This window comes from Streptomyces sp. NPDC041108 (assembly GCF_055592645.1).
On sequence record NZ_JBVIYK010000003.1, the window covers coordinates 544436 to 601388 of the forward strand.

Here is a 56953-nt window from a genome sequence, read left to right on the forward strand (position 1 = left end):
AAGAGTGGGGGGTTCCCCCGGGGGGGGGGAGGTGGGTGGGGGAGCGGGGGGGGACAGGGGGGGGGGGGGATCGGGGGCGCGACCGGGCGCCCCCCCCCCCCCCCCCGCCGAGGTGCACGAGCCGTAGGTACGGGGGGAACCCCGGCTCTGTGCGACGGCCGATGACCAGTCGGCTCACTCATTACTGCGCCGGGGCGGCCCAAAGTGTTACCCGCTCCGCGAAAGAATTCGTAGCGGATATGAAAACGCAGGTCAGGAGGGGTGCGTGAGGGTCGCTCGGGTGAGGGCGGGGGCCGCTTCGAAGCCGATCGGGGTCACCGCCGCGAACTGACCGCGGTGACCGTTGCCACCGTCGCCCTTGCCGCCCTTGTTCCCCTTGCCGCCCTGGTGGCCCTTGTTCTTGCCACCCTTGCCCTTGCCCTTGCCGTTCCCGTGACCGTTGCCGTGCCGGTGGCCGCTGCCGTCGCCCTCGGCCTTCCCGCTTCCGTTCCCGTGACGGCCCTTGCCGTTCCCGTTCCCGTGACGGCCCTTGCCGTGGTGCGAGTCGTCGTCATCGTCGGAGCCGTTGCCGGTCCGCGCGTCCTTGCCGCCGCCGTCCGTCCGCCCGTCGGTGTCCGACGCGCCGGTCCCGGTGCCCCCGCCCGCTGCCGTGCCGCCCCACCGCTTCGCCTTGCCGGAGCTGCCGGGGTTGCCCGCGCCGCCGGCCAGGACGCCTTCGCAGTAGCGCTTCAGCTGCCCCTTGCCCCTGCCGCCCGCCGCGTCCTCCAGGCCGCGTCGGCGGTCGGCGTCCAGCTCCTTGCCGTCGCGGACGTCACGGCAGGCGGAGAGCAGGTTCTTCCGCCACTGCCGGGTGGACTCATCGCCCTGCCCTCCGGCACCGGACCGCTTGTCCTCGTCGGTGTCGCCGGTTCCGTCGCCGGAGGGGGCGTCGCCCTTCGAGGTGGCGTCCGCAGACGGGTCGGGTGTCACCCCGCCCCACGCCCCGCGCCTGTCGTCGCCCTTGCCGGTGTTCGGCGACGGCGACATCAGCGGCCGGTCCGGCGACCGGCCGGCGGAGACGGTGGCGGAGGGTTCCGGTTCCTCGCCGTGGAACGCGCTCAGCGCGCCGCCGCCGGCCACCACCGTGACCCCGCCGAGCATCCCGGCGGCCACCGCCGCGACCAGCCCGAACCGCACGGGACGGCCCCAGCGGCCCCGGCGGCCGTCGGGTCCGGCGGGCGTCCGCACGGGACGGCCGAGGTGTACGACACCCGCGTCGGCCGTGGGCGAGGCGGTGGTGTGCGGGCGGCCGCCACGACCGTGATCCGCGGCCCGGGCGCTCTCACCGGAGTGGGCCGCAGAGCCCGGCCGGGCCGTACGGGCGGTCCGGAAGGCGGCCAACGCGGCTTCCTCGCCCGGGAGTTCGGGATCCCGCGCGGGTTCGGGCGCGCCCTCGGCGGCCAGGGCTTCGAGCGCCTCGGCGAGCCGGTCGGCACGAGCACGGATGTGGGCGTCGACGGCTTCGAGCGGCTCCCCGCTCAGCAGCCGCTCCGCGGCGTCGCGGTTCAGCCACCTGTACTGCTCGTCGGCCATCACACATCCTTCTGCGTCCGCGAACGCGTATGCGTCACACCGGCGGACGTGGCCGCGCGCACACGCGCGGCTCTCGGTCGGGGTACGGCGTCCAGCGGGTCGCCGGGTTCCGGGTCGGCCTCCGAAGCCGTCTCCGGATTCTCCCCGATCAGTTCGGCGAGCCGTTTCAGCCCCCGGTGCGCGGCCGTCCGTACGGCGCCCGGGCGCTTGCCCAGTGTCTCCGCGGCGGTCTTGGCGTCGAGGCCGACCACGACGCGCAGGACCACCGCCTCCGCCTGGTCCTGGGGCAGCTGGGCGATCAGCGAGAGCGTACGGCCGGTCGCCAGGGCCTCCATCGCCTCGCCGGCCGTGTCGGACTCGGCCGGCTTGGCGGTCAGCTCGGTCTCGTCGCCGCCTATCGCGGGCCTGCGGCCCCGCATGCGTATGTGGTCGAGGGCCCGGTTGCGGGCGATCCGCGCGGCCCAGCCGCGGAACCGGTCGGCGTCTCCGCTGAACCTGTCCAGGTCACGGGCGATCTGCAGCCAGGACTCGGAGGTGACGTCCTCCGCGTCCGGGTCGCCGACCAGCGTCCGCACGTACCCGAGCAGCCGCGGGTGCACCGAGCGGTACACAGTCCGGAACGCGGTCTCGTCCCCGTCCTGTGCCGCAAGCACCGCGGCAGTCAGCTCCGCGTCGTCCCCCAGCACCCACGCGCCCCTTCCTCGATCGATGGTCGCGGTCTCGGGACCGCTGTGGTTGCGGTGGTCTTCCGCCATCCACGATCCGGCGCGAAAGGCACGTTACGGCCTGAAACCGCTGACCGTCCATGTCCGTAGAACATGCAACTGACTCGTGATGCGGAGAGGTGTGACAGAAAACGCGGGGGCGGCGCTGTAGGTAGTACGGGTCGCCGCGCGGCCCGTGCCGCGCGACGGTCGGGGCCTCTCCTGTGGGGGGTGGCGGCCCCGGCCGTTGCCATCGGCGGAGTCGGCCGGGTGTCTTGCGAGTACGGGGGTCTTGCGAGCACGCCGGCCTCACTTCGTTTCCGGGGCCCGCACCTCGCCGCGCGGCTTCCGTCCCGTGCCCGTGGGGCCGCGTTCCGCGACGGGCGGCTTGCGTACCCCGTCCGGCGGGCCGGGCTCGTCCGGGGCCCCCGACGCGCCGGGACGCGAGGACGGCCCCCGCGTATCACCCTTGCCCTTGCCGCTGCTGTTGCCGCTGCCGTGCGGCCGGTCGCCGCCGTCGCGCTGCCGGCCGGTCCTGTCGGGCTGCCCGGACGCGGCGGGTCGCCGGTCCGGGTCGGGGCGGTCGGCCGTGGCGGGGCCGGGACGGACGGGAGCGCCGTCCGTCGTACGGGGACGCCGGTCACCGCCTGCGTCGCCCGTGTGCTCTCGGCCGCCGCCCCCGTCGTCACGTGCGGCCGAGCCGATCGCCGCGAAGGCGACTCCGCCGAGCGTGAGACTGGCCAGCAGTACGGCCAGGGTGGTGCGGATCGAGAGCTGCACACGACGACGCGCGTTCGGCCGCCAGTCGTCGCGCCGCCGGGTGCGAGCGGTACGCGCCCCTCTCTCCCACACCGCCCGAAAGGCCGCCACCGCCCGCGCCTCCCCCACGCTGTCGGCCCCCGCACCACCGCGTACGGCGGCGGCGAGGAGGGAGTCGACGGAGGGGATGGCGACGGAGGAGGTGGCGACGCCGGGACCGGCGGGCCCCTGGCCCTCGCGCCCCACCCTGTCGTGGACCTCCCCCTCACGGACCTCGCCCGCGCGGCGTCCGTCGCCCCCGGCCGGATCCGTCCTCCGCGACGGCATCTCGTGCCCTTCCCTCTCGGCGTGCGCGTGGCCGCGGTGGCCGGTGTCCTCGCCGCCGAGGCCGTCGTCGCTGTCGGTCATCTCGACTCCCCCAGCGTCCGGGAGCCGTCATCCGTCACACCCTCGGCCCGGAGGAGCTGGGCGAGGCGCTTCAGTCCCCGGTGGGTGGCCGTACGGACCGCGCCGGGGCGTTTGCCCAGGACACGGGCGGCGGCGGGGCCGTCGAGGCCGACGACGACACGCAGCAGTACGGCCTCGGCCTGATCGCGCGGCAACCGGGCGACGAGGGCGAGCGCCTGTTCGGTGGACAGGGTCTCCAGGGCCTGGTCCTGGGTATTGTGCGTGCCCGGCAGTTCCAGCAGGTCGTTCTCCAGGGCGGTCGCCCGGGGCCGCACCTTCTGGCGCCGCAGATGGTCCAGGGCCCGGTGCCGGGCGATGGTCGCGCTCCAGCCCCGGAAGCCGGCGCCGTCCCCCTTGAACCGCCCGAGGTCCCGCGCGATCTCCAGCCAGGCGTCCGAGGCGACGTCCTCCGCGTCGTCCCCGACGATTCCGCGCAGGTACCCCAGCAGGCCGGGATGCACGAGCCGGTACGCCACCGCGAACGCGGCCTCGTCCCCGGCCTGGGCCCGCGCGACGGCCGCGCCCAGCTCCCCGTCGTACGCCTGCACGCGCCGAGGTTCCCCTCCCTGGCCGCAGGCTGTCCGAGCCAGTGCCGCGTCGGTGCCGGGATGGCGTTGCGGGGACCGTCCCGGCCGCCGCGAAGCCCCCATGGTCATCTGCGTCCCGCTCCGCGGAAGTGTCACACCGTCAACCGCCGCCACGGCGTCCCCTCCGGCGGCGCGAGGCACCCGTCCGAGGCCGCGGAGAGAAGCACGAGAGGCCCCGCTCACCCGCGGCGGCGAACCTCCCCACGTCAGCCGGACGACATCGCGTCACGGCACAGCAGCCGCAGCGAGCCCTCACCGGCGAAACAGCGCCGGGCCTCGTCCAGCGGATCCCAGTAGCGGCCGTCCCAGGTCCGCACCCAGAACTCCCCGCCCGACTGGACCCACTCGCCGCCGGCCCACCGCACGACGACCTCGCCCCCGTACGCCCCGAACCCCCGCAACGCCCGCTCCACGGCGGCGTAGGGCGCGCCCTCCCGTCGTATCTCCTCGATCATCCGGTCCACCCGCCACAGACTCTGCGTCGAGTAGTCGAGACGCACCCGCGCCCCTTCCCGCATCATCGCCACCGCGTCGGCCGCCCACCGAAGGGGCTTCGCCGCGCTCGCGGGCCGGCTGTCGTGGCCGTCCCGCTCGCCGAGGCTCCCCGGCACGCCGGAGGCGCCGCCCGAACTGAATGTCTGCTGTGCGCTCACACTCGGGAAAGCGCCCGCTCCGCACGAGACGTTTCGCGATTTCGGCGCGTGCGCGACACCGGCGCAGGACCGCCACACCCGCCCTCAGGACACCCACAGGACCCGCCAGGGAACCGAGGTTTACCGCCGCGCCCCCCGCGCCCGCCGTGACACGACCGCCCGCAGCACCCGCCGGCCCTCGGTGGCCGCGCCCAGCGCCTGCCGCACCCCCACCGCCCCGTGCTGCGCGAGCAGTTCGAGCACGACGACCTGCCGGCGCAGCTCGGCGGCGACGAGATGGGAGGCTCCCTCGGTACGGCCCGCACGGCAGGCCGCCACCGAGTCGTCGCCCCCGGCGTCCAGCGGGTCGAGCAACTGATGGATCCTCAGGGCGGAGACGGAGCAGATCTCCGCCCACGCACGCAGCGCGTCCCCGGACCGCTCGCCGGGAACCGCGTCGAGCATCCGACGGGCCAGCAGAACCGCCTCCTCACCCGAGGCGGAGCCATCAGCGCCGGCGCCGGCCCCGGCGCGGGCATCGGCATCGGCATCGGCATCGGCCGAGGCCAGTTCACCCCGCGCCTTCGCCACCTTCTCGCCCCACCCCTGCCCGTCGTCCGCCAGCTCCGCCCAGAGCGGACGCAGGACCTCGTCGTCGCCCCCGAGAAGCGGTACGCAGCGGTCCAAACAAGCCAATCCGCTTGCCGCCAGACCGCGTTCGTCGGCCTGGGCCAACAGCTCCACCAGGCTCATCACGCCTCCCCTGTATCCCGCTCGACCACACCCCGGTTATACGGAGCCCGCACTTCCCCTTACTGCGTGCGACGGCACGGGAGTGTCACAGAGGGACGACCCCGAGCCGGTCGAGCAACCGGAACAGAATGTTTTCAGCCAAGGGGTCCGCCGGTCCAGGCTCTGAGGTCAACACATCGACCAGTACCCGCGCGTCGACGGCCCGCCCGGCCTCCGCGGCCCAGGCCACGGCACGCTCCGCGGCGTCACGCGGTTCGAGGAAGTAGTCCTCGACGGTGAGCCCCTCACCGTCGCCCAGATACGCGGCCATGGCCCGCCGCGCGAGACACGTGGTCCACGCCCCGCTCTCCGGCCCGGCGGCCTCGACGACCACACAGTCGCTGTCCATCACGTAGCCGAACAGCGCGGGCGCCCCCGTCTCCCGGGCCAGCGCGTTCATGTTCCCGACGTCGCCGGTGCCCGCGGTCCCACCCTCGGCCCCGGCGCCCGGCGCGCCCGTCGGGTACGCCCACACCTGCCAGTCGCCGGCCGCCGTCGCACACAGCGTCAGACCCTTGGCCCGGCCCAGCGCGCCCAGCTCGGCGAGGGGCTGCCCGCTCCTGGCCACGACGTAGTACCCCCAGTACCCCATAACGGGAATACACCACACATGTACGGCAGTTCGCCCCCGGAATCGGGCAATCCGCTCAGACGGTGACGGGTTCCGGTTCGCGCGGACCGCTGCGCGCCCGGTCGTCCTGCATCCGCGTGAGCGCGAGGACGAAGAGGGCGGCGAACACCGCCGCCACGATCTCGAGGGAGTCCGCGAACAGCATCTGCCGGGCGGCCAGTCGGTATTCCTCGATCTCCTCCGCCCTGAGGTACGCCCTGTCCCCGGCCTCTCCCGCGAACAGGCTGAGCAGCCACAGCGTCCACCAGGTGTTGACGAGCGCGTGCGACCGCGGCTTCTCCCACGGGCTGCTCGCGTCCCAGCAGTCGATCGCGATCCGGCGCGGGAACCACAGGTTCACCACCGGCACGAACCAGGCGCCGATCGCCCAGCCCCGCTTCTTCCGGTGCCCGAAGGGGTCGAACACCTCGGCGTTGACCCGCACCCGGTGGAACCAGACGAGGAAGACGACGATCGTGGCGACGTAGGTGAGCGTCTGGAGGACGCCCGCCAGCGCGACGAGCCCGTCCGCCCGGTCGGAGTCGTTCTCCAGGGCCACGCTCCAGTCCTCGCCGGCCAGCCGGTCCGACACGTCGAGGAGCGTGAGGTCCGCCCACACCGCGACCACGTCGGCGGCGGCGACCGCCCCGAGCAGGATCGCCACCGCCCGCCCGAGCCCCACCGGCGACCGCAGCCAGGCGGGGCCGTGGGGCGACTGGATGGGCAGCTCGTCATGCGTGGCGCGCGGCAGGGCGACCTGATGCGGACCAGCCGCCTCGCACTGCCGGCACAGCTCTCCGCCGGGTGCCGCCGCGTGGTTCCCGCAGCGCGCGCAGTTCATCGTGAAACCCCCGTGTGATCGAAACACGCCGACCGCGGTCCTCCCCAGACCCTCACGCTCGGCGATCAGAACACGCGGAACATACGATTCACCGGCCCCGCCCGTCCACCCGATTCCGCCCCACGAAGGCTTCCGCAGCCCACCGGCCCACCGACCCCCCGAGCCCCCGGCCCTCGGACCTCCGGCGCCCGGCCCTCCGCCTCCCGGCCCCCGCCTCAGCTCACCTTCCCCGCCAGCTCCCGGAACTGCGCCCAGCTCAGCGCCGGCTTCCCGGGATCCCACAGCTTCTGCGACAGCGCCCGCAGCGGCATCCGCACGCCCGCCGCGACCTGTGCCTCGGTCTGCCGGTTCGCGAGGTCGCACCAGACGGCGAACGAACCGCCGAGGATCTGGTCGTCGTACCGGGCCGGGACGGCGGTCGTGCCCCGCAGCACCCGTGGCGTCCAGGACTCGTAGATGCGCTGCCCGGTCGGGTAGAAGAACTGGTTGGGCTCGCCGAGGACGTAGTACAGGTATTCGTCGTTGTAGTTGATCACCTGCCGCCCGGCGCTCAGGTACTCCACGGGCGGGCGCGCCCCGATCTCCTTGCCCGTCCAGTAGGCGACCTGGATCGACTTGTCCGCCTGGACCGAGCCGCCCCGGAAGAACCCGTCGTTCCAGGCCCGTACGGTCCGGTCGTGGCCGCGCATCACCTTGGCTCGGTCGTTGAGCCAGCCGGTCGCGAGGTCGGCGACGGTCGCGCCGGCGCCGTACTTCTGCCGCGCGGCGGCGGCCAGCTGCGGGTAGGACGCCTCGGGGTTCGACACCATCAGCGCCCGGTACTCGTCCCCGCCGAGATGCCAGTACGCGCCCTTGAACAGACCGGCGTACTCGTCGAGCAGCTCGTCCACCACCACGGCCGACCTCGGGTTGGCGATGTCGACGGCCCCGCTCGCGGCCACGCCCTGGGTGTTCCTCAGCTGCAGCCCCGGATTGCCCGCGATCACGGCCCCCAGATGTCCCGGGGAGTCGATCTCCGGTACGACCTGGATGTGCCGGCTCTCCGCGAGCGCCAGGATCTTCCGTACCTGGGCCTTGGTGAGGTGCTGCCGGGACACCACCTCGGGGTGGCTCGTGGACTCGATCCGGAAGCCCTGGTCGTCGGAGAAGTGCAGGCCGAGCTGGTTGTACTTCAGGTCGCCCAGCTCACGGATACGGTCCTCGATCCAGCCCGCCGTGAAGTGCTTGCGCGCGATGTCGAGCATGAACCCGCGCTGCGGCTTGGCCGGCTCGTCCCGGACGACGCCCTCCGGTGCCGTACCGCCGCCGCGGACCTCCTGCTTCAGGGTGCGCGTCCCGTAGAAGACCCCCGCCTCGGCGGGCGCGGCGATGCGCACCCGCCGGTTCTTCACGGTCAGCGTGTACGCCTCCGACCTCGGCGCGTCCGCCCCGGTCAGCGCCAGCTCCACGTCCCCGTCCCGGGGCCGCGCCTCCCCCGCGTAGGCGAGCCCCAGCTCCCCGGCGGTCAGCCGCCCCTCGTCGGCCAGCGCGGCGTTCCGTACGACGACCCGGCCGCCCTCGGCGGGCTTCCAGCCGGGGCCGCGGGCCGCCTCGTGCTGCCGTACGGCAGGGATGGTCCGCGGCTTCTGGGACAGCGGGTAGGAGCGCGAGGGCGACGGAGGGGCGGCCGGGGCCTTCTCGGCGGCGTTCACCGACGACCGCGCCCGCGACGGCTCCGAGCCGCCGGGGGTGCGTGTCCCGTCGCCCGGCCACACGGTCACGGCCACCGCGACCGCGCCGCCCGCCAGGACGGCCCCCGTACCCAGGAGCAACCCTTTCGACGTGATCGCCGTCTTCCTGCGGGGTGCCCTGCGCCGGCCTCGGTTCACGACGCGCCCCCGGTCCGGGTCCCGGTTCCGGTCAGCATCCACGACATCTCACGCACCTCTCGCCCGCACTGTCCCCCGCTCCTCGTCCGGCCCTCTCCCGGCCGTGTCCCGACTTCCCGGCTCTCTCGCGAGCCCTGCTCCCGAACCTACGACGTTCCACCGTCCCATCCGTCCACCACAGGTTCCGAAACTCTCCCGTTCGGGTGAATTTCGGGCATCGAACGGACAGCCCATGACCCGCCTCGGTAACGTGGTGGCACCTTTCGCACAGCCTGCCCAACCCGACCCATCTGCCCAGTCGGCCCCTACGCACCGCCGAGGAACCACGCTGCCTCCGCACCGTCTCCCCCACCTCCCCGGCCAGGTCGCCCTACCGCAGCAGGTCCGCACCCCCGGCCCGTCGGCCCTGGAGTGGTTCAACCACGCCCCCGCCGACACGGTCCGCCAGACCCTCCTCACCTGCCTGCGCAGCCTCCGCTGGGCCCACCGCCTCACCGCTCACCGCCCCTACCCCGACCTGGACGCCCTGCTCGCCGCGTCGGACGAGGCGGCGTACGACCTCACGGCGACCGACCTGGCGGAGGCACTGGCCGGCGAGACCCTCCCGGTCCTCCCCGACGACACCTACGGCGTGGCCCACACCGCCCTGAACGCCGCGCACGCCGCCTACGAGGCCCGCTTCGGCCACGTCTTCGTGATCTCCCAGGCCGCCGCCCGCCCGGACGAACTCCTCGACCGCACCCTGGAGGGCATCCGCTCCCGCCTGGCCAACGATCCGGAGGAGGAACGGGTAGTGGTGGCCGAGGAACTGCGCCGCCTGGCGAAGGAGCGCCTCACCGCCCTCGTGACCACCCGGAGAACCCACGTCTGAGGGAGCGGGGAACCGCGCGAGAAGGCCCCGCCCGCCCGCACCCGAGCAGCGCACAGGCACCCCCGCCCCGGATGCCGCCCGCTACTCACCCTTACGTGCACCTTTGTATGCCAGTTTGATCACACCAACCCTCCCGGCTCAATCCAAGTGCAACGACGTCGCTACCATGGCCGGGGCCGGTGGACCGTACCCGGCCGGGTCAGACCGACAAGCAAGCCGGCCGGCCCCAATCCCCGCTCCCGGAGGGTTCTTCCGTGCCGGCTGGAACGCTGTACCGCGGCCGGGAAGGAATGTGGTCCTGGGTGGCTCATCGAGTCACCGGCGTCCTCATCTTCTTCTTCCTGTTCGTACACGTGCTGGACACCGCTCTCGTCCGCGTCTCCCCCGACGCCTACGACAAGGTCGTGGCCACGTACAAGACGCCGATCGTCGCGCTGCTGGAGTACGGCCTCGTCGCCGCCATCCTCTTCCACGCGCTCAACGGTCTTCGGGTCATCGCCGTCGACTTCTGGTCGAACGGCCCCCGTCACCAGAAGACGATGCTGTGGTCCGTCGTCGGCATCTGGCTGGTGCTGATGATCGGGGCCCTGTACCCCGTTCTCGGCCACGCCGTCCGTGAAGTCTTCGGGAGCTGAGACAGATGTCCGCCACTGAAACCACCGCATCCGGCATCGGCCCCGTCGAGGGCGCCGGGGAACTGTCGGGCTACAGCCCCGACAACCCGGCCCCCTTCATCGAGCCGCCCCGCAAGCGCACGAAGAAGACCCCGAGGTCCACCCGCGGCAACTTCGAGATGGCCGCATGGCTCTTCATGCGGCTGTCCGGCATCGTCCTGGTCGTCCTGGTCATCGGCCACCTGGTCATCCAGCTCGTCCTCGACGGCGGCGTCTCCAAGATCGGCTTCGCGTTCGTCGCGGGCCGCTGGGCCTCCCCGTTCTGGCAGACCTGGGACCTGCTGATGCTGTGGCTCGCCATGCTGCACGGCGCCAACGGCCTGCGTACGGTCATCAACGACTACGCGGAGCGCCCGAACACCCGCCTGTGGCTGAAGGGCCTGCTCTACACCGCCACGGTGTTCACCATCCTGCTGGGCACGCTGGTGATCTTCACCTTCGACCCGAACATCCGCTAGGCACGGGGCTGAGGCAACCGATCATGAAGATCCACAAGTACGACACCGTCATCGTCGGCGCCGGCGGCGCCGGAATGCGCGCGGCGATCGAGTCGACGCAGCGCAGCCGCACCGCCGTGCTGACCAAGCTGTACCCCACCCGCTCCCACACGGGCGCCGCGCAGGGCGGCATGGCCGCCGCGCTCGCCAACGTGGAGGAGGACAACTGGGAGTGGCACACCTTCGACACGGTCAAGGGCGGTGACTACCTGGTCGACCAGGACGCCGCCGAGATCCTGGCGAAGGAGGCCATCGACTCCGTCCTCGACCTGGAGAAGATGGGCCTGCCGTTCAACCGGACGCCCAACGGCACGATCGACCAGCGCCGCTTCGGCGGTCACAGCCGGAACCACGGCGAGGCCCCGGTCCGCCGCTCCTGCTACGCGGCCGACCGCACCGGTCACATGATCCTCCAGACGCTGTACCAGAACTGCGTGAAGCACGGCGTGGAGTTCTTCAACGAGTTCTACGTCCTGGACCAGCTGATCACCGAGGTCGACGGCGTCAAGAAGTCCGCCGGTGTCGTGGCCTACGAGCTGGCGACCGGCGAGATCCACGTCTTCCAGGCGAAGTCCGTGATCTACGCGTCCGGCGGCTGCGGCAAGTTCTTCAAGGTGACGTCGAACGCGCACACCCTCACCGGTGACGGCCAGGCGGCCGTGTACCGCCGGGGTCTGCCGCTGGAGGACATGGAGTTCTTCCAGTTCCACCCGACCGGCATCTGGCGCATGGGCATCCTGCTGACGGAGGGCGCCCGCGGTGAGGGCGGCATCCTCCGCAACAAGGACGGCGAGCGCTTCATGGAGAAGTACGCGCCGGTCATGAAGGACCTCGCGTCCCGTGACGTCGTCTCCCGCTCCATCTACACGGAGATCCGGGAGGGCCGCGGCTGCGGTCCCGAGGGCGACCACGTCTACCTCGACCTCACGCACCTCCCGCCGGAGCAGCTGGACGCCAAGCTCCCGGACATCACCGAGTTCGCGCGGACGTACCTCGGCATCGAGCCCTACACGGACCCGATCCCGATCCAGCCGACCGCGCACTACGCCATGGGCGGCATCCCGACGAACGTCGAGGGTGAGGTCCTGATCGACAACACCACCGTCGTCCCGGGCCTGTACGCCGCCGGTGAGGTCGCCTGCGTCTCCGTGCACGGCGCCAACCGTCTCGGCACGAACTCGCTGCTCGACATCAACGTGTTCGGCAAGCGGGCGGGCATCGCGGCCGCCGCCTACGCGCAGACGGCCGACTTCGTCGAGCTGCCGGAGAACCCGGAGTCGCTCGTCGTCGAGCAGATCGAGCGCCTGCGCTCGGCCACCGGCAACGAGCGCGTGGCGGAGCTGCGGCGCGAGCTGCAGGAGACCATGGACGCCAACGTCATGGTGTTCCGCACCGAGCAGACGATCAAGACGGCCGTCGAGAAGATCGCCGAGCTGCGGGCGCGGTACAAGAACGTGGCGATCCAGGACAAGGGCCGCCGGTTCAACACCGACCTCCTGGAGGCCATCGAGCTGGGCAACCTGCTCGACCTGGCCGAGGTCATGGCCGTGTCGGCGCTCGCCCGGAAGGAGTCCCGCGGCGGTCACTACCGCGAGGACTACCCCAACCGCGACGACGTCAACTTCATGCGTCACACCATGGCGTACCGCGAGGTCGGCGACGACGGCTCCGAGACCGTCCGCCTCGACTACAAGCCGGTCGTCCAGACCCGCTACCAGCCGATGGAGCGTAAGTACTGATGGCAACCCCGACCCTGGACAAGGCGGACGCGGCCGGCAGCCCCGAGCCCGGCTTCGCCGACTCCCCGTACATCACGGTCACCTTCCGCATCCGTCGCTTCAACTCCGAGGTGTCGGCCGAGGCGACCTGGCAAGATTTCCAGCTGGAGATCGACCCCAAGGAGCGCGTCCTCGACGGTCTGCACAAGATCAAGTGGGACGTGGACGGCACCCTGACGTTCCGCCGCTCCTGCGCGCACGGCATCTGCGGTTCGGACGCCATGCGGATCAACGGCAAGAACCGTCTGGCCTGCAAGACGCTGATCAAGGACATCAACCCCGAGAAGCCGATCACGGTCGAGCCCATAAAGGGCCTCACGGTCCTCAAGGACCTGGTCGTGGACATGGAGCCGTTCTTCCAGGCGTACCGGGACGTGATGCCCTTCCTGATCACGAAGGACACCAACGAGCCGACGCGCGAGCGTTTCCAGACCGCCGAGGACCGTGAGCGCTTCGACGACACCACGAAGTGCATCCTCTGCGCCGCGTGCACGTCCTCGTGCCCGGTGTTCTGGAACGACGGCCAGTACTTCGGTCCGGCCGCGATCGTCAACGCCCACCGCTTCATCTTCGACTCGCGTGACGAGGCCGGTGAGCAGCGGCTGGAGATCCTCAACGACCGTGACGGCGTGTGGCGTTGCCGTACGACGTTCAACTGCACGGACGCCTGCCCGCGCGGTATCGAGGTCACCAAGGCGATCCAGGAGGTGAAGCGGGCGCTCATCACGCGCCGCTTCTGATCCGCCGCCGCCACAGCGCATGACGGAGGGCCCGCAGGTTCACCTGCGGGCCCTCCGCGTGTCCGGGCGCGGCGTTTGCGCGGCCCACGCACGAGGGCCCCGTCCCCGCGCGGAGTTTCAGAGGGAAGCTCCGTGGCGGACGAGGCCCTTCGGTCGATCACCCGAGCGGTGATCCGCAGCGCGATCAGCCGCGCAGGACACGGCCCTGGGCGTCGGTGCGGTCGTTGCTCGTGAGGAACAGGATGCCGTCGATCAGCGACCAGAAGCCCAGACCACCGCAGGTGAGGAGCTGGGCGACGCCCACGCCGACGGAACCGACGTAGAAGCGGCCGATGCCGAGCGTGCCGAGGAAGAGCTGCAGAACGCCGGCGACGATCTTCGACTTGTCCGAGTACGGGCGCCCCTGCGGGTCGTGGCCGAAGGGAGCGTCAGGGGTGGGGACGGTCATGGAAATACTCCTGGATGTACTGACTCAAACAACCGAAGCGGATTGCTCCGGGGGGAATCGCAGGAGAGAAGGCGCGGCAAAATACCGGCAGCAATCGGGCACGGCAAATACCGGCCAACGAATGAGCACGACGTAGTCCCCCGTCATCCCCCCTGTCGCGGTTGCAGCGTAGTGAGACGCAAGGGGCGGACGGGAGAGGATTCAGGCGATCGTTCCGATTCCGTGATCCGATTCCAGCCAACTTGCGACACCTGAGCAACATAAAGCGGGCGTAAGGGATTTACGAGGTCCGGAGCGGGAAGGCGACATGGCTCGGCCCCTTCGCGCTGGAGCCGCTCAGCGCACGTTGCGGACGATCGTCCACGTCACCGCGACCCCCAGGATCAAGACCTGGGTGCGGGGCTTCAGTTCGGGGCGCCAGCGGCGGCCGCGCAGGCCCTCGACGGCCCAGCGGCCGAGCAGGGCGAGCGCGAAGGGCGCGGCGAGCAGCAGGACCCGGTTGTCGTGCCAGGCGGCTTCGAAGCGGCCGTGCATCAGGTCGTAGACCATGCGGGTGCCGCCGCAGGCGGGGCAGAGGAGCCCCGTGACATAGCGGAACGGGCACTGGGGCAGTACGTGGCCGGGCTCGTGCGGGTTGGTGCCGTACAGGTACGCGGCGCCCGCCAGCCCGGCGGCGGCCACCGCGAGGGGGGCCGCCGCCGGATGCCGGAGGGTGCTGAGGCCGCGCTCAGCCACGCAGGACACGTCCGTTGGAGTCCGTGGTGTTGCTGCCGGTGAGCAGGATGATGCCGTCGACCAGCGCCCAGATGCCGAGGCCGCCGCAGGTGAACAGCTGCGCGAGGCCGAGGCCGACGTGGCCGATGTAGAAGCGGCCGACGCCGAAGGAGCCCAGGAACAGCGAGAGGATGCCAGCGACGATCTTCGACTTGTCCGAGTACGGCCGCCCGTAGGGGTCGTAGCCGTACGGGGCGTTGGGGTCGCCGGTGTACGCGCCGCCCGGCGTGGGAGGCACCTGGTAGCCGCCGCCCTGGGGGTAACCGCCCTGCTGCGGGTAGCCGTAGCCGGGCTGCTGGTAGCCGCCCTGCGAGGCCCCGTACGGGTCGCCGGCCTGCGGAGCCCCGTAGGGGTTGGCGCCCGGCTGGCCGGGGGCCGCGCCCGGGTACCCGTATCCGGGCTGCGGCGGCTGCGGGGGCTGAGCGGGCTGCTGAGGCTGCTCGGTCACGGTACTGACTCCTGCGTGTCGTTTGCTTGAGCGGCTGGGATGGCTGAACGGCCGACCGACTGGCCGACTATGGGCTGTCCGTCATATTGCAGGAGGGAAGGGCCCGGAGAGAAGTTGTCACCTCGGCCGGACCCTCGGCCCGCTCCCGCGTGTGGGCGGAGTCACATCCCGCGGACGCGACCCCCGTGCCCCGGCGAGCAGCATCGCCTTGCTGAGGTTGCCATCGAGCATACGGTCGCCCTGGTGGAGGGGACAGCCGGTCTGCGGGGTTCCGTTCCCGTGGGCGACGGTCCGCATCGGGACCGGTGCGTCCGGGTCAGCCCATGTCCTGTGAGATGGACCTGTCGTCGTCCCAGGCCATGGGGTCCTGCTCCACGGTCTTCAGCAACCGGTCGAACATGGACCGGTCGTACAGGACCGCGCCGTACATCTCGACGATCCGCCTTCCGTTGACGGCGGCGGTGGGGGTGCCGGGACCGCCCGGGTTCTCGGATCCGCCCGCCCGCTCGTAGGCCTTCTCCGACCTGGTCACGAAGTCGCGGTACTTCATCGTCTTCACGGCGGAGTCGAAGGCCGGACTACGCAGTCCCTCCACCTCCCCGGCGAGCTTCAGCAGATACGCGTCGGTGAAGCCGTCGACCTCCTCCTCCGGCTGGTTGTCGTAGAGGACGGCGTGGTACTCGGCGAACTTGCCCTTCTCCAGCGCGGCGCGCAGCGCGTTGACGGCCTTCTTGGAGCCGCTGCCGCCCAGTCTGTCGTCCAGAAAGGAGGCGAGGGTGTACTCGGTCACGACCGTGCGCCCCAGCGTCCGTTCCCGCGCGGCCGGACCACCGCCGGTCTGCTCGAACTCCTCGCAGTAGGGGCAGCGAGGGTCCTCGTACAGATGAACGGTGACCGGCGCCTCGGGGTCACCCACGCGGATCGTCGTACCGTCCTCGTCGAGCGCCTCGGGCACGTCCCGCAGTTCCTTGTACGCGACCCTCGGCTCGTCCCGGTTGGCGCGCTGCCCGCATCCCGCGACCAACAGCCCCAGCGCGACGGCCACCACGACCGCCGTCCGTCTTCTCCGCCCGTACCCCACCGCGAACGCCCCTCCCCGTTGACGAGGGGCCCGGATCCCAGCCGCGCAGTTCCCCTCCAGAATTCGCCCCGCGCCTCGGAATTCCCCCGGCAGCGTTGGCATGTCCGCGTACTGTACGACGCAACGGGACACCCTCGCACCGCGAAAAATCCAGTCCCGGGCCGTGCCATCCTTGCCTCCCTCAACAAGCCTTTCCCGTACGTCCGTTCGGCGCGAGAACGAGACCGACCGCCGACGGTCGGCGCATGGGCGAGCGCCTGTCCACAGACGCTCGCGAAAACCGGTGAGGCAGCCGCCCCGTGCGGGCTCGCCCGGGCGAACCCGCACACACTTCGCAGGAGACACACACCCCGCATGAGACGCATGTCGACGTCCCGGAACACCCGCCTGGTTCTCTCTACGGCCATGGCCGTGTCGCTGACCGGCGGACTGCTCACCCTCTCGACCGGCGCCGCGAGTGCCGCCCCCGCCCAGCACGCCGACGACTTCAACGGCGACGGATACCGGGACTACGCGATACCCGGCTACGGCGAGTTCACCGTGACGTACGGGACCGCCGCGGGACCTGGCAAGAAGACCAGGACGTTCACACAGAACAGTGCCGGCGTCCCCGGGAAGGCCGGTGACGCGGGCGGCCTCGGCGATGATTTCGGTAAGGATCTCGCTGCCGCCGACCTCGATCGCGACGGCTACGCCGACCTGGCCGTCGCCGACGGCTCCGAGAAGGTGAGCGGCAAGGCCGGCGCGGGCGCGGTCACCATCATGTGGGGCGCCAAGTCCGGTCTAGGCACCAGGGCGACCCGGCTCCCCGGCAAGGCCACGTACCTCCGCGGCTTCGGGAACGAACTCGAAACCGGAGACTTCGACGGTGACGGCAGGGCGGACCTGGCGGTCGCCGACGGCATCGACACGATCTCTCTTTACCGGGGCGGCTTCACCCGGGCCGGCAGGACGGGAAAGATCACCAGGCACACCCGCTCGAACCACTCCCGCACCTTCGAACCCACCGGGCTGGTCGCGGGAAAGGTGACCAAGGACAAGGCCACCGACCTGTACGTCCTCGGTCAGGGCTACCGCAAGGACAAGATGACGCAGGACGCCTGGCTGCTGCGTGGTGGCAGGACGGTCAAGTGGAGCAGCAAACTGGTGGTGATCAACAGCAAGGAGCCGGACTACGGCCCGACCGGCGTCATCGCCGACTTCGACAAGGACGGATACGGAGACCTGGCGGTCAGCGACACGTCGTACAACAAGGGCGCGGGCTCGGTGGTCGTCGTGCGCGGCGGCAAGAGCGGCCCGGCCGCCAAGTACCGGATCACCCAGGCGACTTCGGGCGTCGCCACGGCCGCGACGAAGAGGGACGGCTTCGGGTACGAACTCTCCGCCGGCGACACGAACCGCGACGGCTACCCGGACCTCGCGGTCGGCGTCCCCGGCGAGAAGATCGGCTCGGTGAAGGACGCGGGCGGCTTCCACCTCCTGCACGGCGGCAGACAGGGGCTGTCCGGCACGGGCTCCGAGTGGTTCAGCCGGGCGACGGCGGGAGTTCTCAAGGACCCCAGGGAGTACGAGCGGTTCGGCTCCGCCCTTCGCCTGCGTGACCTCGACGGCGACGGCGACAAGGACCTCCTCGTCGGCAGCATGAACCGTGAGACGTCCCTGTTCTTCCGGGCGGACGAGTCCGGCATCACGACGGACGGCATGACAGAGCTGAGCCTGAAGCCGGCCTTCCCGCAGTAGCGACGGCTTCGCGAGCGATGACCGCTTGGCCGGATCGCATCCAACTCCTGTGACGGATGGGGTGGTTGATCACACACTGACCCCATGAACATCCTGAGGAAAGCCGCGGCCGCACTGTCGGCCGCGGCCGCGATCCTGATCGCGATACCCCCCACAGCCTCGGCGACGCCCGTCCACGACGACCCGTACGGCGGCACGCTCGTCCGGGAGAACTTCAACCGTGTCCCTCTCGGCCCGGTGACCCAGGGCCGGGGCTGGACCACCGACGCGTCCGACGGCACGCTGACGGTCGTCCCCGGCACGCACGGCCACGGCCGCGAACTCCGCCTCCGCGCCGAGGGCAACGGCCGCGCCTTCATGGTCCTGCCCGACCTCGCCCCGCCCGGCAACAGCCTCTGGGCCCGGATGCGGCTGCGGGTGACCGAGTTCCCCACGGCCCCTGACTGGGCGCACTGGACCCTCGCGGAGGCCTCCGGCACCGACTCGCCCACCCTGGTGCGCCCCCTCGGCGGCCAGTACGCCCCCACGGACAAGGGCAACTTCTGGGGCGTTGGCTCCGACCTGGGCCCGACGGGCGACTGGACGAACTGGAAGACCTCGGCGCCGGCGGTGGCCGGCAAGTGGCAGTGCGCGGAGTTCCACCTGGACGCCACGGACAACCGCGTCACGGTCTACCTGAACGGCGTACCCCAGCCCGGCCTGACCGTCTCCACGAAGAACCACGGCGGCACGACGGACGACTTCACCTTCCCCACCTTCGACAAACTGAAGCTGGGCTGGCAGCTGTACCAGTCGAACCCGTCCCCGTCGGCCTTCGAAATGCGGATGGACGACATCGCGGTGAGCAGCCGGCGGGTGGGCGGCTGCTCTTCCTGACCGGTCAGTACCGTCAGTCGGCGCGTTCCACGACGAGGGAGATCCTCGATTCCGCAAGGTAGAAGTGGTCGGGGAAGTACTCGATGTGCAGATGCTCCCCCGGCACGCCTTCCCGGCACAGGCCCCGGATGTTCTCCGCCAGGACCTTCATGGATTCCCCGGAACCCGTGAAGGTCAGGGCCTGCCGGTTCGCGTCGACGGACATCTTCACCAGCCTGGGTGCGGTCGACCGCACCCGGATGCCCGTGAGGCAGCGGGAGTACGGGGAAGGATCATCCCCCGGGCTGGTGCTGATCTCCACGTCGTCCCGGATCAGGGCGTTCGCCCACTCCTCCAAGGCGTCCACGGTCCCGGATACTTCCACTTCACCGGGTTCCGCGGAACAGCGGACGACGAGATGCGACTGAATCACGGAGTGTCCCCACGCTCTGGATTCGAGATCCACGTCAAGCGGCCTCGTCGTGCGGAATGAGACTGATGCTCAAGTCAGCTCTAAGGGCGCGGGCCAGGCGGCGCAGCATAAGAAGGGTGGGCACCGTTCCGCCGGCTTCGAAGCGGGAGATCTGCGACTGTTTCATCCCGCACCGCTCAGCCAGCTCGGCCTGGGACAGCCCGAGGTCGGTGCGCCGGTCGTGGACGAGTCTGCCCAGCTCGCGGGCGAGTGCTGTGGAGGCGTCATGCATGGCTCCTCCCGGGTTCAGGCTGCTGGGGTGACGATGGTGACGGTGGGCTCATCCCCAGGGGCGAGGTGCATGTCGACGGTGAGGCCCAGGGCTCGGGCCAGGCGCATGATGACAGCGATGGGCGGCAGTTCGGTGGCGGTCTCGATGCCTTCGATCTCGTCGGTGGTGGTGTGCAGCCGCTCGGCCAGGTCAGCCTCGCTCAGCCCGAGTTGCTTGCGCCGGTCGTAGACGGCTTTGTCCCAGCGTCATGGCCAGCAATCGTGCCGTTCTGACTCATCCATCGACAACAACGCCGACTGTAACGTTCCTCTCCCAAGACAGCCCGTTCAAATTCCGCTACTGCAGGAGTGTCCTAATTCGCCGCGCAATATCAGCCGCCCTCTGGCGAATTTGATCATCGTTCAGCAGATCTGGCATGCCGATGCCAGCTGAATCATAGCCATGTGCGACATAGGTGAGATCTGTCGCCGCCTAATACTGCTCGCCAGACGGATACGCCCCGCCGCACCCCCTTGCACAGGGGAAGACAGACAAGAGAGAACTCCGAAGGAGAAATCCTCCCTTCGGAAACGGCCTTCGCAAGCACAAGGAACGGCTCCAAAGTCGCCATCTATAGCTTCCCTTGCATGGCCAGATACCAGAACTGGTCTGAAGTCACATTTGTTTTCCAGGCACCAAGAATCTCGCCCGATTTAATATCCACCGAGCCATGACGCCCAGTATTGAGATCCGCATAATGTCGGGCAGGCATCCCGCGATATGTTCCCGCAACTGAACGTTCCCAGGACCCTCAACGAAGTCTTCCAAAGCATTCATGAATGCCTGCTTACTCGACTTACAACGGCTAACACAATTAGCTGAGTTGCCGGTGGGTGATGAGGCAGCAGGCGAGTTTGAGGAACGCTTCGTGGATGTCGGCTCACCGTTCCCAGCGGATCCGCAGACGGCGGAAGCCGTGCAGCCGCGCAAAACTTCACTCGACCACCCAGCGGTAGGTGCCCGGTGCGGTGCCGTGCAGCTTGCCGCAGCGGGCGATCGCGGGCACGGTGCCGCAGGCGCGGACCTGGTCGCGGTACATGCCGTGGTCGTAGCCTCGGTCGGCAAACAGCGAGTCCGGCTTGCGGCGGGGACGGCCGACCCGGCCCCGGACCGGCGGGATCGCGTCGAGCAGGGGCAGGAGTTGGATGACGTCGTTGCGGTTGCCGCCGGTCAGCAGGACCGCGAGCGGGGCACCGTGCCCGTCGGTGATTAGGTGGTGCTTCGAGCTGGCCCGCCCCCGGTCGACCTGCGAGGGGCCCGTGTGGATCCCCCTTTTAGCGCTCTGACATGGGTGGGAGGAGTCGACCACGCAGCGGGACCGGTCCAGCCGGGAGGCCGCCTTCACCTCGGCCAGCAGGACCTCGTGCAGTCGCTGCCACACTCCGGCCCCGTTCCAGTCCCGCAGACGGCGCCAGCATGTCACGCCCGAGCCGAAGCCGAGGTCCTGAGGCAGGTACTCCGACTGGATCCCGGTATGCGTCACGTACAAGATCCCGCACAGGGCCTCCTGTCCGGCAACGGCTTGCGGCCCAGATACCGGAACCTGCGCTTACGCCGCGGCAGCAGCGGCTCCAGGTGATCCCACAGCTCATCCGACACGCTCCACGGCGACGTCCCCACAACGGACCGAACGCTCAACTACCGCCACGGACACGGCAACCAGGAGCAATCAGCCTCATTGCGTTAGCCGCTGCTACTTGCCCAAGAGTCGGCCTGCCGAGATGAAGTGAATAGACTCACCAAGGAGGACCTTGACAAGCCGATTTCAGCGTCACCGATGTGTCATTTACCACTCGTGGAGGCCGACTGCAGCACCGTACATTCAGAATTCCACGAGGGAAGATCACGACGCACCTGATCTAGATCATTCCCTGGGTAACTCGGTGGAGCTTCAGAGATCCCGTGGACCTCGAGAAGATAGAATTCCATAAATTCTCCACCGAAAGAAAGATCACCGTCAGGGAAAAACTGAAGATCCAGACGCAATCCGCCATCAATGACCCGAGAAGGCCTACTGGAAATCACCGAGAATGCCATCAGTTTCTGCCGCTGCAGCGATCCGCTCCACTGAAACGATCGCAGCCCGCGGACCACGAGAAGGGCGGAATTGCCCGTTGGATAGTACGACGCCGTACGCATGTCGAAGAGCAGCGCCGCACGATTCACAGTCGGGCACACTCTACAATCCAGAAGTTGCGCATCCTCCAGGGCGTCCCGCTCCTTCAGCGGGTCCCAGCCGACGGACTCGGCAGCCGGATGATAATCCTGCGAGGCGAAGATATTATCCATTATGGTCATGGGATCGGAATATGCCAGAAGGGATCGGACTTGACAACGGTTTTTCCGGTAACAGGATTGATGATTTGCCCTCCTTCGTTGAGATAGCTCACATAGCCGTTTGGGTACGAATGTGGCCCACTGGTCACCGGATTCATGACACGCACGTATCTGGTGCTCTTGTGGTAGCCAGCAGCCGCGGCTTCGGCTGGCTTGATGTCGTAGAACCACCCCTTCAGGTTATTGGCCGTCGCCACGGCCTTGCGGCCCTGGGGAAGCCAGAGGGTAACGCCCTGGGGCCCAGACATGCTGGCGAACTGGCACCGGCTGTTGTGGACCAGCACTGGAGTGTTGCCCGCCAGCACAAAGAACGTATGCAGGTCGTCGACAGTGAGGTTGTACGTCCGGGCATGGCGCGTGTAGGCGCGGTTCCCGGTGACGATGACCGTGTCGGCTTCGTCGGTGAGCAGGCTCATCCCCGGCCTAAGGTCGCCGGCCTCGATCCAGTCGTTCTCTGACGGCGACCAGAAGGGGTGCTCGTAGGTCGCTGTGAGCTGTTCGACGCCGTCCCTCGTGGCGATGGAGAGTTCGTTGAAGTGTTTGTCGTCCTCCGTGACTATGAGATGGGTGACTTCACGCGCTCCCGTCTCACCGGTCTCCGGGTCCGTGGCCTGAACCCTGTCTCCGACTTCGACGTCCTCGATGTCCTTCGTGGTGCCGTCAGCCATGAGGACGTCAGTGCCCGCGAGGAAGCACTGCGTGCAACCTCCGGTTTTCCGGCCAGCCGCACCAGCCATACGGCCTGGGCCCATGCCCCAGGCCATGACGAACTCGTCCCCGAGCTCCATCGTTCGTGCCCAGACACGGGCATCCGTCTGACATTTCTTCAGATTCTCTACGCAGAAGTTGGCGGCGATCTCCTTCGCGCCGGCCGCATCATCCGGATGGGCGAGGGAGTAGGCGTACGCCGCGTTGCAGGCAGAGCGACCGAAGCAGACTGTTTCCGGAGTACCGAAAACGTTCGTCTTCGGATACCAGTAGTCAGCGCCGTTGGTGAGCATGTTGGTTCCGTTGGCGTAATACTGACTGGCCACCTGGCGCGCATCGTTCGATCTTGGCGTATGGGCCCTCACCCATTGCGCCTCCGGAGTACGGCTCGGCTCACCGACCCCGCCCCCTCCCTGAGAAGCCCCCTGCCGGGCACCCACATAGCGCTTCTCGGTTCCGTTGTGGCCCGTTCCTCCGATCGGCAGTCCCTCGCCGCAGGTCAGGCACAGCCCCGTGGGGTCGGAGTTAGAGACCGGGCCGTTGTTCGAGTACGCGTACCCGTTCATCTGCAGCGGGTCCGCTATGTCGACGATCGGGTCCGCCGAGATGAAGCGGCCCGCGTTCTGGTCGTACTCGCGGGCGCCGATGTGGGTCAGGCCGGTGGTCGTGTCCTCGATGCCGACGCCGATGTAGCCGCGCTTGTTGGGCCACGACGCCGGCTTCGGGCCGCGGAGTTCGCCGTACGGCTTGGCGGCTCGGCGGGTGACCGCCTGGCCGCTCGCCAGGGCGACCGCCGTGTTCGCCGTGCCGAGGTGGTCCGCGAGGAGGGCCGAGAGCTGGTGCCCCGTCGTCGCGCCGCTGGTCGTGGTACGGGTCACCGTCGGGGCGCCCGGCTGGGAGTAGGACCGGGAGGCGCGAGTGATCGCACCGGCGCTGCCCGTCGTCACCTCCGTCTCACCCAAGTACAGCGTCGTACCGGACGAGGAGTTCTCCAGGAGGCGGTTGCCGGCGGCATCGTAGACGTACGTCGTCTTCTTGCTGCCGACGGTGATCGTGTCGAGCTTGTTCTCCGAGGTCCACTTCAGGTCCTGCGCCCCGGCCGGCAGATCACGGAGTTTCGTGTTGCCCACCGCGTCATACGTGTACGTGCTGCCCTGCCCCGCCGGGCTGGACGCGATCGACGTCATCGTGTGCGGCTGCTTGGAGGTGTTGTAGCCGTACGTGAAGGTGACGTTCTTGGTCGCGTCGGCCGGGTCGGCCTCAGTCAGGGTGGCCCGGTTGCCCAGCCAGTCGAAGGTGAAGGACTGGTGGTAGGCGGTGGCGCCCGTGGAGACCGTGGCGGCGGCCGGGGCCGTGGCCGCCAGGGTCGACTTCAGGGAGGCGTCCGGGGCGGAGGCGTCCGACGCCGTGTCCGGCGCGTCGGCGACCGGCCCCGACGAGGCCGCGTAGTCCGTGCGCGGCCCCCACGTCGTACCGTTCGCCGACTTGCACCCCGTGCCATTGCCCGTGGGAGAGATGTTCGACGTCCAGGCGTTGGCCAGCTCCCCCATCACGTCGTACGTGAAGCACTGCATGTCCCAGGTGTCACCGGAGGCGTCCGACAGCTGACGGGCGTTCGACGTGATGACACCGGACTTGTCGTACGAGTAGGAGCTGTCCGAGATGCGATGCGGGCCGGCGGTCTCCCGGTCCGCGACCGTGCGCTGGAGGCGTCCGGTGTAGGGGTCGACGAAGTTGGTCGTCCACACGCGGTTGGGCTGGGAGCCGGACACCGTCCGCAGGGGTTCGCCGTACGGCGAGTAGGTGACGTCGGACGTGTACCAGGCGAGACCCGAGGTCGACTCGGTGAGGCCGTCGCTGTTGTAGCGGGTGACGACCTTCTCCTGGGCCAGCCCGCCCACCGACGGCAGCGTGACCGTCTGCGGCTTTCCGGTCTGGGTGTACGTGTACTGGTACGGGTACGTGCCCGCGACGCCCGTCGTCATGGTGTTGGCGGGGATCACGGTCTCCGTACCCGTGGGCCGGTACTCGGTGTCGTAGCCCGTGACGCGGCTGACGTAGTCGCCGTTCGCGGTGTGCCTGGTGGAGGCGACCGGCTGACCGAGGGCGCCCGACAGGGAGTCGTACGTGAACGACTTGACGGGATTGCTCGTCTCGGAGCCCTCACGGACGAACCTGACCCGGCCCAGCTCGTCGTACTCCGTGTACGTCGTCCGCTTCTCGGCGTCCGTGACCTTGTACGGCCGGTCGGCCTCGTCGTACCACGTGTCCGTCTTGCCCACGTCCGGATCGGTCGTGGAGGTGACCCGGCCCCGGGCGTCGTACGTGTACGTCCACTCGTTGCCGGCAGGGTCGGTGACGCTGGTGCGCAGGCCGCGGTCGTCGTACCCGTAGGTGGTCGTGCGTCCGGCGCTCGTGCTGTCGTCCTTGTGATGGACGACCGAGGTGACCCGGCCGAGCGCGTCCGTCACGGTCCGGACGCGCGGCGACGTCGAGCCCGCCGGGTCCACATAGGTGCTGGTGTCGCCGTACTCCGTCCTGGCTGCGTACGCCAGCTTCTCGTCGTGGTACGTCGACTGGCTGACCGGCCGTTCCAGACCGTCGTAGCGGTGCTTGATCCGGGCCGGGACGAGCGACTTCGACCTGGGCGAGAAGAGTTCGGCGACCGGCCCGTTCTTCGCGAGGTAGGCACTGGTCTGCTCGTCGACCAGGCCGTGGTCGTTGTAGGTGGTGTCCGTGACGACGCGGCCGGGGCCGTGCGCCTCCGACTGGGTCTGGACCTGACGCATCAGGCCGTCGTAGATGGTCACCTGACGGCTGTAGGTGCCGTCGTCCTTCAGCGACCTGGTCGTGACGGCGGCGGGCCGGGACTCCTTCGAGGTGGCGACCGCCGGCTGGTACTCGATCTCGACGTTCGGTGACTTGCCCCCCGAGGAACGGGACGGCGACCAGCCCTTCACGAAGCGGCCGAGGGCGTCGTACTCGCTGCGGGTGACCCGGCCGTTGGCGTCCTTGACCGTCAGCGCCAGGCTGCGGCCCGGATCGAAGGTCGTGGTCACCGTGTGGCCCTTGGCGTTGATCGCCTCCACCGAGGTGACGGGACCACCGGTGTCGCCCGGGGTGTACCGCATCTCCGTCGTACCGGCGCCCGGCTTGGCGACGGTACGGACCCGGCCCAGCGGGTCGTACGTCGTCTTCGTGACGACCGAGTACGAGGTCCCGGCGCCGTTCACCCCGGCGGCGGCCGTGACCAGCCCCTTCGTCGGGGCGTCGCCGTAGGACTGGTTGTCGTAGGTGGTGCGGCTCGCGCTGATCAGCTGCGTGGCGGGGTCGGCACTGTCGTGATCCGCGCAGGTGGTGCCGGTGGTGCGCTGCTGCTTGGGCAGGCCGATGAGCCAGGCCGACGTGTTGTGCACGTACGACGTCCTGGTGCAGATCCGGTCGGAGAACTTCTCGCCGGAGCCGTCCGGCTCGACCACCGCCGTCTCGACCTGCACCGGGATGCCGTAGGTGTCGTCGACGGTCGTCAGCGTGCGGACGGCCCGCCAGCTGTCACCGACCTTCTGGATCTCGTCCGTACGCTTCACACCACTGCGGTGGGCCAGAAGCGGATCCATGTCCGCGCCGTCCTCGGCCTCACGGAACCGGGACGCGGTCTGCTTCGACCAGGGGAAGGTGAGGGTGCGCTTCTTCGGCGTGCCCCTGTCCGAGTCGAGGTACGTGAGACTCTCCGCCGTCATGCCCGCGTACTGCGGTTCGTCGTCGGCGACGAGCGTGTACTTCTTCGTGGAGTCCTTGACCTCGCCGCCGACGCCCTGGAAGTAGCGGGTCTCGGAGTACGACTGCGCCTGCGGCACCGCCGCGGAGGTGCTCCTGCTGCCCTTGGTGACCGCCACCTGGCGGTATCCGCGCCAGACGCTGTGCGTACGCAGGGACGGCCGGGTGAACTCGTCGTCGGACTTCGCCCAGGCGGGTTCCGAGTAGTCGTACTGGGTGTAGATCAGCTTGCCCCGCGAGGTGACCTTGTCGTTCTCGGTCACGGAGTACACGACGTACTTGTTGAACCAGGACTTCGCGGGCTTCTTCTCGTCGCCGTCCGGCGACCAGCGGACCGGGTAGCAGGTGCCGTTGTCTCTGCCCTTGTCCTCCGACGGCTCGCTCGCGCAGCCGCCCTTGTACTCGATCTCGATGTCACCGCCGTGCTCGGTGGCCACCGTGCCGATGCGGGGGCGGGTGAAGGGCGGACGCTGGTCCTTCGGGCCGCTCGACACCAGGTTGGGGAGCTGGCGGTCCCTCAGCCGCCCCTTCAGTTCGGAGGAGGAGCCGACCGTGTACTCGCCGAAGCTGACGCCGTCCTTGTGCTGGAGCGTGCCGGTGGTGTCGCCCGGGGCGAAGCCGCGACGGGTGATCGAGTTCAGCCAGAGGCCGGGGGACGTGTAGTACCAGTCCTCGGGGAAGGATTGGTGGAGTTCGTACGTGTCCACCTTGCCGAGGCCGGTCTGGCCGGCGCGGGCCGCCTTCGTCGTCACCGAGTCCAGACGCATCTGGGTCCAGAAGGAGGGGAAGGCCGGGCAGAGCTTCGACGTCGACTTGCAGTTGAGGTTGCCGGGGGTGTCCCACCAGGGGCGGTACGCGCCCGGGTCGGAGGTCTTGGCGAAGTTCGCCGCGTCGCAGGCCGTCGCCGACTTCAGGCAGCGCTGCGCCACGCCGAACTCGACGGTCGCGGACGGCTTGGTCAGGTCCCCGCGCATGCCGTACTCGATGGTCGTCGGGTAGGCGAAACGGTCGTACTGCTCGGGGGACTTGAACTTCTTCTTCACCGCGTAGTGGTTCGTCTCCTGCTTCCAGGTGACGACCAGGGCGTTGCCGTGCACGTCGACGACCTTGTCCAGGCCCCAGCGCCAGGCCTGCTTCTTGCCGGAGCCGCAGCGGGAGTCGGCGAAGGCCGTGGCGTGGCAGGGCTCGCCGGGGTGGTTGCCGAAGACGGGGACGGTGGAGACGGAGTCGGTGTCGGCGTGGCCGCCGCCGACCTTGTTGAGGCCGTAGTAGTACTTCGTGCCGTCCGTGGTCGTGACGATCCAGTACTCGCCGTTGTTGTCGCCGTTGGTGCCGCCGACGTGGTGCTCGACGCGGGTGCCGTCGTCGCTCTCGGGGCGGTAGAGCTCGGTGTCCTTCTCGGGGTCGCTGCCGGAGGCGGCGTCCCGCACCAGTTCCGTCGTCCTGCCGCCCAGGGACATCACCGCGTTGTGCGACACCCAGCACAGGTCGGACGTCTTGTCCTTCTTGGCCGTGTTGTTGGCGGTGCCGGACTTCATCTTCTTGCGGTCGTCCTGGCAGGCGCGGTAACGGCGCTCGATGTGACCGGCGTCGTAGTCCCAGCCCTCGCCGATCCAGGAGGACTGGGGCGAGGCGACGGCTGTCCGGCCGTCCACGGTCTGGGAGTTGTAGCTGAACTCGACGTTGGGGGCAGGGCCCGCGGGGGCCGCCGGGACCGTCAGCGGATACGACCAGGTGAACGCACCGGACGAACCGCCGGCCGACCACTTGCCGCTGGAGGCCAGCGGTGTTGCCTTGAACGTGCCGCCGGCACCGCCGCCGGAGTCGACCGCGCCGACGACGGCCGCGTCACCGGTCGCGGCGACCGGAGTGATCCCGGTGGCCGACGTGACTCCGGTGGCCGACGTGCGGTGGGACGCCTGGGCGATCGACGGCCCGCCGGAGGGGGCCGTGCGGGCGGAAGCGGGCGTGACGGTTCCGTCCGCCGCCGTGTCGACGGTGGCGGTGATCGACTGGGCCTGGACGTCGTTGGTGGTCTCCAGCTCCTCGTACTCCTGGCATGCCTCGTCGTCGGGCCTGGTCAGGTAGCACTCGGGGAACTGGACGAAGCGCAGGCGGGAGGCCCAGTCGGCGCCGTAGAGGTTCTTGAACTTCGCGTAGTCGAGCTTGACCGCGATCGGCACGGATCCGGTGGCCGGGGCCTGGACCTTGACGACGGTGCCGTCGACGCCCTGGGACACGGCGGCGGCGCGGTCGTAGACCTGGACCTGCCAGGTGCCGGTGGGTGCCGACTCCTCCGGGGCCTGCCCGAGGCTGACGGGGAGGTTCTCGACGGGGGTCAGGGCGACCGGCTGGGCGGTCGAGCCCGTCGAGGCGGTCGAGGCGGTCGAGGCGGTCGAGGCGGTCGAGGCCGTACGCGCCGATGCGGGCGTCGAGCCCGCGGCCGCGCCGAAGGTGACCGCCCCCGTACCGGACGCCGGTGTGGTGACCGTGCCCGTCGGAGCCTGCTGCCGGTCCGGAGGGACGTCGACCTTAAGCGTCTCCAGATCGGGCTCGGCGACCGCTCCGGCGACGATCTCGTCCTCGTCGAGTGTCTCGAGCTTGAGGGTCTCGCGGCCCTTCTCGGCCGCGGCCGGGTCCGGCGGCAGCGCGAACGACTGCGCGGGCAGCAGCCCCACGAGCAGCGCCGCCCCGAGTGTGGGCACGACGGCCGCGCGCACCCGGCGCAGCCGACGCGAGCGGACAGGCAAGAAGCGACCGAACACGGCGAGGTCCCCCCGGACCATTCGAGGCGGGACCGAGAAGGGACCACGCGTGATGGCGTATCAGATGGTGCAGATTCTGTGTCGCCTCTGTGGAGTTCCGCTAGATCAACTGTGGGGATGTGATGATCACCACGGTGCGTAACAGGTGGTAACGGTCGGTAGAGTTTTAAAGCGTATTTACCTGTGCTTCACCGGAAGCAGTGACCGGTCCGCGATCAAATACGCAATTCAGCACGGCCTTCCGCGAACGCCCACGAAATCAGGGCAGTTAACGGCTGGTCTGCAACCTTTCGCCCCAAGATGATTCACCCCCGGGGCAGTTGTCGAAGGCCGCTCACAACTCTCTTTACGATTCCCGCCGTTGCCCGACTCATTCGGCGCCCGCATTTCGTGAAGCGTGACGGCAGCGCTCTCGTGAGCCATCATCGGCTGGCCCGGCCGAGCCCTGTCCCGCGCCGGTTCCACACGGGGGAAGGGGAACTCGCCCGATGACGCGCAAGGAGCGCGACGGGCGTCGCGTACCCGGCGGACGGACCACCGCCGCCGTACTCACCGCGGCGCTCGCTGCCACCGGCATCACTTTCATCGGCCTCGGCCTGGACGAGCCGGGTTCGCACGACAGGTCGAGCGGCGGCCGGAGGGCGAAGCCGGTCACGGACGCCGCCGCGCTCGCGCGAGCGGCGAGAACCGGGAAGCCCGTCGAGGTCACGGCGCTGCGTACGGCGCGGTCCACCACCTGGGCGCGGCCGGACGGCAGGATGGCCAAGAAGCTCTACTCCTCCCCGGTCCGGGCCAAGGTGGGCGGTGAGTGGAAGGACATCGACTACGACCTCCACCGCACGGGGAACGGCTGGGAGCCGAAGGCCACCAACACCAGGATGGTGTTCTCGGCCGGCTCCGAGGCGACCCGTGACAGGGAGCGTGACGACGAACAGCACGCGTCCCGGTCCACCGCGCAGCGGGTCTCCCTGTTCAAGAGCCTCAGGACGGCCGCCGCCGACGCGAGCACCCTCGTCACCCTCACCGTCGACGGCCACGACATCCGCCTCACCTGGCCCGGCCCGGTCCCCGCCCCGATCGTCGACGGCTCGCGCGCGTTGTACCCGGAGATCTTCCCCGGTGCCGATCTGGTGCTGACGGCCGACGACGACGGCTTCGCGCAGTTGCTGGTCCTGAAGAACCGGCAGGCCGCGGCCGACCCGCGCGCCAAGCAGCTCACCTACGGCATCACCTCGGCGGACCTGTCGTTCCGGCTGAACCCGATCACCGGCGTCCTCGCCGCCGAGGATGCCGACGGTGAAGAGGTCGCGCTGTCGCCGACGCCACTGATGTGGGACAGCAGCGGCGCTCCGGCGGTCACCGACGGATCGGTCGGCGCCTCCGCGCAGCCCACCGACCCGGAGAGCCCCGACCCCGTCGACTCGTCCACGCCCACGCCGGACGACGGCGCGAGCCCCACCGAGGAAGAGCTCGTCGAGACGGACGAACAGGTCGACCCGGACCCCGAGGAGCTCCCGGTGGCCTCGGACGACGACCCCGCGCCCACTCCGTCGGACACCCCGCCGCCGTCCGCGCCGGCCGAGCCGACGCCCGAGCCCTCGCAGTCCGGCTCGGCGGCCACCCTCAGCCTGCCCGGTCTCGACGGTCCCTCCCCCGACTCCCGCGGCGAGCTGGTCGAGACCGACCTGTCCGGCGCGAACTGGCTCCTCACACCCGACCAGGACTTCCTCGGCGACCCGGCCACCACGTACCCGGTCTTCGTCGACCCGTCGGTCAAGAAGCACGTCCAGAACTGGACCACCGCGTACAGCAGGCACCCCAACGCCACGTTCTACAACGGCAAGGGCTTCAACAAGGGCGGCACGCACGAGGCCCGGGTCGGCTTCGAGTCGGACACCTGGGGCACCTCGCGCTCCTACTTCAACATCGACTTCGACAAGGACCTCAAGGGCACGAAGATCGAGTCGGCGAAGCTGTACATGCTGGAGACCTACTCCTGGTCGTGCAGCCCCCGCTCGATGAGCGTGCATCTCACCGGCAAGGTCAGCGGGCGCACCAACTGGAGGAACGCGCCCAGACTGCACGACGGAAACAAGATCACCAGCAAGAGCTTCGCGCACGGCTACAAGTCCGGTTGCCGGGACGCCTGGGAAGGCTTCAACGTCCGTGCGGCCGCCCAGAAGAAGGCCGACGAAGGCCGGGACAGCATCACGTTCGGGATGCGCGCGCGGGACGAGCACTCGCAGTACGCGTGGAAGAAGTTCCAGGCCAACGGGGAGAACCCGCCCGTCCTCGAACTCATCTACAACCGCAAGCCCACGGCTCCCACCTCCCTCGACCTCGGTCCTGACGCCAAATGCACCACCACTCAGCCGTACGTCCGGATGGGATCGGGAAGTCTGACCTTCACCGCGAAGGCGTCCGACAAGGACAAGAATCTCGACTACTTCGACTTCGATCTATGGCCGCACGGCAAATGGGCGAAGACGGGCGATCTTCTCGGCAAGACCGGCAGGGTGAACGCGCACGACGACGACAACGGCACCGCGCTGGAGACGACCGACGCGTTCTCCACCAGCAAACTGACCAACGGCACCCTCTACTCCTGGCGGGTGCGGGCCCGGGACGACGCGCGATCGTTCTCCCCGTTCTCCCCGGCAAAAACACCGTGCCGCTTCGTCCTCGACACCGCCGCACCGAAGTTGCCCAAGGTCGGCTCCACTGATTTCCCCAACGCCGACACGGACGAGAACGGCTTCGGCAGCGGCGCCGACGACACGAAATGGAGCACCAAGAAATTCGGCACGGCGGGCACCTTCACCGTGCGCGCGCTCAACACGGACGTCGTGCGGTACGAGTACGGATTCAACTCGCCCAGCTATCCCTTCCATCTGGACCGGAAGGCCGGCACCGCGACCACCGTCAGCGCCACCCTGACCAATGCCAAGCCGCCCACCGCCGGGCCCAACGTGCTGTACGTGCGGACCGTGGACGGCGCGGGCAACGTGTCACAGCCGACGAAGTACTTCTTCTACGTCTCCCCGCGCGACCAGGCCGACTCGCCCGGCGACTTCACCGGGGACAAGCTCCCGGACCTGATGGCTGTCACTGAGGCGGGCAACCTGTCCCTCTACCCCTCCCAGGCCACCAACGACCTCGACAAGGGCTCCGGTGACCTGGACTACTCAATGGCCGGCGCCTACCGGGCCAACCCCGACAAGGATCCGAACGGCGACGACCTGCCGCCGTACGTCGGCGCGCCCTCCGGGCACTTCAAGGGGGCTCTGATCACCCACAACGGGGACATCTACGGCGGTGACGGCCTCCAGGACCTGGTGGTGCGCGTCGGCGGCAGGCTGTGGGTGTACCCCGGCGACGGCTACGGTGCCGTCAACATCGACAGGCGCGTGGAGATCCTGCTGCCCGAGGGGGCTCCCAGCCCGGCCTCGCTGACGCAGATCGTGTCCACGGGTGATGCCACGGGCGACGGCCGTACCGACTTCTTCGCCACCGCGGGCGACGAACTCTGGGCTCTCACCGGCTACCACGGCGCCACCATCGACCAGGCGGTCCGGCTGTCGGCCTCGGCCTGGACCGAGAGGGACATCGTCACCGTGCTGGACATCACCGGCGACGGGGTGACGGACATGGTGTACCGCGCGGACGTCCACTCCCAGCTCATGCTCCGCAAGGGCAAGGCGGCGAGCGGCGGCGGCACCGATCTGGACTCCTTGTCATCCGGCGCAGACTCCTCCGGCGGCACGGATCTCGAGTACGGCTCCGCCGGCTGGTCCAACGCCAACGTTCCGCTGCTCATCGGAACCCCGGACGCGAACGGGGACGGCGTCCCCGACATCTGGACCGTGCGGGCCGACGGTTCGGTCCGCTTCTACGCCGGCGGGAAGACGGTCCTGTCCGGCTCCGGTACGGAGATCATCGCGCCCGCGAGCTATTGGAAGACCCGGATCGCCATCGGCTGACCGGAGTACGGAGAAGGGGCCGACCGCGGAAAGCCGCGGCCGGCCCCTTTCGCCTGCCTGGCCCCCCGTCCCCCGACCGAGCCATGCAGGTGCCGTCGCTCCCACCACCCCACCGACCGACGCTCTAATCTGACGACATGTCAGACAATGAGTCGTACGAGCTGCTCGGTTTCGACAACCTCCTCCTCCCCGTCGGCGACCTCGGCCAGGCCGTCTCCTTCTACGAGCGGGCCGGCTTCGAGGTGGGCTTCCGGCTGGACGAGGCCGGGATCGCGGGGCTGAAGGTGGGCAAGGAGACGCCCGGCCTGCTGCTGCGGGTGGAGGAGGAGCTGCCGCAGCGGCCGCCCGTGTGGGCCTCCGCGCGGATGTGGCTGGAGGTGCCCGACGCGCGGGCCGCCGCGCGGGCCCTCGCGGCGGCGGGAGTGCCGCCGCTCGACGCCCCGTTCTCCGTCGCCACCGGCTGGACCGTCGAGTTCGCGGATCCCTGGGGGAACGTCATCGGGCTCACGGACTACAGCAAGCGGCCGGAGCTGGCCCGCACCGGATGACCGCTTGAACGTGTTCAAAAAGAGGTCTACAGTCTCCCTCAGGACGCTTTGAACGCGTTCAAGAACGTCGTTGAGGGGTGGGGACATGGATCTCACGGTCGTCGCGTATGCCGTCTATTCGCTGGTCAGCGTGGGGCTGACGGTGTGGGTCGCACGGACGTTGAGCAAGAACGGGCGGATCTTTCTCTCGGACGTACTGCGGGGGAACGAGAAGCTCGCGGACGCGGTGAACCACCTGCTGGTGGTCGGGTTCTATCTCGTGAACCTGGGCTTCGTGGCGCTGTATCTGAACGCAGACGGCGCCATCACCAGCCCGCGCGAGGTGTTCGAGGCAGTCTCGGCGAAGCTCGGCGTGGTGCTGCTCGTGCTCGGGGCGCTGCACCTGGGGAACGTGTTCGTGCTGAACAGGTTCCGGCGGCGGGGCGTCATGGAGCAGGAGCAGGTGCCCCCGGTCGCGCCGCAGGGCTGGGCCGCTCCGACAGGGCACGCGTGAGCGCCGCGGCCGGGCCGGCCGCCGTGGACCGGGGCGCCGAGCGCGTCCCGGTCCGCGGGCTCACCGTGCTGTACGACGCCGGGTGCGGGCTGTGCGCCTTCCTGCGGGAATGGCTGGGCAGGCAGCGGCAGTTGGTTCCGCTGACGTTCGTGGCAGCGGGTTCGCAGGAGGCGCGGCGGCTGTTCCCGGCGCTCGACCACGGGGCGACGCTGGAGGAGATCACGATCGTGGGGGACGGCGGGCAGGTGTACCGGGGGTCCGCCGCCTGGATCGTGTGTCTGTGGGCGCTGCGCGAACACCGGCCGCTCTCGCACCGGCTGAGCACCCCGGCGGGGGCGCGGCTCGCGCGCACCGCCGTCCTCGCCGCCGCGAAGTGGCGGGGCGCGCACCGGCAGCCCGGCTCGGGCTGCGGGAGCGGCGGGGCCGAGCTGAAAGGATGGGCGTACGACCGGCGGTACGGGTGGGTGTACCGGCCTCCCGGTGACTGCGACACCGGTACCTGCCCGACTCGTTAGGCTCTGCCCGTGCCCGCAGCGAACGACAGCCCCAGCCCAGAGCCCCCTGCCGACCAGCTCGACGCGGAGCCCGGCGGCCCCAGGGACGGCACGGAGCAACCCGGCCCCAAGGGCTCCGCCAAGTCCGAGCAGACCCGCGCGCTGATCCTGGAGACCGCGCTGCGGCTCTTCCAGGAGCGCGGGTACGACAAGACGACGATGCGGGCCATCGCGAAGGAGGCCGGGGTCTCCGTCGGGAACGCCTACTACTACTTCGCCGGCAAGGAGCACCTGATCCAGGGGTTCTACGACCGGATCGGCGCCGAGCACCTGGTGGCGGTGCGGCCCGTGCTGGAGCGGGAGAAGGATCTGGAGGCGCGGATCGCCGGGGTGCTCACGGCGTGGCTGGACGTGGCGGAGCCGTACCACGAGTTCGCGGCGCAGTTCTTCAAGAACGCGGCCGACCCGCAGAGCCCGCTCAGCCCGTTCTCCCCCGAGTCGGAGGGGCCGCGCGAGGAGTCCATCGCCATCCACCGCGAGGTGCTCGCCGGGTCCAGGGCCAAGGTCCCGGACGAACTCCGGGAGATCCTGCCGGAGCTGATGTGGCTCTCCCTCATGGGGCTCGTCCTGTACTGGGTCTTCGACCGGAGCGAGGGGCGCGCCCGCAGCTACCGGCTCGCCGAGCGCGGCGCCCGACTGACGACCCGGGGCGTCTCCCTCGCCCGGTTCCGCGCGCTGCGCCCCCTGGTCCGCGAGGTCCATGAGCTGTTCACGGACTTCCTGCCGGGCATGACGAAGGTGCCGCCGGATCCAGGGGCGGCAGGGCGGAAGGACTGATCACGGCCTGACGGAGGAGGGCTGCGGTCAGGGGCGTACGGCGACCGACGGCCCGACGACCGACGGCTGGCGACTGGCGGCTGGCGGCTGGCGGCTGGCGGCTGGCGACCGCAACCAACGGTCAGAGATCGGTGATCGGCAACCCGCGGTCAGCGATCGGTGATCGGTGATCGGCGATGGCTTGAAAGCGACGGTCACGCCGTCGCGCCCGAGGGGGGTCACGGGAACGGCACGGTCAACCCACCAACGCCCAGACGGTCTTCCCGTGCCGTCCCCGGCTCCACACCCCCCACGCCGCCGCGATGTGATCCACCAGCCTCAGCCCCCGCCCCGTCTCCTCCCACTCCCCGACCTCCTTGAGCCGGGGCACGGTCGTCCCCTCGTCCGACACCTCGATGAAGCAGGACCCGTCCGCCAGCGCGGTCAACGCGACCTCGAACTCCCGCTCCAGCAGGGGACCATGGCGTACGACGTTGCTGGCGAGCTCGGAGGCGACGAGCACGATGTCGTCCAGGTCCGGGGAGTCTTCCCCGTGCCCCCAGTCGGCCAGGTGTTCCCTCACGCGTCGCCGGACGAGGCCCACGGACGCGGGATGGCGGGGCAGCCGGAAAGAGTGGCGTCTCAGCACGTTCGCTCCTCACCCCGAACCCGCCCCCGACACAGAAGATGCGCGGGGCGGGTGCGCCGTGTCACTCCCGTGCGCTCCCGGCCCACGAGTTCACGTCACCTGTCACACGGCGTCTGTCATATCCATTCCAGCCGCCACAGCCGGAACACCCCGGTCCCGTCCGACAGATACTGCGCCCCGCCGACGTCCTCGCTGCTGAGCACGTACTCCTTGCGCTGCCACAGCGGGATCATCGGTACGTCCTGGGCCACGATCTCCTGCAGTTCCTTGAAGTCGCCCGCGGCCCGGCTGCGGTCCGCGTAGCGCTGACTGTCCTTGATGAGGCGGTCGGCCTGTTCGCTGCCGTACCCGTTGCTCAGTGAGTTGCCGGTGCCGACGAGCGGCCCGCCGAAGGTGTCGGGGTCGGGATAGTCGGCGACCCAGCCCACCCCGTACGCGTCCAGCTTGCCCTCGGCGTACCGCTTCTGGAAGTCGGTCCACTCGTACGCCTTGGTCGTCACGTAGAACAGCCCGCTCGCCTCCAGCTGCTCCTTCAGTTCGGCGGCCTCGGCGGCGGCCGAGCCCCGGCCCTCGGCGTAGCCGTAGGTGAAGCGCACCGGCATGCTGACGCCCGCCTCGTCGAGGAGGCGGCGGGCCCGTTGCGGGTCGGGCTGGGGGTTGGCGTCGAAGAACGAGGTGGTGTGGCCCGTGATGCCGGCCGGGATGAGCGAGTAGAGCGGGTCGGTGGTGCCCTGGTAGACGTCGGCCACCAGCTTCTCGCGGTTGATCAGCGCGGCCATCGCCTGCCGCACCCGGCGGTCGTGCAGGGGTGAGTCGGCCCGCACGTCGAGCACGAGGTTGCGGGTCTCGGTGCTGTCGGCCTCGGTGACCCGCTGGTCGGGATCGCTGGGGGACAGCGCGGCGAGCGTCTGCGACGGCAGCGTGCGGGTGACGACGTCGACCCGTCGTGCCTTCCACGCCTTCTGCAGTGCGGCCGAGTCCCGGTAGTAGCGCATGAGGACGGGGCTGCCGGTGGTCCGGGCTACGCCCCGGTAGGCGCGGTTGGGGGTGAGGTGGGCCTGGTCGGCGCTGATCGAGACCAGGGAGAAGGGGCCGGTGCCGTCGACGCCGGCTTCCGTGCGCAGCCTGTTCGTCGGGTACTTGGTGCGGTCGACGATCGACCCGGCGCCGGTGGCCACCTTGAACGGGAAGGTGGCGTCCGGCGAGGAGAGGCGGAAGTCGACGGTCAGCCCGTTCGCGGTGACCGACTGCAGGGTGTCGAGCAGTGTGGCCGGGCCGACCTCCGCGTTGATGCGCTTGACCCGGTCGAAGGAGTACTTGACGTCCTTGCCGGTGACCTCACGGCCGCTGGGGAACTTCAGGTCCGGGCGCAGGGTGCAGCGGTAGACCAGGAGGGCGTTGCCGACGAAGGCGCAGCTCCGCGCGGCGTCCGGCACCGGTACGGCGCCGCCCGGCTCGAAGGTCAGCAGCGACTGGAACACGCTGCTGTACATGGCCCAGGAGCCGACGTCGTAGGCGCCGGCCGGGTCGAGCGAGGTGACCGTGTCGGTCGTGCCGACCGTGATCGCCCTGCTCTCGTCCAGCCGGGCCGGCAGCAGCTGCCAGCCGCCGATCGCCGCGACCGCCAGCACCAGCAGCGACGCGAGAATCCGTAAGCGAACCGACCGCATCCGGCGCCCCTCCCAAGAACCCACCCGGCCCACTGCGCACAGTGGTTTCGCGGTGGCGCGGATCACCTAACCACAGTCGGCTGTGTTGACGGAAGACAGGTTTTGTTGAGTTGAGAAAGAACTCGGTAAGCGCATCATCCACGCGTGCCGAAAAGCCTTCCGAACAGGTACGGAAAGGCTCCTGACGCCCCGTCACGCCTGCTTCGACGCCAATTGCACCACCGTGATGTCCGACGGCGCCCCGACCCGTACAGGCGGCCCCCACGCACCCGCGCCCCGGCTCACGTAGAGCTGGGTGTCGCCGTAGCGCTCCAGGCCGGCGAGGGTGGGGTTGGCCGCCTGGGCGACGTACGTCATCGGCCACAGCTGGCCCCCGTGCGTGTGACCGGAGAGCTGGAGGTCGACCCCGTGGTCGACGGCGTCGTGGATCTGGACGGGCTGGTGCGCCATGAGCACGACGGCTCGCGAGGTGTCCCGGTCGCCGAGCGCCTTGGCGAAGTCCGGGCCCTGGCCCTCGTCCTCGCCCGCGATGTCGTTCACCCCGGCGAGATCGAGGTACGGCAGCTCGCGGCGGGCGTTCTCCAGCGGGGTGAGACCCAGCCGGCGCACCTCCTCGACCCACTGTCCGGCCCCGGAGATGTACTCGTGGTTGCCCGTGACGAAGTAGCTGCCGTGCCGTGCCTTCAGTCCGGCGAGCGGCGCCGCGGCCGGGCCGAGGTCGGCCACGTCACCGTCGACCAGGTCGCCGACCACCGCGATCAGGTCGGGCTGCGTCGAGTTGATCGTGTCGACGACCTTCTGCGCGAAGCCCCGGCCCAGCATCGGCGAGAGGTGGATGTCGCTGACCACCGCGATCCGGAACCCGTGGGCCGCGCGCGGCAGTTTCGCCAGCGGCACGGTGACCCGCTTGAGCTTGGGGCCGCGCACGACCCCGTAGGTGCCGTAGCCGACCGTGCCGACGGCCGCGGCGGCGACGGCCCCGCCCACGACCCGGGAGACGAAGAGGCGGCGGGACGGATCGGCCGGGGCGGCGGGCGGGGGCTCCGTCGCGGAGGGCGGGGCCGGCTGCCCGGGCTCGGCGGTGGCGGGCGTGGCCGCGGCGGTCGTGGCGTGCGCGTTGTTCGTGGGCGCGGCGGTCGCGGTGGTGGTGGCGTGCGCGGTCGCGGGCTCCGTGGCCTCCGTGGGCTGCGCCCCCGCCGGCACCGGCTGGGGCTCGGGCTCGAGCTCCGCCGGCTCGGGCCGCCGCGCGGGCACCGGGGCGCGCCGCGCCACCAGACGACTCACCAGGGGCCGTACCAGCTCCCCCGCCAGCAGGGCCAGCAGCAGGTACAGGGAGAGGGCGAGCCACATGAAGCCCGGCCAGGTCAGCGTCCGCTGCAGCCAGAAGGGGGCGTGGGCACGCTCGGCCGCGAACCCCGCGAACATCAGCACCGGTCCGACGACGAACACCGCCGTGCCCACCCGTCTGGCGAGGCCCGGCCCCCGGGTCGTGTCGCGCACCAGGCGCCGCCAGGCGTACCAGTGCAGAGCCCCGAACGCGCTCAGCACCAGCAGGGCGACGAGGACGAAGACAATGATCATCACGTCGTACTCCCGGTCACGCGGTCCGGCGAAGGGCGCGCACTCCACGCAACCCGATGACCCCGATGGCCGTCCCAAGAGCAAAGGAGACGACGGCGAGCGTCAGATGCACCCAGAAGTACGCCGTCGGATCGCCCGCGTCGTCGAACGCGAGCCCGCTGCCGTCCTTCCACAGGTTTTTGATGAAAGTGATCCAGATGACCCAGCTCCACACCCCGAAGGCGAGCAGGAACCAGGAGAGGGGGCGGCTGAGCTTCATGCGTTCAGTATCGCCGCCGACCGCAGGGTCTTCGCGCCGGGGTGCGAGCGGGGGCGCGAGCCGGAGTGAGCGAGCCACGGCGCGCTGCGGTGGGATTTACCGGTCGGAGCCATGTACTTTCTCGATCGTGCCCGCCTCCCAGAAGACCGCCAGGCGCCCCCTGCTGGTCACCTCAGCCACCCTGCTGTCCCTCTCCCTCGCCTCGCTGACACTGACGGCCGCCCCGGCCTTCGCGGCGAAGCCGTCCCCGAGTTCGAGCGCCTCGCCGTCCGCGACTCCCCCGGCGGCCATGTCGACCGTCGGCGGCGAGCAGTTGGGCAGGCCGGGCACCCAGGCGGCCCTCGGCAGCGACGCGCCTGTGCTGCCCAAGGACATCAGCGCCCGTTCCTGGATCGTCGCGGACGCCGAGTCGGGCGACGTGCTGGCCGCGCACAACGCGCACTGGCGGCTGGCGCCCGCGAGCACGCTGAAGATGCTGTTCGCGGACACGCTGCTGCCGAAGTTCAACAAGGACGACGAGCACAAGGTGGTCTCCGCCGACCTCGCGGGCATCGGCGCGGGCTCCAGCATGGTCGGCATAAAGGAGGACGAGAAGTACACCGTCCACGATCTGTGGCTCGGTGTCTTCCTTCGCTCCGGCAATGACGCGGTCCATGTCCTGTCGGCGATGAACGGCGGTGTGAAGCAGACCGTCGCCGACATGAACGAGCACGCCGAGGAGCTCCAGGCCCTCGACACGCACGCCGTCAGTCCTGACGGCTACGACGCCAAGGGGCAGGTCTCGTCGGCGTACGACCTGACCCTGTTCGCCAGGTCGGGGCTGCAGAAGAAGGACTTCCGGGAGTACTGCTCCACCGTGCGGGCGAAGTTCCCGGGCGAGACGAAGAAGGGCAAGAACGGCAAGAAGAGCCGGTCCTCCTTCGAGATCCAGAACACCAACCGGCTGCTCACCGGGGACAACGGTCTCGACTCCTACCAGGGCATCGCGGGTGTGAAGAACGGCAACACCACCAACGCGGGTGCCACGTTCACCGGGGTCGCCGAGCGGGACGGCCGGGTTCTCCTCGTCACCGTCATGCACCCGGAGAAGAACGAGCACAACCAGGTCTACAAGGAGACCGCCAGCCTGCTCGACTGGGGGTTCAAGGCGGCGGGCAAGGTGACACCGGTGGGGGAGTTGGTGGCACCCAAGAGCGCCGAGACCTCCGGTGGGGACACCCCGCCGAGTTCCCAGCCGGGGGCCACGGCGTCGGCGTCCGTCTCGGGCGGGGCGGGCGGCAAGTCCGTGGCGGCGAGTGCCTCCGGCGGGGGCGGCGGCATCGGGGTCGCGCTCGGGATCATGGGCGGTGTGCTGGTGCTGCTGGCCGGTGCGGTGTTCCTGGTGAACCGGAAGTGGCCTCTGCGGGGACGGAAGTAGAGCGGGCGGGGCGCGGTCGCACGCCCCGCTGCCTGCTCCCTGCTCCCTGCTCCCTGCTCCCTGCTGCCTGCTGCCTGCTGCCCGATGCGGGGAGCGCGGGTGCGCTGGGGGCTGGCGCGGGAGAGCCACGCGCCGGCTCTGGCACATCCGGCTCCGGCGCATCAGGCTCCTTCGCGTCCGGCAGCAGCGCATCCGCGCGCCCCACGCTCCTACGCCCCCCCGGCCCCCGCCCCCGACTCTCAGTCGGCCGGCGCCGCCGCCTCCTCGCTGCTCTCCGCCGTCCAGGCCGCGCAGTACAGCAGGAGCTTGGTGGTGAAGTTGATCCAGAGGAGCAGGGCGATGGGGACGCCGAAGGCGCCGTACATGCTCTTCGAGGCGATGCCCTGCATATAGCCGCTGAGCAGCAGCTTCAGGAGTTCGAAGCCCACGGCTCCTATGAGGGCGGCCACGACGAGGCGGCGGCGGGGCGGGTGGACGCCGGGGAGCAGGGTGAGGACGTAGAGGAGGAGCAGGAAGTCGGCGAGGACGGCGACGGCGAACGCGGCGACGCGCAGGAGGATGCCGCCCCAGCCGTCGCGGTCGATGCCGAGCTGGTCGGCGAACCGCCCGACTGCCCAGGAGGCGGCGGTGGAAGCGGCCAGGGAGACGAGGACCGCGCCGCCGAGCCCGACCAGGACCCCCGTGTCCTTGGTCTTGGCGAGGACGGGGTTCTCGTCGGGGTCCGGCTTCTCCCAGACCGCGCGCAGACAGCCGCGCATCTCACCGACCCAGCCGATGCCGGTGAACAGCAGCAGCGCGCCGGCGATGACCCCGACCGTGCCGGCGTTCTCGACGAGGCCGCCGATGTCGAGCTGGTCGGAGATGCCGGGCACCTGCTCGGCGAGCCGGTCCTCCAGGTCCTGCTGCCTGTCCTTGCCGAGGGTCGCCGCGGCGATGGAGGCGACCACGGTCAGGAGGGGGAACAGCGCCAGGAAGCTGATGAAGGTCATCGCGGCGGCCAGCCGGGTCCACTTCACCCGGTCCAGCCGCTCGTACGACCGCCACGCGTGCGTGGTCATCAGACGCTCCGCCAGGGGGCCGACCCCGGGAAGCTTTTTCAGCCAGTCCATGATCCGAACTCTGCCCCACTCGTCGCCGACCGATGCCGGGTACCCCCGTACCGGCCCGCCCAGCCGTTCCGGCCGTCACTGCCCCCGGCGCGGGGGCAGGGGCGGGGACGGTCGCGTCACCAGTCCGCCACCGCCAGCCCGTACATGGTGAGCCACACCGCCGCGATGACGGAGAGGGCGCGGTCGTGCAGGACGACGTCCTCGGGCTCGCCCGCCGTGCCCCGGTCGGCGAAGACGGCGTAGCGCAGGACGGCCAGGACGAAGGCGACCATGGACAGCTGACGCCAGGGCAGTACACCGGCGGACGGGACGCCGCCCTCCTCCATGGCCCACAGGCAGTAGCCGAGCACGGCGACCCCGGCGGCCAACTGCCAGACGAAGCGCAGGTATCCGGCCGTGTACTCGGTGAGCAGGGCCCGGGTGGCGCCCGGCCGGTCGGCCATCTGCACGGCCTCCGAGTAGCGCTTGGCGGCGACCATGAACAGCGCGCCGAACCCGGTGGTGATCAGGAACCAGCGCGACAGCGGGATGCCCAGGGCCGGCCCGCCGGCCATCGCCCGCATCAGGAACCCGGTGGTGACGACGGCCAGATCGACGACCAGGACGTGCTTGAGGCTGAGGCAGTAGGCCAGTTGGAGGACGAGGTACGCGGTCAGCAGTGCGCAGGTGTACGGCGAGCAGAGCCATGCGGCGGCCAGGGGGGCGAGGACGGCCAGGGCGCCGCCGACGCCGTACGCGACCGGTACGGGCACCTGTCCGGCGGCGACCGGGCGGTGACGCTTGACCGGGTGCGCGCGGTCGGCCTCGGCGTCCCGGGCGTCGTTGACCAGGTACACGGCGGCGGCACAGGCCGTGAAGAGGACGAAGACGAGCGGGAGCCGGGTGAGCGCGCGCGGGGTGAACAGTTCCCCGGCGGCCGCGGGCGCCGCGACGACCAGGATGTTCTTGATCCACTGGCGGGGGCGGGCCGTGCGCAGGAGACCGAGGGCGAGACCCGCCTTCGGAGGCAGCCGCCCCGGGGGCGTCCGCCGCTCCAGGAGCACAGTGCGCTCAGCCACGGCCGTGCACCACCCAGCGTGCGCCGAGCCGCGCGGTGAGCGCCCCGAGGGCCACGCCCGCCGCCACGTCCGACGGGTAGTGCACACCGGCCACCAGCCGGGAGAGGCACATCGCGGCGGCGAGCGGGGCCGCGGCGGCCAGCACGAGACGGGCCCCCGGGGCCCCGTGCGCGACGACGGCGACCGCCGCTGCCGCCGAACTGGCGTGCGAGCTGGGGAAGGAGTGCCGTCCGGCCGTGCGGACCAGGGGCCGGACCCGAGCGGGGCGGGGCCGTCGTACGACTCTCTTGACCCCCATGCTGGCCAGGTGCGCCCCGGCGGTCAGTGCCGTGCCGCGCAGCCACACACCGCGCCGCTCCCGGTCGACGGCGGCGCCCGCCAGCCCGCCCGCGAGCCAGAGCAGGCCGTGTTCCCCGGCCCGGGACAGTCCGCGCGCGGCGGCCGCGACACGCGGGTCCGCGCCCCGGGCGTGCAGCCCGGAGAGCAACCGCCGGTCCAGGCCGCGCACGCCGTCGACGACGTCAACTTCATCCATGCGATACCACTCTTCTAGGTGGCCGTCCCGGAGCTCCGGCAATCTAGAACGACATCCCATTAATCACCCGTTTCGGTGAGGCGGCAGAGCGGCCGGGCCGACGCGCCCGGTTCCTCCGCGTACACGGCGATACGGTCGCGGGCATGCCAGCCGACGCCGCCGGGGCCCCTCCGGCTCCCCCGCCGCCCAGCCCCGGCCGCACCGTCCCCGTCACCGGCTGGGGCCGCACCGCCCCGACCGTCGCCCGTCTGGTCCGCCCGCGTACGTACGACGAGGCCGCGGCCGCCGTACGGGCGTGCGGGGCGCGCGGGGGGATCGCCCGGGGGCTGGGGCGGGCGTACGGGGACGCGGCGCAGAACGCGGGCGGGACCGTCCTCGACATGACCGGACTCGACCGGGTCCACGCCGTCGACGCGGACGGCGGCACGGTCCTGTGCGACGCGGGCGTCTCGCTGCACCGGCTGATGGAGGTGCTGCTCCCCCTGGGCTGGTTCGTCCCGGTGACCCCCGGGACCCGTCAGGTGACCGTCGGCGGTGCCGTCGCGGCCGACATCCACGGCAAGAACCACCACGTCTCGGGGTCGTTCGCCCGGCACGTCCTGTCCCTGGAACTGCTGACGGCGGACGGTGAGATCCGCACGGCCGTCCCCGGCACCCCCCTCTTCGACGCCACGGCCGGCGGCATGGGCCTGACGGGCGTCATCCTCACCGCGACCGTACGGCTCCTGCCCGTCGAGACGTCCTGGATGTCCGTCGACACCGAACGCGCCCGCGACCTCGACGACCTCCTCTCCCGGCTGACGGCCGGCGACCACCACCACCGCTACTCCGTCGCCTGGATCGACCTGCTCGCCAGGGGCGCCTCCACAGGGCGCGCGGTCCTCACCCGCGGCGACCACGCGCCCCTGGAAGCGCTGGAGCAGCCGGGACCGTCGTCCACGCGCGCGCGTGCGGGGCGGCTGTCGTCCACGCGCGCGCGTACCGGGCTCCTCCCCGGCCGGGGCGCCCTCCGGCGGGACGCGTCCCCCGGACCGCTGGAATTCCGGCCCCGCCGGCTCCCGGCGGCCCCCGCCCATGTTCCGGACGGACTCCTCGGCCGTACGGCGGTGAGCCTCTTCAACGAACTCTGGTACCGCCGTGCCCCGCACTCCCGCACCGGCGAACTCCAGCGCGTCTCCACCTTCTTCCACCCCCTCGACGGGGTCCCGCACTGGAACCGGATCTACGGCAGGTCCGGCTTCGTGCAGTACCAGTTCGTCGTCGGACACGGCCACGAGGAGGAGCTGCGCCGGATCGTGCACCGGATCTCCGCGCGCCGCTGCTCCTCCTTCCTCGCCGTGCTGAAGCGGTTCGGCGAGGGCGACCCCGGCTGGCTGTCCTTCCCGATGCCCGGCTGGACCCTCGCCCTGGACATCCCGGCGGGCCTGCCCGGCCTCGGCACCTTCCTGGACACGCTCGACGAGGACGTCGCGGCCGCCGACGGCCGTGTCTACCTGGCCAAGGACGCCCGGCTGCGTCCTGAACTGCTGGCCGCCATGTACCCCCGGCTGCCCGAATTCCGCGCGCTGCGCCGGGAGTTGGACCCGGGCGGGGTCTTCGTCTCGGATCTGGCCCGCCGCCTGGGCCTGTGAGCGCCGAGGACGCCGTGGAATCCCCTGTCCCCCCACACACCCAGGAGCTGTCATGAAGGACGCCTTCGGCACCCCCCAGTCCCTGCTGATCCTCGGCGGCACGTCGGACATCGCGCTCGCCACGGCACGCCGGCTGATCGCCCGCCGCACCCGCACGGTGTGGCTGGCGGGACGCCCCTCCCAGGACCTGGAGAACGCGGCCGCCCACCTGCGCGGACTCGGCGCGCGGACGCACACCGTCACCTTCGACGCGCTCGACCCCGAGTCCCACGAGGCGGTCCTCGGCAAGGTCTTCGCCGAGGGCGACATCGACATGGTCCTCCTCGCCTTCGGCGTGCTCGGCGACCAGGCCAACGACGAACGCGACCCGGTGGCCGCCGCGCGTGTCGCCCAGACCAACTACACGGGCGCCGTCTCGTCCGCACTGGTGTGCGGGCGGGCGCTCCAGGCGCAGGGCCACGGCTCCCTGGTCGTCCTGTCGTCCGTCGCCGCCGAGCGCGCCCGCCGCTCCAACTTCATCTACGGCTCCAGCAAGGCCGGCCTGGACACCTTCACCCAGGGCCTCGGCGACGCCCTGCACGGCACCGGCGCCCACGTCATGCTCGTGCGCCCCGGCTTCGTCCGCACGAGGATGACGGCGGGCCGCCCGGAGTCTCCCCTCGCGACGACCCCGGAGGCGGTCGCCGCCGCCATCGAACTCGGCCTGCGCCGGCGCTCGGAAACGGTGTGGGTCCCGGGTTCGCTGCGTCTGGTGATGGCGGCTCTGAGGCACGTGCCGAGGGCGGTGTTCCGCCGCCTGCCGCTGTAGGAGCTGGTGGAGCCGCGCTTCTTGGCCCGGCGCCGGGAGGCGCCCTTCACGGGGTGCGGGGAACGGCGCGGACAATCCCCACCCGCCCGCGCCCGCCGACGAACCCGGGCTCCCGGGCTACGGGGCGCCCTGTCCTCGGAGCGGCAGCGTCACCGTGTCGCCCACCGGCGCCCCCGCCTGCGGCGGCACGACGGACCCACCGAACGCGAACTCCCGCAGCTTGCGCCAGACCCCGTCGGAGCCCTGTTCGTAGAGTGCGAAGCCGGTGCAGGGCCACTGCGCCTCGTACCCGGCGAGCTCCTCGAACGCCCGGTCCATCGCCTCCTCGGCGATGCCGTGCGCCACGGTGACGTGCGGGTGGTACGGGAAGTTCAGCTCGCGTGCCACCGGCCCCGAGGCGTCCCGGACCTGCTTCTGCAGCCAGGTGCAGGCTTCGGCTCCCTCGACGATCCGCACGAACACGACGGGTGACAGCGGCCGGAACGTACCCGTGCCGGACAGCCGCATGGGGAAGGGCCGGCCGGCCGCCGCGACCTCGGTGAGATGCGTCTCGATCGCCGGCAGCCCGCCGGCCTCGACCTCGGTCGGCGGCAGCAGCGTGACATGAGTGGGGATGCCGTGAGCCGCGGCGTCGCCGAAGCCCGCGCGCAGCTGCTGGAGCTGGCTGCCGTGGGGCTCCGGGACCGCGATCGACACACCGATCGTTACGGTCCCCACGTCGTCTCCTGTCGTCGTGTCATGCGGGTTGTCGTGTTCCTGCGGGGCGCACTCCGTCGCACCGGCTATCGACTGTACGGCCACGGCGGTGTTCCGGGCAGGCGCAGCGGGAGTGATGTGCGGCGCTGTCGGTGGTGCGACGGGTGGTGCGGTCGGCGCTCGGGGGCCGAGGTGGTACGGCTCAGTGCTTGGCGGGCAGGAAGCCGACCTTGTCGTACGCCTGGGCGAGTGTCTCCGCGGCGACCGCGCGCGCCTTCTCGGCTCCCTTGGCCAGGATCGAGTCGAGCGTCTCCGGGTCGTCCAGATACTGCTGGGTGCGCTCCCGGAAGGGCGTCACGAACTCGACCATGACCTCGGCGAGGTCCGTCTTGAGCGCACCGTAGCCCTTTCCTGCGTACCTCTGCTCCAGTTCCGCGATACCCGCCCCGGTGAGGGTCGAGTAGATGGTGAGCAGGTTGCTGACGCCCGGCTTCTCGGTGAGGTCGAAGCGGATCACCGTGTCGGTGTCGGTGACGGCGCTCTTGACCTTCTTGGCGGTGGCCTTCGGGTCGTCGAGCAGGTTGATCAACCCCTTGGGGGTCGACGCCGACTTGCTCATCTTGATCGCGGGGTCCTGAAGGTCGTAGATCTTGGCCGTCTCCTTCAGGATGTACGGCTTCGGGATCGTGAAGGTCTCGCCGAAGCGGCCGTTGAACCGCTCGGCGAGGTCGCGGGTGAGTTCGATGTGCTGGCGCTGGTCCTCGCCGACCGGCACCTCGTTCGCCTGGTACAGCAGGATGTCCGCGACCTGGAGGATCGGGTACGTGAAGAGGCCGACGCTCGCGCGGTCGGCGCCCTGCTTGGCGGACTTGTCCTTGAACTGGGTCATGCGGGAGGCCTCACCGAAGCCGGTCAGGCAGTTCATGACCCAGGCGAGCTGGGCGTGCTCGGGCACGTGGCTCTGGACGAAGAGGGTGCAGCGCTCCGGGTCGAGGCCGGCTGCGAGCAGCTGCGCGGCGGCGAGCCGGGTGTTGGCGCGCAGGTCCGCGGGATCCTGGGCGATGGTGATCGCGTGCAGATCGACGACCATGTAGAACGCGTCGTGGGACTCCTGCAGGGCCACCCACTGGCGGACGGCGCCGAGGTAGTTGCCGAGGTGGAACGAGCCGGCGGTGGGCTGGATGCCGGAGAGCACGCGGGGTCGGTCAGAGGCCATGTCCACCATTCTCTCAGGTGTCGGGGGGCGTTCCGGAACCGACCGGAAACAGATGTGACACGGGTGGGAACCGATCCGGATCGGGCGGTGTACCCATGATGTGAGAACGCGGGAGGGGGGCCGCATCGTCGATGAGGCCGCGGTGATCGCACGCGTACGCGCCGGGGAGCCGGAGGCGTATGCGGAGCTGGTGCGCGCCCACACGGGCATCGCGCTGCGGGCGGCCCGGGCCCTCGGCGCCGGTGCGGACGCGGAGGACGTGGTGCAGCAGGCCTTCTTCAAGGCGTACTGCTCACTGGGCCGCTTCCGGGACGGCTCCGCGTTCCGGCCGTGGCTGCTGTCGATCGTGGCCAATGAGACGAGGAACACAGTGCGGACAGCGGGGCGCCAGCGGTCCCTGGCCGACCGCGAGGCGACGTTCGCCGAGGCCGAGCCGCTGATACCGGCTTCGGCCGATCCGGCGGTCGCCGCGCTGGCGATAGAGCGCCGCGTGGCGCTGCTGGGCGCCCTGGAGAAGCTGAGCGAGGAACACCGGCTGGTCGTCACCTACCGCTATCTGCTGGAGATGGACGAGCCGGAGACGGCGGCGGCCCTCGGCTGGCCCAGGGGCACGGTGAAGTCCCGTCTGAGCCGGGCGCTGCGCAGGCTGGGCCGTCTGCTGCCGGAGTTCGAGCCGGGCGAGGCCCTGGGAAAGGCGGGAGGGGGTGAGGGACGTGAGTGAGCCGGACCGGCCGTCCGGGAGCGAGGACCGGGAGCGGGAGCGTGGGGGCGGTGGCACGGAGGGTGAGAGGCGTGATGTCCGGCTTCCCGAGGAGTTGCGGGCACTCGGCAGGGCGCTGGACCGGCCGGGGGCCGACGGGGACGAGACCATGGTCGAGCGGGTGCTGCGGCAGATACTCGCCGAGCAGGTGCCGACACCGGTGGCCGAGCCGCCGGGCGCCGGAGAGCGGCTGCGGGCGGTGCGCCGGTGGGCACGGGCGCGCCGGCGCGCGCTGACGGCCGCGCTGTGCGGGCTGCTCACGGTGCTCGTCCTCACCCCTCCCGTGCGGGCGGCGGTGGGCGACTGGTTCGGCTTCGGCGGGGTCGAGGTGCGGTACGACCCGTCGGCGACGCCCGCGCCGCGGGCGGGGCCGCCGGGCTGCCCCGACCCGGTCCCGCTCGCCGAGGCCGGGCGGCGGGCGGGGTTCGCCCCGCTGGTGCCGGGTGCGCTGGGCGACCCGGACGCGGTGTCCGTGACCCGTGCGCCGAAGGGCCGCTTCGTGATCAGTCTCTGCTGGGAGGAGCGGGGACACACCGTCCGGCTCGACGAGTACGCGGCCCGGCTGGCACCGGGGTACGGCAAGACCGTGGCGGGTGAGCGGGCCGTCGAGTGGGTCCGGCTGGACGGGGGCGCGTACGACGCCCTGTGGTTCCCGGACCCGCACCTCCTGCGCTTCTGGATGACCTCCGAGGACGGCTCCCGCTTCACCCGCTCCGAGCGCACGGCGGGGCCCACCCTGCTGTGGGTCCACCGTGACGCGTACACGCTGCGGCTGGAGGGCGTGGCGTCGAAGGACCGGGCGCGGGAGATCGCGGAGTCGTTGGACTGATCGGTCCTGCCGAGATGGGAACCCCGGCGCTTCGAGCGGTGTACCAGGAGTGACACCGCGAGTGCGGACGGACCGCACCGGGATCGATCGGGGGTGTCGGATGCATGGACTGCGACGACTGACGGCGGTGACGGGCGCGTTACTGATCGCTCTGGCCCTGCTTCTGCTGGGGGCCCCGCCCTCGGTGGCGGGCGGACCGACCAGCGTGCTGCTGGCCTCACCCACCAGTCAGCGGACGGCTTCGCTGTACGGCACGGAGAAGCGGTACGACCTCCTGGAGCGGCTCCTCGCCCCGGCCGGCTCGGCACTCGACGGGAGCCGGGAGGAGGCGCCGGACTGGGGAGCCGAGGACACCTGGGGAGAGAAGGTGGGCGACATGGTCACCGTGACGTGGATGATCCATGACGTGACGCCCTGGCGGGTGGACCGGCTGTTCCTGTCCGCACCCGACACCAAGGACGTCTGGATCCACACGGACACGGAGACGGGGGAGGACACCGCCGACTCGGGCGACGGTGTCTGGCACAAGGCGAAGCAGTCGGAGGAACTGCGCGCGCTGCTGCGAGGGCTCGGGGTCCTGGGTGAGACCTCGGGCGGCGCGGGGCAGGACACACCCTCGGACGAGGCGCTCACCGGAGCCGGGGCCGGCCCCGGCGAGACGGTCACCGGCACGCGGGCCACGGCGGACGCACCGGCTCCGGCCGACCGGGCCCGCTGGGCGATGACCGCTCTGGCCCTGGGGCTGGTCCTCGGCTCCGGGGGCGCCACTCTCCTGCTGCGCCGCGCGGCGGCCCGGCACGGGTCCGGACCGCCGCGACGTCAGGAGCTGCTGGACGCCTGACCGGTCCCCCAACGGGGGGTCAGCCGAGGTCGATCTCCGGGTACAGCGGGAAGCCGGCGACCAGGTCGGTGGCGCGGCGGGAGATCTCGTCGGAGACCTTCGCGTCGAGGACGTGCTGGGCCTTGGAGGGGGCTCCCGACTTGGTGGTGCCCGGCTCCGTGGTGGTCAGGACACGGTCGATGAGACCGGCGACCTCGTCCATCTCGGCGGTGCCCAGACCACGCGTGGTCAGCGCGGGCGTGCCGATGCGGATGCCGGAGGTGTACCAGGCGCCGTTCGGGTCGGCCGGGATGGCGTTGCGGTTGGTGACGATGCCGGAGTCGAGCAGCGCGGCCTCGGCCTGGCGGCCGGTGAGACCGTAGGAGGTGGCGACGTCGATCAGGTTGAGGTGGTTGTCGGTGCCGCCGGTGACCAGGGTGGCGCCCCGGCGCGTCAGGCCCTCGGCGAGAGCGCGGGAGTTGTCGACGATGCGCTGGGCGTAGTCCTGGAAGGCGGGCTGCCGGGCCTCGGCGAGGGCGACGGCCTTGGCGGCCATGACGTGCGGGAGGGGGCCGCCGAGGACCATCGGGCAGCCGCGGTCGACCTGGTCCTTGAGGGAGTCGTCGCACAGGACCATGCCGCCGCGGGGGCCGCGCAGCGACTTGTGGGTGGTCGTGGTGACGATCTGGGCGTGCGGGACCGGGTCGAAGTCGCCGGTGAGGACCTTGCCGGCGACGAGACCCGCGAAGTGCGCCATGTCCACCATCAGCGTGGCGCCGACCTCGTCGGCGATCTCGCGCATGATCCGGAAGTTCACGAGACGGGGGTAGGCGGAGTAGCCGGCGACGATGATCAGCGGCTTGAAGTCCCGGGCGGTGGCGCGCAGGGCCTCGTAGTCGATGAGGCCCGTGGCGGGGTCGGTGCCGTAGGAGCGCTGATCGAACATCTTGCCGGAGATGTTGGGGCGGAAGCCGTGGGTGAGGTGACCGCCGGCGTCCAGGGACATACCGAGCATGCGCTGGTTGCCGAAGGCCTGGCGGAGTTCGGCCCAGTCGGCCTCGGAGAGGTCGTTGACCTGGCGGGCGCCGGCCTTCTCCAGGAAGGGGGCCTCGACACGGTCGGCGAGGACGGACCAGAAGGCGACCAGGTTGGCGTCGATGCCGGAGTGCGGCTGGACGTAGGCGTGGCGGGCGCCGAAGAGTTCCCTGGCGTGCTCGGCGGCGAGGGACTCGACGGTGTCGACGTTGCGGCAGCCGGCGTAGAAGCGGCGGCCGACGGTGCCCTCGGCGTACTTGTCGCTGAACCAGTTGCCCATGGCCAGGAGGGTGGCCGGGGAGGCGTAGTTCTCGGAGGCGATCAGCTTGAGCATCTCGCGCTGGTCGCTGACCTCCTGGCCGATGGCGTCGGCCACGCGCGGCTCGACGGCGCGGATCACGTCGAGGGCGGCACGGAAGGCGGTGGACTCTTGGGAGAGGGGCTCGGCTGACATGGGGACCTCCGGACGTTGCGTTCAGCGTTCACGGTACGGCCCAGGCGCACGGCACTCATCTTTCCCGAGCCGCTCCCCGATGGTCCGTCCCATCCCAGCGCGCCAGTCACGGCCCACTGGTCACCCTATCGGGCGCCGTGGACGCCCGGGCCCGGGCGTCCACCATACGAACGACGGCGGGAGGAGAAGGGAACGCGGACGTCAGAGGATCACATGGGGCAGAAAACGGGCGTACTCGTCGGTGACCAGTCCCGAGGACTCGCGGATGCCGAGGCCCGCCGACTCGTCCTCGACGACCCAGGCGCCGAGGACGACATGGTTGCCGTCGAAGTCCGGGAGGGGCGCCAACTCCTGGTAGCAGCAGGGCTCTTCGCGGAGGGCGGGGGTGGTGCCCGCCGCGTGGACGGTGACGCCGGCGCCCTCGCGGCCCAGGAGGGGTTTGGCGACGTAGCCGGAGGTGGCGGCCAGTTCACGGGGGCCGTCGAGATAGGCGGGGAGGAGGTTCGGATGGCCGGGATACAGCTCCCAGAGGACGGCGAGGAGGGCCTTGTTGCTCAGGAGCATCTTCCAGGCGGGCTCGATCCACATCGTGGTCCCGGTGCCGCCGCCGTTGTCGAGGGTGGCGAGGACGTGGGGGGCGAAACGGTCGGTGGTGAGCCACTCCCAGGGGTAGAGCTTGAAGATGCTGCGGATGAAGCGGAGCTTCTTGTCGACGAAGCGGTCCGCGAGGCGGTCCCAGCCGATGTCCTCCATGGAGATCCAGTCGGTGTCCAGGCCGGCCTGTTCGGCGGTCTCCTTCAGGTAGGCGACCGTCATCAGGTCCTCGCCCAGTTCGTCGCCGGCGGAGTGCGCGAAGTACAGGGGGCTGCCCGGCGGGAGGAGGCGGGACTGCTTCTTCCAGGCGTCGACGAGGCGTTCGTGGAGGGAGTTCCACTGGTCGGCGCCCGGGAAGCGTTCCTCCATCCAGAACCACTGGGGTCCGGCCGCCTCGACGAGCGAGGTCGGCGTGTCGGCGTTGTACTCCAGCAGCTTGGCGGGACCGGTCCCGTCATGGCGGAGGTCGAAGCGGCCGTACACGGAGGGCAGTTCGGCCCGGCGGCGCCACGCCTCGGCGACGAGGCCGGCGAGGCGTGGATCGGTGATGCCGAGGTCGGCGAAGCGGTCGTGCTCGACGATGTGCGCGGCCGCCGCCAGGCACATGGCGTGCAGTTCCTCGACGACCTCCTCCAGGGCCTCGACCTCGGGGAGCGAGAAGACGTAGTAGGCGCTCTCGTCCCAGTACGGGCGCAGGGAGCCGTCGGGGTAGCGGGTCAGCGGGTAGATGAGCCCCTGTTCCTCGACGGTCTCCTGCCAGCCCGGCCGGGGTTCGATGGTGCGGCGTTCCATGGTTCTGTTCCGTCCGCCGGGTCAGCCGCCGCTGGAGCCGGAGCCGTCGCCGTCCCCCGAGCAGCCGAAGCCGTCCCGGTCGACGGCCTCGCTGCGGCTGAAGGTGCCGTCCTCGGCCCGGCCGCCGCTGACGTCCGCGTCGTAGTACCAGGCGGCGTCGGCCGAACCGGCCTGCTTCCGGTTGGCGCTGCTGTTGCTCCTGCTGTTCTTGCCGTAGGACGACGAGCCGGAGCCCGTGTTGCAGTTCCTGTCCGCGATGATCTTGTAGCCGTTGGCGTAGTCGTAGCTGTCGCGGTCCACGCAACGGCGGTCCGGATCGGATCCGCAGGAGGTCAGGGCCGCCGCGACGACACCCATCCCCCCGAGTACGACCGTGCTGGACCGCAGTCGCCTGCGCTGCTCTCCCATGTGTGCTCCCCCGTCGGGCCCGTGGCCCCTGTTGTGTCGCGGCCGGTTCGCCATGCGGTACGCGATGCGGTACGCGGTGACCGGCCACGGTCTTATGTGCGCTTTATCGGCGCTCACACTAGTGATCGGATCGCCGAAGAGGCCACCCGGGACCGGCTTCGGTCGCGACTTCGGTCACGGCCTCGGTCACTGCTTCGGTCACTGCTTCGGTCACGGCCTCGGTCACTGCTTCGGTCACGGCCTCGGGATGAACTCCCGCTCCGCGCTCGGGGAGTCGGACCCGGTCGCGGGCTCCGCGCCGGGCCCGGCAGCGCCGGACGACGGCCCGACGGCGGCCCCGGCCGAGGCCCGCCGAGGGACCCCGCTCGGCCCGGAACCGTCCGTCGCCGGGCCACGGGCGGCGGCGAGGATGCGTGCTCAGCCTCGTACGCAGGTCTCGCCCGTCGGGCAGAGGGACGTGGTCACCATGGTGACCGGTTCGCGGAGTTCGTCGAGGGGGGTCGTCTCGGGGGCGCTGAGGCGGACTCCGTAGATCTTGTCGTCGGCTGTGCGGAAGCGGTGGTCGATGACCTGACGGGGGCCCAGATCGCCCTCGCCGTCGAAGCGGTAGACGACTTCGGAGTAGCTGTCGTCGTCGGCCGCCGAGCGGTCGAGGGCGCGATAGCCGGGGAGACGGGCGAAGCCGTAGTTCGCGTTCTCCGCCAGGTCCATGGACTCGGCGGGGCTCCCCTCACTGACCAGGAAGAGCTGGAGGATCCGGGTGCCGTCCGGGGAGTCGTAGGTCACGACGGTGGGCTTGTCCGTCGGCGTCTTGGCGGTGCGTTTCCAGCCGGAGGGGACCTCGACGGTGAAGCCGGCCGGGTCTTCGGCACGGACATAGCCGGGGGTGCCGCCCGTGGCGGAGTCCGTGTCCGACTGTTTCGGTGTGGCCGGGCCGGGGTCCCCGTCGTCCTCCGGGCCCGCCGCCGAGGCGGAGGGCGGCGGTGTGGACGGGGAACTGCTCGCGGAGGCGGCCCGGGATGGGTCGTCGTCCCGGGACAGGGTCCACACCCCGAATCCGATGCCGCCGCCGAGCAGTGCCGCGAGGGCGACGGCGACGGCCACACGCGGCCACGGGCCGCCGTGCCCGGGATCGTCGTCCACCCAGCGCCCTTGGTGCGGATCCCACCTCGTCATGCTGCCCCCCTCGGTCCTGTCGTCACCTTCGCGTCGTCGCCCGTAGGGGCGGCCGCGCGGCGTCAGGTGCGTGCTCTCGACGCGCCGGGCGGACGACCACGTACGGACCGTGGCCGTGCTCTCGTCCGGTGCGGCGAGAGGGCGTGCATGGCGTCGCGCGGCGGACGGGAATGTGACGACAGGCCCTGGCCGCCGACGTTCTCACGACATGCGTGCACCGACGATAGCGGCGTACACGCCGAACAGGCCCCGTCCTGGTCGAAACCGGGACAGGGCCTGCGAGAACAAGCTATAAGGCGTCGGCTCAGATGAGGCCGAGCGCGCGGACCGCCTCGCGCTCCTCCGCCAGCTCCTGGACCGAGGCGTCGATACGGGCGCGGGAGAACTCGTTGATCTCCAGGCCCTGGACGATCTCGTACTTGCCGTCCTTGACGGTGACGGGGAAGGAGGAGATGAGGCCCTCGGCCACACCGTAGGAACCGTCGGACGGGATGCCCATGGAGGCCCAGTCGCCCTCGGCGGTGCCGTTGACCCAGGTGTAGATGTGGTCGATGGCGGCGTTGGCGGCGGACGCGGCCGACGAGGCGCCACGGGCCTCGATGATGGCGGCGCCGCGCTTGGCGACGGTCGGGATGAAGTCCTCGGCGAGCCACTTCTCGTCGTTGACGACCTCCGCGGCGTTCTTGCCGGCGACGGTGGCGTGGAAGATGTCCGGGTACTGGGTCGCCGAGTGGTTGCCCCAGATCGTGAGCCTCTGGATCTCGGAGACCGGGACGCCGGTCTTCTTCGACAGCTGGGTCAGCGCGCGGTTGTGGTCCAGGCGGGTCATCGCGGTGAAGCGCTCCGCCGGGACGTCCGGCGCGGCGGCCTGGGCGATGAGGGCGTTGGTGTTGGCCGGGTTGCCGACGACGAGGACCTTGATGTCGTCCGCGGCGTTGTCGTTGATGGCCTTGCCCTGCGGCTTGAAGATGCCGCCGTTGGCCTCCAGCAGGTCGCCGCGCTCCATGCCCTTGGTGCGGGGGCGGGCGCCCACGAGCAGGCCCACGTTGGCGCCGTCGAAGGCGACGTTCGGGTCGTCCGTGATGTCGATGCCCTGAAGGAGCGGGAAGGCGCAGTCGTCGAGCTCCATGGCGGTGCCCTCGGCGGCCTTGAGCGCCGGGGTGATCTCCAGCAGGCGGAGCTTGACCGGCACGTCCGCGCCGAGCAGCTGGCCGGAGGCGATGCGGAAGAGCAGGGCGTAACCGATCTGGCCGGCCGCGCCGGTGACGGTGACGTTCACGGGAGTGCGGGTCATGGCGTTCTCCGTATGACAGCTGGCGGTGGGGCGTCCCTGCCCCTGGTGGGACGTACAAATGATCGATCTCTTGGCGTCAAGAGAGATCGGTGGTCAGGCTACCGCGCATCCGGGATCCCGGACGGCCGGGGTTCGTGTGGCCCAGCCCACAAGTCCTTCCGCGCTGCCGCCCACGGAGAGGGTGGCACGAAAAGGCGGCCGCCGGTCCGGGGGGAGGGACCAGACGGCCGCCTTTGTGGGGGCGCCGGGCCAGGAGGGGATGGGGGGATCCTCTCCCGGGCTGACCGGACTCCCGTGGGGGTACTGTCCGCATGCCCCGGAGTTCGGCGCGCATTCCCTTTATCTCGAAACTACTTTCACGGCAGAGATGATTACGGAGCGTCACGCTCGGCGGCGGCCGATGGGCCCCCCCAGCCCTTCGGCCCCCGTAGCGCGCGGGGGCGCGGACAGGCGCCCCCGCCTCACCACTGCGCGCCTCCGCCTGGCGATCGCGCGCCCTCGGCCTCGCGACCGGGCCCCCTCGGACTCGCGACCGGGCCCCTCCGCCCGGCCACCCCGCCCCCTCCGTCCCGCTATCCGCCACCCGCTACCCCGTGCAGCCCTTCTGGCCCGACGCCAGCGTCGCGCAGGCCGTGGCATCGCCCGCGTCCTTCACGTTGATCATCAGCGTGTAGGCGATGTTGTCGCCGGCCGCCTCGATGGCGGCGGTCTGCCGGGTCATGCCCGCCGCGACCTGGACCTCGTCGCCCTGGGCGGCGCCGGTGATGCGGGCCCACGCGGCCT

At 70.6% G+C, this 56953-nt stretch carries 51 protein-coding genes, 1 pseudogene and 1 riboswitch (1 of these 53 only partly in view); of the genes and pseudogenes, 18 read left to right on the top strand and 34 right to left on the bottom strand.

Going from position 1 to position 56953, the window contains the following annotated elements:
• Nucleotides 1–252: 252 nt before the first annotated feature.
• The 9 genes from ACZ6BB_RS11965 to ACZ6BB_RS12005 all read right to left on the bottom strand — a co-directional run bounded on the left by ACZ6BB_RS11965 (nt 253) and on the right by ACZ6BB_RS12005 (nt 8755).
• Nucleotides 253–1572, bottom strand: coding sequence for a hypothetical protein (locus ACZ6BB_RS11965; RefSeq protein ID WP_471615127.1), 1320 nt, complete (start codon nt 1570–1572; stop codon nt 253–255).
• Nucleotides 1572–2258, bottom strand: coding sequence for an RNA polymerase sigma factor (locus ACZ6BB_RS11970; protein ID WP_471615326.1), 687 nt, complete (start codon nt 2256–2258; stop codon nt 1572–1574). The genes ACZ6BB_RS11965 and ACZ6BB_RS11970 overlap by 1 nt, the downstream gene beginning before the upstream one ends.
• A gap of 327 nt (nt 2259–2585) precedes the next feature.
• Nucleotides 2586–3443: a hypothetical protein gene (locus tag ACZ6BB_RS11975; RefSeq protein ID WP_471615128.1), complete on the bottom strand. Its 858-nt coding sequence runs from the start codon at nt 3441–3443 to the stop codon at nt 2586–2588.
• Nucleotides 3440–4030, bottom strand: coding sequence for an RNA polymerase sigma factor (locus ACZ6BB_RS11980; RefSeq protein WP_471615129.1), 591 nt, complete (start codon nt 4028–4030; stop codon nt 3440–3442). The genes ACZ6BB_RS11975 and ACZ6BB_RS11980 overlap by 4 nt, the downstream gene beginning before the upstream one ends.
• A 245-nt stretch (nt 4031–4275) precedes the next feature.
• Nucleotides 4276–4680, bottom strand: a complete 405-nt coding sequence (locus ACZ6BB_RS11985; RefSeq protein ID WP_471615327.1) for a hypothetical protein — start codon at nt 4678–4680, stop codon at nt 4276–4278.
• A gap of 162 nt (nt 4681–4842) precedes the next feature.
• Complete coding sequence (locus ACZ6BB_RS11990; protein WP_471615130.1) at nt 4843–5454, bottom strand: hypothetical protein; 612 nt, start codon at nt 5452–5454, stop codon at nt 4843–4845.
• Between the two features lie 85 nt (nt 5455–5539).
• Nucleotides 5540–6085: a hypothetical protein gene (locus ACZ6BB_RS11995; RefSeq protein ID WP_471615131.1), complete on the bottom strand. Its 546-nt coding sequence runs from the start codon at nt 6083–6085 to the stop codon at nt 5540–5542.
• Nucleotides 6086–6140: 55 nt separating this feature from the next.
• Nucleotides 6141–6944 (bottom strand): DUF4328 domain-containing protein, encoded by an 804-nt coding sequence (locus ACZ6BB_RS12000; protein ID WP_471615132.1) that lies wholly within the window; start codon nt 6942–6944, stop codon nt 6141–6143.
• 215 nt (nt 6945–7159) lie between these two features.
• On the bottom strand, nt 7160–8755 hold the full coding sequence (locus ACZ6BB_RS12005) for a beta-N-acetylhexosaminidase (RefSeq protein WP_471615328.1): 1596 nt from the start codon (nt 8753–8755) through the stop codon (nt 7160–7162).
• A gap of 289 nt (nt 8756–9044) precedes the next feature.
• Here ACZ6BB_RS12005 and ACZ6BB_RS12010 point away from each other — a divergent pair, with 289 nt between their 5' ends.
• From ACZ6BB_RS12010 to ACZ6BB_RS12030, 5 genes are all read left to right on the top strand, one after another.
• Entirely contained in the window at nt 9045–9683 is a 639-nt protein-coding gene (locus tag ACZ6BB_RS12010) for a 2-oxo-4-hydroxy-4-carboxy-5-ureidoimidazoline decarboxylase (protein WP_471615133.1), read from the top strand.
• 254 nt (nt 9684–9937) lie between these two features.
• Complete coding sequence (sdhC, locus tag ACZ6BB_RS12015; protein ID WP_078531457.1) at nt 9938–10318, top strand: succinate dehydrogenase, cytochrome b556 subunit; 381 nt, start codon at nt 9938–9940, stop codon at nt 10316–10318.
• A 5-nt stretch (nt 10319–10323) separates the two neighbouring features.
• A complete protein-coding gene (locus ACZ6BB_RS12020; RefSeq protein WP_471615134.1) occupies nt 10324–10815 on the top strand; it encodes a succinate dehydrogenase hydrophobic membrane anchor subunit in 492 nt (163 codons plus the stop codon).
• A gap of 23 nt (nt 10816–10838) precedes the next feature.
• The gene (gene sdhA, locus ACZ6BB_RS12025; protein ID WP_059078954.1) at nt 10839–12593 is read left to right on the top strand and encodes a succinate dehydrogenase flavoprotein subunit; all 1755 of its coding nucleotides are present in this window, start codon (nt 10839–10841) and stop codon (nt 12591–12593) included.
• Nucleotides 12593–13372, top strand: a complete 780-nt coding sequence (locus ACZ6BB_RS12030; RefSeq protein ID WP_005481014.1) for a succinate dehydrogenase iron-sulfur subunit — start codon at nt 12593–12595, stop codon at nt 13370–13372. Before sdhA ends, ACZ6BB_RS12030 begins: the two co-directional genes overlap by 1 nt.
• Before the next feature lie 184 nt (nt 13373–13556).
• Here ACZ6BB_RS12030 and ACZ6BB_RS12035 read toward each other — a convergent pair whose 3' ends face one another.
• From ACZ6BB_RS12035 to ACZ6BB_RS12050, 4 genes are all read right to left on the bottom strand, one after another.
• Nucleotides 13557–13820 (bottom strand): TM2 domain-containing protein, encoded by a 264-nt coding sequence (locus ACZ6BB_RS12035; RefSeq protein WP_013001272.1) that lies wholly within the window; start codon nt 13818–13820, stop codon nt 13557–13559.
• Nucleotides 13821–14156: 336 nt separating this feature from the next.
• A complete protein-coding gene (locus tag ACZ6BB_RS12040; RefSeq protein WP_471615135.1) occupies nt 14157–14555 on the bottom strand; it encodes a DUF2752 domain-containing protein in 399 nt (132 codons plus the stop codon).
• Nucleotides 14548–15042 (bottom strand): TM2 domain-containing protein, encoded by a 495-nt coding sequence (locus ACZ6BB_RS12045; RefSeq protein WP_409088465.1) that lies wholly within the window; start codon nt 15040–15042, stop codon nt 14548–14550. The genes ACZ6BB_RS12040 and ACZ6BB_RS12045 overlap by 8 nt, the downstream gene beginning before the upstream one ends.
• 316 nt (nt 15043–15358) lie before the next feature.
• Nucleotides 15359–16090: a DsbA family protein gene (locus ACZ6BB_RS12050; protein WP_390805833.1), complete on the bottom strand. Its 732-nt coding sequence runs from the start codon at nt 16088–16090 to the stop codon at nt 15359–15361.
• A gap of 387 nt (nt 16091–16477) precedes the next feature.
• Between ACZ6BB_RS12050 and ACZ6BB_RS12055 the strand changes: the two genes are divergently transcribed.
• Nucleotides 16478–17863: an FG-GAP and VCBS repeat-containing protein gene (locus tag ACZ6BB_RS12055; RefSeq protein WP_471615136.1), complete on the top strand. Its 1386-nt coding sequence runs from the start codon at nt 16478–16480 to the stop codon at nt 17861–17863.
• A gap of 84 nt (nt 17864–17947) precedes the next feature.
• Nucleotides 17948–18739, top strand: coding sequence for a hypothetical protein (locus tag ACZ6BB_RS12060; RefSeq protein WP_471615137.1), 792 nt, complete (start codon nt 17948–17950; stop codon nt 18737–18739).
• A gap of 13 nt (nt 18740–18752) precedes the next feature.
• Here ACZ6BB_RS12060 and ACZ6BB_RS12065 read toward each other — a convergent pair whose 3' ends face one another.
• The 6 genes and pseudogenes from ACZ6BB_RS12065 to ACZ6BB_RS12090 all read right to left on the bottom strand — a co-directional run bounded on the left by ACZ6BB_RS12065 (nt 18753) and on the right by ACZ6BB_RS12090 (nt 29048).
• On the bottom strand, nt 18753–19085 hold the full coding sequence (locus ACZ6BB_RS12065) for an Imm32 family immunity protein (RefSeq protein ID WP_471615138.1): 333 nt from the start codon (nt 19083–19085) through the stop codon (nt 18753–18755).
• A 100-nt stretch (nt 19086–19185) separates the two neighbouring features.
• Complete coding sequence (locus ACZ6BB_RS12070) at nt 19186–19422, bottom strand: helix-turn-helix domain-containing protein (RefSeq protein ID WP_471615139.1); 237 nt, start codon at nt 19420–19422, stop codon at nt 19186–19188.
• Between the two features lie 14 nt (nt 19423–19436).
• Entirely contained in the window at nt 19437–19625 is a 189-nt protein-coding gene (locus ACZ6BB_RS12075) for a helix-turn-helix domain-containing protein (RefSeq protein ID WP_471615329.1), read from the bottom strand.
• A gap of 650 nt (nt 19626–20275) precedes the next feature.
• Nucleotides 20276–21081, bottom strand: a pseudogene (locus ACZ6BB_RS12080) (IS5 family transposase).
• A gap of 162 nt (nt 21082–21243) precedes the next feature.
• The gene (locus tag ACZ6BB_RS12085) at nt 21244–21759 is read right to left on the bottom strand and encodes a hypothetical protein (protein WP_471615140.1); all 516 of its coding nucleotides are present in this window, start codon (nt 21757–21759) and stop codon (nt 21244–21246) included.
• A complete protein-coding gene (locus tag ACZ6BB_RS12090) occupies nt 21756–29048 on the bottom strand; it encodes a polymorphic toxin-type HINT domain-containing protein (RefSeq protein ID WP_471615141.1) in 7293 nt (2430 codons plus the stop codon). The genes ACZ6BB_RS12085 and ACZ6BB_RS12090 overlap by 4 nt, the downstream gene beginning before the upstream one ends.
• A gap of 488 nt (nt 29049–29536) precedes the next feature.
• Here ACZ6BB_RS12090 and ACZ6BB_RS12095 point away from each other — a divergent pair, with 488 nt between their 5' ends.
• From ACZ6BB_RS12095 to ACZ6BB_RS12115, 5 genes are all read left to right on the top strand, one after another.
• On the top strand, nt 29537–33028 hold the full coding sequence (locus tag ACZ6BB_RS12095; protein WP_471615142.1) for a DNRLRE domain-containing protein: 3492 nt from the start codon (nt 29537–29539) through the stop codon (nt 33026–33028).
• Between the two features lie 137 nt (nt 33029–33165).
• On the top strand, nt 33166–33576 hold the full coding sequence (locus tag ACZ6BB_RS12100) for a VOC family protein (protein ID WP_471615143.1): 411 nt from the start codon (nt 33166–33168) through the stop codon (nt 33574–33576).
• Nucleotides 33577–33661: 85 nt separating this feature from the next.
• On the top strand, nt 33662–34069 hold the full coding sequence (locus ACZ6BB_RS12105) for a hypothetical protein (protein WP_471615144.1): 408 nt from the start codon (nt 33662–33664) through the stop codon (nt 34067–34069).
• On the top strand, nt 34066–34584 hold the full coding sequence (locus tag ACZ6BB_RS12110) for a thiol-disulfide oxidoreductase DCC family protein (RefSeq protein ID WP_471615145.1): 519 nt from the start codon (nt 34066–34068) through the stop codon (nt 34582–34584). The genes ACZ6BB_RS12105 and ACZ6BB_RS12110 overlap by 4 nt, the downstream gene beginning before the upstream one ends.
• A gap of 9 nt (nt 34585–34593) precedes the next feature.
• The gene (locus ACZ6BB_RS12115) at nt 34594–35400 is read left to right on the top strand and encodes a TetR family transcriptional regulator (protein WP_471615146.1); all 807 of its coding nucleotides are present in this window, start codon (nt 34594–34596) and stop codon (nt 35398–35400) included.
• 235 nt (nt 35401–35635) lie between these two features.
• Here ACZ6BB_RS12115 and ACZ6BB_RS12120 read toward each other — a convergent pair whose 3' ends face one another.
• The 4 genes from ACZ6BB_RS12120 to ACZ6BB_RS12135 form a co-directional block, all read right to left on the bottom strand.
• Nucleotides 35636–36028, bottom strand: a complete 393-nt coding sequence (locus ACZ6BB_RS12120) for an ATP-binding protein (protein ID WP_471615147.1) — start codon at nt 36026–36028, stop codon at nt 35636–35638.
• Nucleotides 36029–36144: 116 nt separating this feature from the next.
• Entirely contained in the window at nt 36145–37698 is a 1554-nt protein-coding gene (locus ACZ6BB_RS12125) for an ABC transporter substrate-binding protein (protein WP_471615148.1), read from the bottom strand.
• 192 nt (nt 37699–37890) lie between these two features.
• Nucleotides 37891–39279, bottom strand: coding sequence for a metallophosphoesterase (locus ACZ6BB_RS12130; RefSeq protein WP_471615149.1), 1389 nt, complete (start codon nt 39277–39279; stop codon nt 37891–37893).
• Between the two features lie 16 nt (nt 39280–39295).
• Nucleotides 39296–39538 carry an SCO4848 family membrane protein gene (locus ACZ6BB_RS12135; protein WP_013001293.1) on the bottom strand — a complete coding sequence of 81 codons (243 nt, stop codon included), beginning with the start codon at nt 39536–39538 and terminating at the stop codon, nt 39296–39298.
• Between the two features lie 127 nt (nt 39539–39665).
• On the opposite strand from ACZ6BB_RS12135, the gene ACZ6BB_RS12140 reads away from it, so the two are divergent.
• Nucleotides 39666–40955: a D-alanyl-D-alanine carboxypeptidase family protein gene (locus tag ACZ6BB_RS12140; protein WP_471615150.1), complete on the top strand. Its 1290-nt coding sequence runs from the start codon at nt 39666–39668 to the stop codon at nt 40953–40955.
• A 239-nt stretch (nt 40956–41194) separates the two neighbouring features.
• Here ACZ6BB_RS12140 and ACZ6BB_RS12145 read toward each other — a convergent pair whose 3' ends face one another.
• The 3 genes from ACZ6BB_RS12145 to ACZ6BB_RS12155 form a co-directional block, all read right to left on the bottom strand.
• Nucleotides 41195–42064 carry a YihY/virulence factor BrkB family protein gene (locus tag ACZ6BB_RS12145; protein WP_471615151.1) on the bottom strand — a complete coding sequence of 290 codons (870 nt, stop codon included), beginning with the start codon at nt 42062–42064 and terminating at the stop codon, nt 41195–41197.
• 116 nt (nt 42065–42180) lie between these two features.
• Complete coding sequence (locus ACZ6BB_RS12150) at nt 42181–43122, bottom strand: decaprenyl-phosphate phosphoribosyltransferase (protein ID WP_471615152.1); 942 nt, start codon at nt 43120–43122, stop codon at nt 42181–42183.
• On the bottom strand, nt 43115–43657 hold the full coding sequence (locus ACZ6BB_RS12155; RefSeq protein WP_471615153.1) for a phosphatase PAP2 family protein: 543 nt from the start codon (nt 43655–43657) through the stop codon (nt 43115–43117). The genes ACZ6BB_RS12150 and ACZ6BB_RS12155 overlap by 8 nt, the downstream gene beginning before the upstream one ends.
• Before the next feature lie 143 nt (nt 43658–43800).
• Here ACZ6BB_RS12155 and ACZ6BB_RS12160 point away from each other — a divergent pair, with 143 nt between their 5' ends.
• Both ACZ6BB_RS12160 and ACZ6BB_RS12165 read left to right on the top strand, forming a co-directional pair.
• Nucleotides 43801–45288, top strand: coding sequence for an FAD-binding protein (locus ACZ6BB_RS12160; RefSeq protein WP_471615154.1), 1488 nt, complete (start codon nt 43801–43803; stop codon nt 45286–45288).
• 52 nt (nt 45289–45340) lie between these two features.
• Nucleotides 45341–46096, top strand: coding sequence for a decaprenylphospho-beta-D-erythro-pentofuranosid-2-ulose 2-reductase (locus ACZ6BB_RS12165; protein WP_471615155.1), 756 nt, complete (start codon nt 45341–45343; stop codon nt 46094–46096).
• A gap of 117 nt (nt 46097–46213) precedes the next feature.
• Here ACZ6BB_RS12165 and ACZ6BB_RS12170 read toward each other — a convergent pair whose 3' ends face one another.
• Nucleotides 46214–46813 carry a 2'-5' RNA ligase family protein gene (locus tag ACZ6BB_RS12170; protein WP_471615156.1) on the bottom strand — a complete coding sequence of 200 codons (600 nt, stop codon included), beginning with the start codon at nt 46811–46813 and terminating at the stop codon, nt 46214–46216.
• 181 nt (nt 46814–46994) lie between these two features.
• On the bottom strand, nt 46995–48008 hold the full coding sequence (gene trpS, locus ACZ6BB_RS12175) for a tryptophan--tRNA ligase (protein WP_471615157.1): 1014 nt from the start codon (nt 48006–48008) through the stop codon (nt 46995–46997).
• 100 nt (nt 48009–48108) lie between these two features.
• On the opposite strand from trpS, the gene ACZ6BB_RS12180 reads away from it, so the two are divergent.
• From ACZ6BB_RS12180 to ACZ6BB_RS12190, 3 genes are all read left to right on the top strand, one after another.
• Nucleotides 48109–48729 (top strand): RNA polymerase sigma factor, encoded by a 621-nt coding sequence (locus tag ACZ6BB_RS12180; RefSeq protein ID WP_471615158.1) that lies wholly within the window; start codon nt 48109–48111, stop codon nt 48727–48729.
• Nucleotides 48722–49597, top strand: a complete 876-nt coding sequence (locus tag ACZ6BB_RS12185; protein WP_471615159.1) for a hypothetical protein — start codon at nt 48722–48724, stop codon at nt 49595–49597. Before ACZ6BB_RS12180 ends, ACZ6BB_RS12185 begins: the two co-directional genes overlap by 8 nt.
• A gap of 100 nt (nt 49598–49697) precedes the next feature.
• Nucleotides 49698–50438 (top strand): hypothetical protein, encoded by a 741-nt coding sequence (locus ACZ6BB_RS12190; protein WP_471615160.1) that lies wholly within the window; start codon nt 49698–49700, stop codon nt 50436–50438.
• 19 nt (nt 50439–50457) lie between these two features.
• Here ACZ6BB_RS12190 and ACZ6BB_RS12195 read toward each other — a convergent pair whose 3' ends face one another.
• From ACZ6BB_RS12195 to ACZ6BB_RS12220, 6 genes are all read right to left on the bottom strand, one after another.
• Nucleotides 50458–51906, bottom strand: a complete 1449-nt coding sequence (locus ACZ6BB_RS12195) for a glycine hydroxymethyltransferase (protein ID WP_471615161.1) — start codon at nt 51904–51906, stop codon at nt 50458–50460.
• Nucleotides 51907–51937: 31 nt separating this feature from the next.
• Nucleotides 51938–52026, bottom strand: a riboswitch (ZMP/ZTP riboswitch).
• A gap of 81 nt (nt 52027–52107) precedes the next feature.
• Nucleotides 52108–53292 (bottom strand): glutathionylspermidine synthase family protein, encoded by a 1185-nt coding sequence (locus ACZ6BB_RS12200; RefSeq protein WP_471615162.1) that lies wholly within the window; start codon nt 53290–53292, stop codon nt 52108–52110.
• Between the two features lie 21 nt (nt 53293–53313).
• A complete protein-coding gene (locus ACZ6BB_RS12205; RefSeq protein ID WP_471615163.1) occupies nt 53314–53700 on the bottom strand; it encodes a hypothetical protein in 387 nt (128 codons plus the stop codon).
• A gap of 417 nt (nt 53701–54117) precedes the next feature.
• The gene (locus ACZ6BB_RS12210) at nt 54118–54876 is read right to left on the bottom strand and encodes a hypothetical protein (RefSeq protein WP_471615164.1); all 759 of its coding nucleotides are present in this window, start codon (nt 54874–54876) and stop codon (nt 54118–54120) included.
• A 304-nt stretch (nt 54877–55180) separates the two neighbouring features.
• Nucleotides 55181–56170, bottom strand: coding sequence for a malate dehydrogenase (locus ACZ6BB_RS12215; RefSeq protein WP_275456477.1), 990 nt, complete (start codon nt 56168–56170; stop codon nt 55181–55183).
• Between the two features lie 586 nt (nt 56171–56756).
• On the bottom strand, nt 56757–56953 hold the 3' end of the coding sequence (locus ACZ6BB_RS12220; protein WP_471615165.1) for a helix-turn-helix domain-containing protein. 1108 nt of this gene lie beyond the right edge of the window; the window shows 197 of its 1305 coding nt (coding positions 1109–1305); the start codon falls outside the window, past its right edge; its stop codon occupies nt 56757–56759.

Excerpts from the sequence above, each read along its gene's own strand:
- ACZ6BB_RS12210 (WP_471615164.1), bottom strand. The coding sequence starts at position 54,876 with ATGACGAGGTGGGATCCGCACCAAGGGCGCTGGGTGGACGACGATCCC.
- ACZ6BB_RS12070 (WP_471615139.1), bottom strand. The coding sequence starts at position 19,422 with ATGCATGACGCCTCCACAGCACTCGCCCGCGAGCTGGGCAGACTCGTC.
- ACZ6BB_RS12125 (WP_471615148.1), bottom strand. The coding sequence starts at position 37,698 with ATGCGGTCGGTTCGCTTACGGATTCTCGCGTCGCTGCTGGTGCTGGCG.
- ACZ6BB_RS12010 (WP_471615133.1), top strand. The coding sequence starts at position 9,045 with ATGACCCGCCTCGGTAACGTGGTGGCACCTTTCGCACAGCCTGCCCAA.
- sdhA (WP_059078954.1), top strand. The coding sequence starts at position 10,839 with ATGAAGATCCACAAGTACGACACCGTCATCGTCGGCGCCGGCGGCGCC.
- ACZ6BB_RS11975 (WP_471615128.1), bottom strand. The coding sequence starts at position 3,443 with ATGACCGACAGCGACGACGGCCTCGGCGGCGAGGACACCGGCCACCGC.
- ACZ6BB_RS12195 (WP_471615161.1), bottom strand. The coding sequence starts at position 51,906 with ATGTCAGCCGAGCCCCTCTCCCAAGAGTCCACCGCCTTCCGTGCCGCC.
- ACZ6BB_RS12020 (WP_471615134.1), top strand. The coding sequence starts at position 10,324 with ATGTCCGCCACTGAAACCACCGCATCCGGCATCGGCCCCGTCGAGGGC.
- ACZ6BB_RS12205 (WP_471615163.1), bottom strand. The coding sequence starts at position 53,700 with ATGGGAGAGCAGCGCAGGCGACTGCGGTCCAGCACGGTCGTACTCGGG.
- ACZ6BB_RS12100 (WP_471615143.1), top strand. The coding sequence starts at position 33,166 with ATGTCAGACAATGAGTCGTACGAGCTGCTCGGTTTCGACAACCTCCTC.
- ACZ6BB_RS12060 (WP_471615137.1), top strand. The coding sequence starts at position 17,948 with ATGAACATCCTGAGGAAAGCCGCGGCCGCACTGTCGGCCGCGGCCGCG.
- ACZ6BB_RS12085 (WP_471615140.1), bottom strand. The coding sequence starts at position 21,759 with ATGACCATAATGGATAATATCTTCGCCTCGCAGGATTATCATCCGGCT.
- ACZ6BB_RS12190 (WP_471615160.1), top strand. The coding sequence starts at position 49,698 with ATGCATGGACTGCGACGACTGACGGCGGTGACGGGCGCGTTACTGATC.
- ACZ6BB_RS11965 (WP_471615127.1), bottom strand. The coding sequence starts at position 1,572 with ATGGCCGACGAGCAGTACAGGTGGCTGAACCGCGACGCCGCGGAGCGG.
- ACZ6BB_RS12135 (WP_013001293.1), bottom strand. The coding sequence starts at position 39,538 with ATGAAGCTCAGCCGCCCCCTCTCCTGGTTCCTGCTCGCCTTCGGGGTG.
- ACZ6BB_RS12105 (WP_471615144.1), top strand. The coding sequence starts at position 33,662 with ATGGATCTCACGGTCGTCGCGTATGCCGTCTATTCGCTGGTCAGCGTG.
- ACZ6BB_RS12160 (WP_471615154.1), top strand. The coding sequence starts at position 43,801 with ATGCCAGCCGACGCCGCCGGGGCCCCTCCGGCTCCCCCGCCGCCCAGC.
- trpS (WP_471615157.1), bottom strand. The coding sequence starts at position 48,008 with ATGGCCTCTGACCGACCCCGCGTGCTCTCCGGCATCCAGCCCACCGCC.
- ACZ6BB_RS12000 (WP_471615132.1), bottom strand. The coding sequence starts at position 6,944 with ATGAACTGCGCGCGCTGCGGGAACCACGCGGCGGCACCCGGCGGAGAG.
- ACZ6BB_RS12130 (WP_471615149.1), bottom strand. The coding sequence starts at position 39,279 with ATGATCATTGTCTTCGTCCTCGTCGCCCTGCTGGTGCTGAGCGCGTTC.
- ACZ6BB_RS12200 (WP_471615162.1), bottom strand. The coding sequence starts at position 53,292 with ATGGAACGCCGCACCATCGAACCCCGGCCGGGCTGGCAGGAGACCGTC.
- ACZ6BB_RS11990 (WP_471615130.1), bottom strand. The coding sequence starts at position 5,454 with ATGAGCCTGGTGGAGCTGTTGGCCCAGGCCGACGAACGCGGTCTGGCG.
- ACZ6BB_RS12035 (WP_013001272.1), bottom strand. The coding sequence starts at position 13,820 with ATGACCGTCCCCACCCCTGACGCTCCCTTCGGCCACGACCCGCAGGGG.
- ACZ6BB_RS12155 (WP_471615153.1), bottom strand. The coding sequence starts at position 43,657 with ATGGATGAAGTTGACGTCGTCGACGGCGTGCGCGGCCTGGACCGGCGG.
- ACZ6BB_RS12030 (WP_005481014.1), top strand. The coding sequence starts at position 12,593 with ATGGCAACCCCGACCCTGGACAAGGCGGACGCGGCCGGCAGCCCCGAG.
- ACZ6BB_RS12165 (WP_471615155.1), top strand. The coding sequence starts at position 45,341 with ATGAAGGACGCCTTCGGCACCCCCCAGTCCCTGCTGATCCTCGGCGGC.
- ACZ6BB_RS12095 (WP_471615142.1), top strand. The coding sequence starts at position 29,537 with ATGACGCGCAAGGAGCGCGACGGGCGTCGCGTACCCGGCGGACGGACC.
- ACZ6BB_RS12215 (WP_275456477.1), bottom strand. The coding sequence starts at position 56,170 with ATGACCCGCACTCCCGTGAACGTCACCGTCACCGGCGCGGCCGGCCAG.
- ACZ6BB_RS11995 (WP_471615131.1), bottom strand. The coding sequence starts at position 6,085 with ATGGGGTACTGGGGGTACTACGTCGTGGCCAGGAGCGGGCAGCCCCTC.
- ACZ6BB_RS12145 (WP_471615151.1), bottom strand. The coding sequence starts at position 42,064 with ATGGACTGGCTGAAAAAGCTTCCCGGGGTCGGCCCCCTGGCGGAGCGT.
- ACZ6BB_RS12055 (WP_471615136.1), top strand. The coding sequence starts at position 16,478 with ATGAGACGCATGTCGACGTCCCGGAACACCCGCCTGGTTCTCTCTACG.